The sequence below is a fragment of the Rhizobium sp. WYCCWR 11128 genome, from assembly GCF_013416305.1.
Classification (GTDB): domain Bacteria; phylum Pseudomonadota; class Alphaproteobacteria; order Rhizobiales; family Rhizobiaceae; genus Rhizobium; species Rhizobium indicum.
The window spans coordinates 903,318-959,577 of record NZ_JACCEZ010000002.1 but is presented as its reverse complement, the minus strand read 5'-3'; the positions used below and the strand labels follow the sequence as shown (position 1 = coordinate 959,577).

At 62.0% G+C, this 56,260-nt stretch carries 55 protein-coding genes (2 of these 55 only partly in view); 20 read left to right on the top strand and 35 right to left on the bottom strand.

Annotated elements, in window-relative coordinates; all coding sequences use genetic code 11:
- The 4 genes from HX898_RS12350 to HX898_RS12335 all read right to left on the bottom strand — a co-directional run.
- On the bottom strand, positions 1–1,564 hold the 5' portion of the coding sequence (locus tag HX898_RS12350; protein ID WP_180194777.1) for a DUF2207 domain-containing protein. 188 nt of this gene lie to the left of the window's left edge; the window shows 1,564 of its 1,752 coding nt (coding positions 1–1,564); the start codon lies at positions 1,562–1,564; its stop codon lies off the left edge, out of view.
- A 163-nt stretch (positions 1,565–1,727) separates the two neighbouring features.
- Positions 1,728–2,684 carry a glycine--tRNA ligase subunit alpha gene (locus tag HX898_RS12345; protein WP_011650682.1) on the bottom strand — a complete coding sequence of 319 codons (957 nt, stop codon included), beginning with the start codon at positions 2,682–2,684 and terminating at the stop codon, positions 1,728–1,730.
- A 394-nt stretch (positions 2,685–3,078) separates the two neighbouring features.
- Positions 3,079–3,270, bottom strand: coding sequence for a hypothetical protein (locus tag HX898_RS12340; protein ID WP_003545875.1), 192 nt, complete (start codon positions 3,268–3,270; stop codon positions 3,079–3,081).
- A gap of 18 nt (positions 3,271–3,288) precedes the next feature.
- Complete coding sequence (locus HX898_RS12335; RefSeq protein ID WP_180194760.1) at positions 3,289–4,149, bottom strand: S49 family peptidase; 861 nt, start codon at positions 4,147–4,149, stop codon at positions 3,289–3,291.
- Between the two features lie 170 nt (positions 4,150–4,319).
- Between HX898_RS12335 and HX898_RS12330 the strand changes: the two genes are divergently transcribed.
- Positions 4,320–5,660, top strand: coding sequence for an Nramp family divalent metal transporter (locus HX898_RS12330; RefSeq protein ID WP_138328873.1), 1,341 nt, complete (start codon positions 4,320–4,322; stop codon positions 5,658–5,660).
- Positions 5,661–5,689: 29 nt separating this feature from the next.
- Here the strand turns inward: HX898_RS12330 and HX898_RS12325 are convergent, their stop codons facing one another.
- Together HX898_RS12325 and HX898_RS12320 are read right to left on the bottom strand one after the other, a co-directional pair.
- A complete protein-coding gene (locus tag HX898_RS12325; RefSeq protein ID WP_138390660.1) occupies positions 5,690–6,460 on the bottom strand; it encodes a methyltransferase in 771 nt (256 codons plus the stop codon).
- Positions 6,461–6,466: 6 nt separating this feature from the next.
- Positions 6,467–6,694 carry a DUF2007 domain-containing protein gene (locus HX898_RS12320; protein WP_003545870.1) on the bottom strand — a complete coding sequence of 76 codons (228 nt, stop codon included), beginning with the start codon at positions 6,692–6,694 and terminating at the stop codon, positions 6,467–6,469.
- Between the two features lie 108 nt (positions 6,695–6,802).
- Here HX898_RS12320 and HX898_RS12315 point away from each other — a divergent pair, with 108 nt between their 5' ends.
- From HX898_RS12315 to moaB, 4 genes are all read left to right on the top strand, one after another.
- Positions 6,803–7,819, top strand: a complete 1,017-nt coding sequence (locus tag HX898_RS12315) for a polyprenyl synthetase family protein (RefSeq protein WP_180194759.1) — start codon at positions 6,803–6,805, stop codon at positions 7,817–7,819.
- Between the two features lie 134 nt (positions 7,820–7,953).
- Positions 7,954–9,786 carry a tetratricopeptide repeat protein gene (locus tag HX898_RS12310; protein ID WP_180194758.1) on the top strand — a complete coding sequence of 611 codons (1,833 nt, stop codon included), beginning with the start codon at positions 7,954–7,956 and terminating at the stop codon, positions 9,784–9,786.
- A 51-nt stretch (positions 9,787–9,837) separates the two neighbouring features.
- Positions 9,838–10,743, top strand: a complete 906-nt coding sequence (locus tag HX898_RS12305; RefSeq protein WP_180194757.1) for a 4-(cytidine 5'-diphospho)-2-C-methyl-D-erythritol kinase — start codon at positions 9,838–9,840, stop codon at positions 10,741–10,743.
- Positions 10,743–11,294: a molybdenum cofactor biosynthesis protein B gene (gene moaB / locus HX898_RS12300; RefSeq protein WP_171599100.1), complete on the top strand. Its 552-nt coding sequence runs from the start codon at positions 10,743–10,745 to the stop codon at positions 11,292–11,294. Before HX898_RS12305 ends, moaB begins: the two co-directional genes overlap by 1 nt.
- Positions 11,295–11,317: 23 nt before the next feature.
- Here moaB and HX898_RS12295 read toward each other — a convergent pair whose 3' ends face one another.
- Positions 11,318–11,632, bottom strand: coding sequence for a hypothetical protein (locus tag HX898_RS12295; protein ID WP_138328878.1), 315 nt, complete (start codon positions 11,630–11,632; stop codon positions 11,318–11,320).
- Positions 11,633–12,019: 387 nt separating this feature from the next.
- Positions 12,020–12,538 carry a glycosyltransferase family A protein gene (locus tag HX898_RS12290; protein ID WP_018245012.1) on the bottom strand — a complete coding sequence of 173 codons (519 nt, stop codon included), beginning with the start codon at positions 12,536–12,538 and terminating at the stop codon, positions 12,020–12,022.
- Positions 12,539–12,676: 138 nt separating this feature from the next.
- On the opposite strand from HX898_RS12290, the gene HX898_RS12285 reads away from it, so the two are divergent.
- The gene (locus tag HX898_RS12285; RefSeq protein WP_180194756.1) at positions 12,677–13,834 is read left to right on the top strand and encodes a PA0069 family radical SAM protein; all 1,158 of its coding nucleotides are present in this window, start codon (positions 12,677–12,679) and stop codon (positions 13,832–13,834) included.
- 277 nt (positions 13,835–14,111) lie between these two features.
- Positions 14,112–14,801: a ribonuclease HII gene (locus HX898_RS12280; protein ID WP_138328880.1), complete on the top strand. Its 690-nt coding sequence runs from the start codon at positions 14,112–14,114 to the stop codon at positions 14,799–14,801.
- A 508-nt stretch (positions 14,802–15,309) separates the two neighbouring features.
- Here the strand turns inward: HX898_RS12280 and HX898_RS12275 are convergent.
- The 11 genes from HX898_RS12275 to HX898_RS12225 form a co-directional block, all read right to left on the bottom strand.
- Positions 15,310–15,801: a F0F1 ATP synthase subunit B gene (locus tag HX898_RS12275; RefSeq protein WP_171599097.1), complete on the bottom strand. Its 492-nt coding sequence runs from the start codon at positions 15,799–15,801 to the stop codon at positions 15,310–15,312.
- A 3-nt stretch (positions 15,802–15,804) separates the two neighbouring features.
- Entirely contained in the window at positions 15,805–16,428 is a 624-nt protein-coding gene (locus tag HX898_RS12270; RefSeq protein WP_065282341.1) for a F0F1 ATP synthase subunit B, read from the bottom strand.
- A gap of 77 nt (positions 16,429–16,505) precedes the next feature.
- Positions 16,506–16,733 carry a F0F1 ATP synthase subunit C gene (locus tag HX898_RS12265; RefSeq protein ID WP_003545854.1) on the bottom strand — a complete coding sequence of 76 codons (228 nt, stop codon included), beginning with the start codon at positions 16,731–16,733 and terminating at the stop codon, positions 16,506–16,508.
- Between the two features lie 67 nt (positions 16,734–16,800).
- The gene (locus tag HX898_RS12260) at positions 16,801–17,553 is read right to left on the bottom strand and encodes a F0F1 ATP synthase subunit A (RefSeq protein ID WP_064651444.1); all 753 of its coding nucleotides are present in this window, start codon (positions 17,551–17,553) and stop codon (positions 16,801–16,803) included.
- Between the two features lie 62 nt (positions 17,554–17,615).
- Positions 17,616–17,954: a F0F1 ATP synthase assembly protein gene (locus HX898_RS12255; protein ID WP_012756239.1), complete on the bottom strand. Its 339-nt coding sequence runs from the start codon at positions 17,952–17,954 to the stop codon at positions 17,616–17,618.
- A gap of 271 nt (positions 17,955–18,225) precedes the next feature.
- Complete coding sequence (locus tag HX898_RS12250; protein ID WP_180194755.1) at positions 18,226–19,401, bottom strand: cell wall hydrolase; 1,176 nt, start codon at positions 19,399–19,401, stop codon at positions 18,226–18,228.
- 200 nt (positions 19,402–19,601) lie between these two features.
- Positions 19,602–21,500, bottom strand: coding sequence for a potassium transporter Kup (locus tag HX898_RS12245; RefSeq protein ID WP_138328883.1), 1,899 nt, complete (start codon positions 21,498–21,500; stop codon positions 19,602–19,604).
- An 18-nt stretch (positions 21,501–21,518) separates the two neighbouring features.
- Entirely contained in the window at positions 21,519–22,496 is a 978-nt protein-coding gene (locus tag HX898_RS12240; protein WP_138390668.1) for a magnesium transporter CorA family protein, read from the bottom strand.
- A gap of 448 nt (positions 22,497–22,944) precedes the next feature.
- Positions 22,945–24,114: an Mrp/NBP35 family ATP-binding protein gene (locus HX898_RS12235; RefSeq protein ID WP_138390669.1), complete on the bottom strand. Its 1,170-nt coding sequence runs from the start codon at positions 24,112–24,114 to the stop codon at positions 22,945–22,947.
- Positions 24,115–24,646: 532 nt separating this feature from the next.
- The gene (locus HX898_RS12230) at positions 24,647–25,381 is read right to left on the bottom strand and encodes a LuxR family transcriptional regulator (RefSeq protein ID WP_138390670.1); all 735 of its coding nucleotides are present in this window, start codon (positions 25,379–25,381) and stop codon (positions 24,647–24,649) included.
- A gap of 253 nt (positions 25,382–25,634) precedes the next feature.
- On the bottom strand, positions 25,635–26,432 hold the full coding sequence (locus HX898_RS12225; protein WP_138390671.1) for an IclR family transcriptional regulator: 798 nt from the start codon (positions 26,430–26,432) through the stop codon (positions 25,635–25,637).
- A gap of 108 nt (positions 26,433–26,540) precedes the next feature.
- Between HX898_RS12225 and HX898_RS12220 the strand changes: the two genes are divergently transcribed.
- From HX898_RS12220 to HX898_RS12200, 5 genes are all read left to right on the top strand, one after another.
- Positions 26,541–27,302, top strand: a complete 762-nt coding sequence (locus HX898_RS12220) for an SDR family oxidoreductase (protein ID WP_138390734.1) — start codon at positions 26,541–26,543, stop codon at positions 27,300–27,302.
- Positions 27,302–28,219, top strand: a complete 918-nt coding sequence (locus tag HX898_RS12215) for a 2-dehydro-3-deoxygalactonokinase (RefSeq protein WP_138390672.1) — start codon at positions 27,302–27,304, stop codon at positions 28,217–28,219. The genes HX898_RS12220 and HX898_RS12215 overlap by 1 nt, the downstream gene beginning before the upstream one ends.
- Before the next feature lie 13 nt (positions 28,220–28,232).
- Positions 28,233–28,874, top strand: coding sequence for a 2-dehydro-3-deoxy-6-phosphogalactonate aldolase (locus HX898_RS12210; RefSeq protein ID WP_138390673.1), 642 nt, complete (start codon positions 28,233–28,235; stop codon positions 28,872–28,874).
- On the top strand, positions 28,871–29,758 hold the full coding sequence (locus HX898_RS12205) for an SMP-30/gluconolactonase/LRE family protein (RefSeq protein WP_138328890.1): 888 nt from the start codon (positions 28,871–28,873) through the stop codon (positions 29,756–29,758). Before HX898_RS12210 ends, HX898_RS12205 begins: the two co-directional genes overlap by 4 nt.
- A gap of 228 nt (positions 29,759–29,986) precedes the next feature.
- The gene (locus HX898_RS12200; RefSeq protein ID WP_138328891.1) at positions 29,987–30,592 is read left to right on the top strand and encodes a PRC-barrel domain-containing protein; all 606 of its coding nucleotides are present in this window, start codon (positions 29,987–29,989) and stop codon (positions 30,590–30,592) included.
- A 71-nt stretch (positions 30,593–30,663) separates the two neighbouring features.
- Here HX898_RS12200 and HX898_RS12195 read toward each other — a convergent pair whose 3' ends face one another.
- Positions 30,664–32,028: an EAL domain-containing protein gene (locus tag HX898_RS12195; RefSeq protein ID WP_138328892.1), complete on the bottom strand. Its 1,365-nt coding sequence runs from the start codon at positions 32,026–32,028 to the stop codon at positions 30,664–30,666.
- 154 nt (positions 32,029–32,182) lie between these two features.
- Positions 32,183–33,904 (bottom strand): response regulator, encoded by a 1,722-nt coding sequence (locus HX898_RS12190; RefSeq protein ID WP_180194754.1) that lies wholly within the window; start codon positions 33,902–33,904, stop codon positions 32,183–32,185.
- A 183-nt stretch (positions 33,905–34,087) separates the two neighbouring features.
- Between HX898_RS12190 and mutL the strand changes: the two genes are divergently transcribed.
- Both mutL and HX898_RS12180 read left to right on the top strand, forming a co-directional pair.
- Positions 34,088–35,890, top strand: coding sequence for a DNA mismatch repair endonuclease MutL (gene mutL / locus HX898_RS12185; protein WP_138328894.1), 1,803 nt, complete (start codon positions 34,088–34,090; stop codon positions 35,888–35,890).
- Between the two features lie 67 nt (positions 35,891–35,957).
- Entirely contained in the window at positions 35,958–36,188 is a 231-nt protein-coding gene (locus tag HX898_RS12180) for a DUF2093 domain-containing protein (RefSeq protein WP_003588271.1), read from the top strand.
- A gap of 233 nt (positions 36,189–36,421) precedes the next feature.
- On the opposite strand, the gene HX898_RS12175 is transcribed toward HX898_RS12180, so the two are convergent.
- From HX898_RS12175 to HX898_RS12165, 3 genes are all read right to left on the bottom strand, one after another.
- Positions 36,422–37,339, bottom strand: a complete 918-nt coding sequence (locus HX898_RS12175; RefSeq protein ID WP_138328895.1) for a sugar ABC transporter substrate-binding protein — start codon at positions 37,337–37,339, stop codon at positions 36,422–36,424.
- Positions 37,340–37,416: 77 nt separating this feature from the next.
- Positions 37,417–38,181 carry an ATP-binding cassette domain-containing protein gene (locus tag HX898_RS12170; RefSeq protein ID WP_180194753.1) on the bottom strand — a complete coding sequence of 255 codons (765 nt, stop codon included), beginning with the start codon at positions 38,179–38,181 and terminating at the stop codon, positions 37,417–37,419.
- The gene (locus HX898_RS12165) at positions 38,178–39,236 is read right to left on the bottom strand and encodes an ABC transporter permease (RefSeq protein WP_171599084.1); all 1,059 of its coding nucleotides are present in this window, start codon (positions 39,234–39,236) and stop codon (positions 38,178–38,180) included. Before HX898_RS12165 ends, HX898_RS12170 begins: the two co-directional genes overlap by 4 nt.
- Positions 39,237–39,335: 99 nt before the next feature.
- Between HX898_RS12165 and HX898_RS12160 the strand changes: the two genes are divergently transcribed.
- Entirely contained in the window at positions 39,336–40,220 is an 885-nt protein-coding gene (locus HX898_RS12160; protein ID WP_138328898.1) for a GntR family transcriptional regulator, read from the top strand.
- 155 nt (positions 40,221–40,375) lie between these two features.
- Here the strand turns inward: HX898_RS12160 and lpxK are convergent, their stop codons facing one another.
- The 6 genes from lpxK to HX898_RS12130 all read right to left on the bottom strand — a co-directional run bounded on the left by lpxK (position 40,376) and on the right by HX898_RS12130 (position 46,505).
- On the bottom strand, positions 40,376–41,449 hold the full coding sequence (gene lpxK, locus HX898_RS12155) for a tetraacyldisaccharide 4'-kinase (RefSeq protein ID WP_180194752.1): 1,074 nt from the start codon (positions 41,447–41,449) through the stop codon (positions 40,376–40,378).
- Positions 41,450–41,633: 184 nt separating this feature from the next.
- On the bottom strand, positions 41,634–42,356 hold the full coding sequence (locus HX898_RS12150) for an HAD family hydrolase (protein WP_171599081.1): 723 nt from the start codon (positions 42,354–42,356) through the stop codon (positions 41,634–41,636).
- Positions 42,357–42,365: 9 nt separating this feature from the next.
- Complete coding sequence (gene waaA / locus HX898_RS12145; RefSeq protein WP_171599080.1) at positions 42,366–43,685, bottom strand: lipid IV(A) 3-deoxy-D-manno-octulosonic acid transferase; 1,320 nt, start codon at positions 43,683–43,685, stop codon at positions 42,366–42,368.
- Between the two features lie 176 nt (positions 43,686–43,861).
- Positions 43,862–44,107, bottom strand: a complete 246-nt coding sequence (locus HX898_RS12140) for a DUF4170 domain-containing protein (RefSeq protein WP_003545820.1) — start codon at positions 44,105–44,107, stop codon at positions 43,862–43,864.
- A 61-nt stretch (positions 44,108–44,168) separates the two neighbouring features.
- Positions 44,169–44,978 carry a 3'(2'),5'-bisphosphate nucleotidase CysQ gene (locus HX898_RS12135; RefSeq protein ID WP_171599079.1) on the bottom strand — a complete coding sequence of 270 codons (810 nt, stop codon included), beginning with the start codon at positions 44,976–44,978 and terminating at the stop codon, positions 44,169–44,171.
- A gap of 180 nt (positions 44,979–45,158) precedes the next feature.
- Positions 45,159–46,505 (bottom strand): TldD/PmbA family protein, encoded by a 1,347-nt coding sequence (locus HX898_RS12130; protein WP_171599078.1) that lies wholly within the window; start codon positions 46,503–46,505, stop codon positions 45,159–45,161.
- Positions 46,506–46,624: 119 nt separating this feature from the next.
- On the opposite strand from HX898_RS12130, the gene HX898_RS12125 reads away from it, so the two are divergent.
- The 4 genes from HX898_RS12125 (at position 46,625) to HX898_RS12110 (ending at position 50,866) form a co-directional block, all read left to right on the top strand.
- Positions 46,625–48,439 (top strand): monovalent cation:proton antiporter-2 (CPA2) family protein, encoded by a 1,815-nt coding sequence (locus HX898_RS12125; protein ID WP_029872602.1) that lies wholly within the window; start codon positions 46,625–46,627, stop codon positions 48,437–48,439.
- Positions 48,440–48,529: 90 nt separating this feature from the next.
- Complete coding sequence (locus HX898_RS12120) at positions 48,530–48,937, top strand: hypothetical protein (RefSeq protein ID WP_171599076.1); 408 nt, start codon at positions 48,530–48,532, stop codon at positions 48,935–48,937.
- Positions 48,938–49,026: 89 nt separating this feature from the next.
- Positions 49,027–50,400, top strand: a complete 1,374-nt coding sequence (locus HX898_RS12115; RefSeq protein ID WP_180194751.1) for a PepSY domain-containing protein — start codon at positions 49,027–49,029, stop codon at positions 50,398–50,400.
- A gap of 13 nt (positions 50,401–50,413) precedes the next feature.
- On the top strand, positions 50,414–50,866 hold the full coding sequence (locus HX898_RS12110; RefSeq protein ID WP_138390682.1) for a copper uptake system-associated protein: 453 nt from the start codon (positions 50,414–50,416) through the stop codon (positions 50,864–50,866).
- 123 nt (positions 50,867–50,989) lie between these two features.
- Here HX898_RS12110 and HX898_RS12105 read toward each other — a convergent pair whose 3' ends face one another.
- The 3 genes from HX898_RS12105 to HX898_RS12095 are packed head-to-tail and all read right to left on the bottom strand — an operon-like array spanning position 50,990 to position 54,536.
- On the bottom strand, positions 50,990–51,871 hold the full coding sequence (locus HX898_RS12105) for a patatin-like phospholipase family protein (RefSeq protein WP_138390683.1): 882 nt from the start codon (positions 51,869–51,871) through the stop codon (positions 50,990–50,992).
- 12 nt (positions 51,872–51,883) lie between these two features.
- Entirely contained in the window at positions 51,884–52,444 is a 561-nt protein-coding gene (gene rsmD, locus HX898_RS12100) for a 16S rRNA (guanine(966)-N(2))-methyltransferase RsmD (RefSeq protein ID WP_138390684.1), read from the bottom strand.
- On the bottom strand, positions 52,425–54,536 hold the full coding sequence (locus HX898_RS12095; protein WP_180194750.1) for a pseudouridine synthase: 2,112 nt from the start codon (positions 54,534–54,536) through the stop codon (positions 52,425–52,427). The genes rsmD and HX898_RS12095 overlap by 20 nt, the downstream gene beginning before the upstream one ends.
- A 90-nt stretch (positions 54,537–54,626) precedes the next feature.
- On the opposite strand from HX898_RS12095, the gene HX898_RS12090 reads away from it, so the two are divergent.
- A complete protein-coding gene (locus HX898_RS12090) occupies positions 54,627–55,064 on the top strand; it encodes a nucleoside deaminase (RefSeq protein WP_180194776.1) in 438 nt (145 codons plus the stop codon).
- A gap of 50 nt (positions 55,065–55,114) precedes the next feature.
- On the opposite strand, the gene HX898_RS12085 is transcribed toward HX898_RS12090, so the two are convergent.
- The gene (locus tag HX898_RS12085) at positions 55,115–55,744 is read right to left on the bottom strand and encodes a hypothetical protein (protein WP_180194749.1); all 630 of its coding nucleotides are present in this window, start codon (positions 55,742–55,744) and stop codon (positions 55,115–55,117) included.
- A 133-nt stretch (positions 55,745–55,877) separates the two neighbouring features.
- Positions 55,878–56,260, bottom strand: partial view of an isoleucine--tRNA ligase gene (gene ileS, locus HX898_RS12080; RefSeq protein WP_138329005.1) — the end only. Its footprint extends 2,509 nt past the window's final position; the window shows 383 of its 2,892 coding nt (coding positions 2,510–2,892); the start codon falls outside the window, past its right edge — the gene reads right to left on this strand; its stop codon occupies positions 55,878–55,880.

Sequence of the window (56,260 nt, the reverse complement as noted above, 5' to 3'; positions counted from 1 at the left end):
TGTTATTGCGCATCTGTCGCTGCTTCGACGTTGGCATGCGCAGCATCGCCAAAACGCCGATAATGCCGGCAATGTGCAGCAAGATCGCCACCAGATATGGCTGCTGTTCGCCGATCACCTCAGTCATGCCAATATAGCCAAGCGCAACAATCAGTATGGCCGGAAGACCCACAAACAAACTAATCGCCTGTTTGAACTGCTCGGAGGTGCCGGTGGCCACGGGAAACCGCTCTGGATGGCGGAACATTGTTACCACCAGAAAAACAATGAACAATATCCCGCAGATGGCCGCGGAAAAAATCAAGAGGCCCGACAAATAGGCAGTGGCAATGCCAAGAACTAGAATTGTCGCCGAAGTCGTCAACGCTGCTCGATCTGCGCCGCCTCTAACTTTCCAATATTCCTCGGCGACTACCTGGTGCAAGTCACGTTCGAAACCATACAGGGCATATACGACGGTGCGCCGATCATTGACAGGCCGCTCTCCTTCAATTCGACCAAATACCGAACGTGTCACAGCTGGAAGACCATACCATCTGGCGCGCGCCACCTTGCCCTTCTTGCGCACCTGCCTGGCAGACAAATCCGAAGCTTCGACATTCTCTCCAAGGCCAGAAATGCGAAGCAGTCTCTTCATTGCGAGATGGCAGACAGACGCCATGAAGGCCGCCTTTGCAGTATCCGGCTTCCAGTTCCAAAACACATAGGCCGCTAAAGCAGGCGACATGCTCTCCGTCTTCTTGCTATCGACAGCAACTGAAGGTGCAGGCAATCGCCAGCTCTGCCCCAATCTCATGAGGACAAACAGGCCGGCGAGGAGCGGCCCCAAAATGCTTATGAATGGGAGAAAGTGATCGGAGAGCCACCACTGCACCCGCTTGCCGCTCGTTACGGTCACAAAGGTCCCTGCGGGATATTCGATCTCGATGTCCGGTAGCTTTCGATCGGCTTTACCTACTGGAATAGATACCAAGATCTCATTCGGTGCGCTCCGCGTAATGGCATAGGCCGCCGCCCGATCCTGTCGCGAGGGGCGTACCGTTCCGCCCGGCGGCAGTTTTAGAGTAAGCGTTTTTTTCGCTCCCTGGCCGTGCACGCGGCCCATATAGGCCGGCAGGAAGAGAACCTCGCGATCGCCTTCCTGACGAACCAGGCGTCCGAGCCAGTAAACGATCTGGATCTTTGTAACACCGGTGAGCAGATCTGCAGAACAGCCTTTGCAGTGCTCCGTTCCGATGTAAACCGAATAGCCCGGCACATTGTTTTCTTTGAAATAATATTCGTCAATTCCGTCACGCCGGGCTGCGCCCAGTTCGAAATCTCGCCAGTGAACAGCACCTGACGCATCCGTGAAACGTTGAGGGATATCAACGTAGACGCCGCCGTAATTTTCCGCCCTTTTGACCAAAATATCGAAGTTTTCCGACACAAACGCACTGCCGTCGGTATAGACTTCGATCGTAGTGTTTGCCGAATAGACGGTGAATTCTTTGTCGAAATTGCTGCACGAAGTCAGGACGAACAGCATGGCGCATAAGATGGGCCATGCTAAAAGGCGCAACATCCTGGGGGCGGAATTTTCATACAAAAGTTTAAAGTAAAGAATACCGCTCTTCAAACGAGATACCGAAGCCATACGTGATCGCAACACCCACAAGACAATGTGGGGGCGGTTTGCGCAATACAAAAGAAGCGTAGCGCCGGAAGCGACGGAAATTAGACGGCTTTTACGCCGCCTCTTTCGACAGGTTGACGCCGCCGGCGTCGGTCAGCAGGAAGGCTTCGCCGCAAGCCTTGGCAAGCGTGCGAACGCGCAGGATGTAGCTCTGGCGCTCGGTGACCGAGATGACGCCGCGGGCGTCGAGCAGATTGAAAACATGGCTTGCCTTGATGCACTGGTCATAGGCCGGGAAGACGCATTTGTGCAGGCGCTGGTTGGCGTTGTCGCCGGGGGCGCCGGCATCGAGCAACGCCCGGCATTCCTTCTCGGCATCGACGAAATGGCGATGCAGCATCTCGGTGTTGGCGAATTCGAAATTGTGGCGCGAATATTCTTGCTCGGCCTGCAGGAAGACATCGCCATAGCTGATCTTCTCGTCGCCGTCGCGGCCGTTGAAGTTCAGGTCGTAGACATTGTCGACGCCCTGGACATACATGGCGAGGCGTTCGAGACCGTAGGTCAGTTCGCCAGCGACCGGTGAGCATTCGATGCCGCAGACCTGCTGAAAATAGGTGAACTGCGAGACTTCCATGCCGTCGCACCAGCATTCCCAGCCGAGACCCCAGGCGCCGAGCGTCGGGCTTTCCCAGTCGTCCTCGACGAAGCGGATGTCGTGCAGCAGCGGATCGAGACCGATCGCCGCGAGCGAGCCGAGATAAAGCTCCTGCAGGTTGGGCGGGTTCGGCTTCAGGATCACCTGGTACTGGTAGTAATGCTGCAGCCGGTTCGGGTTTTCGCCATAGCGGCCGTCGGACGGGCGCCGCGACGGCTGGACGTAGGCCGCCTTCCACGGTTTCGGGCCGAGGGCGCGCAGCGTGGTGGCCGGGTGGAAGGTGCCGGCGCCGACTTCCATGTCGTAGGGCTGAAGCACCGCGCAACCCTTGTCCGCCCAGTAGTTATGCAGGGTCAGGATCAGCGCCTGAAAGGAGCGCTTCGGGTTCATATGGTCTGGGATAGCTGACATCGAACGGCACCGATTGCGTGGGATTTATCGGCGCGACAGGTGCCATGGAGGGCGGCGGGGGTCAAGACTTTTGCGACGGACAGCCGGCGAAGGCCGATATGGAATAGGACTTTGCCGCCTCTCACCCTAACCTTTGTGGCAGCGGGCAACGGGGCAGCAGGGAATACCCCCTCTGTCCTGCCGGACATCTCCCCCACAAGGGGGAGATCGGCTGGGAGCAACGTCTCGGCCTTCATGACTGCTCCCGCGCAGGCGCTTCGTTGTTTGGGGAACCTTCGCCACTTGCCGAGCTCCCCACCTGTGGGGGAGATGCCCGGCAGGGCAGAGGGGGCTTCCCACCTGCAGAGCGCCCGGAGCGGCAGCCGGATGAGAGGCAGATGAGTGGCGACGCCCCTTATTCTCCCTCGCGCTTCAGCCGGTATTCTCCCGTCGCCGGGTCCTTGACCAGCGTGCCGATGGCGCCGGTCTGGCGCTCCTTTTCAGCGCGGCGCGACTTTTCGGCGAGCTTGCGGGCATCGGAGACGAAGCGGCGGTAGAGCCACCAGGCTGAGAAAACCAGGACCAGGATCGTAATAAGCTGTGCCATGCCCCTCTCTTGCTCCTCTCAAAGCCCGAAACGGCTCCACAATGCTCTCTCTTCTGCCGCTTCGACAAGTCCCGTCGCGAGACCGGATGCAGCACCTTCGAGCGAGACCGGCGATACACCGGGAATCCGGCGGCCGAACAGGCCGCGGCCGGCGGTGACGAGCTCCAGTTTGGTCTTCTGGCCGTAGCGCCGCTTCAGTTCCTGGCGCATATCGCCGAGGCCGTCGATCAGGCCGAGTTCGAGGCCGCGTGTGCCGCTCCAGAACAGGCCGGAAAAGACCGCCGCATCGTCCCTCAGCTTGCCGGCGCGGCGCTCGCGCACCATGGAGATGAAGATCTGGTGGATTTCGAGCTGCAGGCTCTTCAGATACTCGATGTCCTTTTCCTTTTCCGGCTGGAACGGATCGAGGATCACCTTGTTTTCGCCCGCCGTATAGACGCGGCGTTCGACGCCGATCTTCTTCAGCAGTTCGGGAAAGCCGAAACCGCCGGAGACGACGCCGATCGAGCCGACGATGGAGGTGGCGTCGGCGATGATCTCATCGCCGGCAAGCGCGATCATGTAACCGCCTGAGGCGGCGACATCCTCGACGAAGACCAGAACCTTCTTCTGCTTCTCGCGGGCGAGCTCGCGAATGCGGGTGAAGATCAGGCGCGACTGGACGGGCGAGCCGCCCGGCGAATTGATGGAGATGGCGACCGCCGGTGCGTCCTTCATGGCGAAGGCCTTTTCCAGAACCGGAGAGACATTGGCGAGGTTGAGGGTCGGCCGGAACTGGCCACCGCCACTGATGATCGCCCCCTGCAGGCGAACGACCGGAATGGTGATGCCGTCCTTGCGGAACCGTTTCGGCATCAGTTTTCTCAAGAATCCGGCCATTTCCCATCCTTCGCTTCGGGTCGCACGATCGTCACCCATGTATGCGCTGGAACGACAAACGCAATGGCTGCGTTCCTGAAAACATTGCGTTTGAATTTGTTGTTGCGAATGACTTGCATTATCATTCTAACTCGTCATAGTGCACGCACGATAAAACAGGTGGAAATCGCATGGACGTGCTCAATCCGAATACAAAGAGCGGCTGGCGGCACGAACGCGGAGAAGCGTCGCTGTCGGATGTCTACCGCACCGTCGGAACCGGGCGTCACAGCTCGATGTGGCGAAGGGCGGCAGCCTTCGCCGGGCCGGGCTACATGGTCGCCGTCGGGTACATGGACCCCGGCAACTGGGCGACCTCGCTCGCCGGCGGCTCGAAATTCGGCTATGCGCTGCTCACCGTCGCGCTGCTTTCCAACCTGATGGCGATCGTGCTGCAATCGCTCTGCGCGCGCCTGGCGATCGCCTCCGGCCGCGACCTCGCACAGGCCTGCCGCGACGCCTTTCCGAAATACGTCTCCTTGCCGCTCTGGGCCTTTGCAGAAATTGCCATCATCGCCACCGATATCGCCGAGGTGATTGGCACGGCGATCGGCCTCAACCTGCTGATGGGCATCCCGCTCGAACTCGGCGTGCTGATCACCGCGCTCGACGTCTTCGTGATCCTCTTCCTGCAGAAGCTCGGCTTCCGCTGGGTGGAGGCCTTCATCATCGCGCTGCTCGGCGTCATCGCGGTCTGCTTCGGCGTGCAGATCCTGCTGGCCGACCCGCAATGGGGCGCTGTTCTCACCGGCTTCTTCCCGACGACCGAGATCGTCACCAATCCCGAGATGCTCTACCTGGCGCTCGGCATTCTCGGCGCGACCGTCATGCCGCACAATCTCTACCTCCACTCCGGCATCGTGCAGACGCGGGCCTATGGCCATACCGTTCCCGAAAAGCGGGAGGCGCTGACCTTTGCGACGATCGACTCGACGGTTGCGCTCTGTTTCGCGCTGCTGATCAACGCCGCTATCCTGATCCTGGCAGCCGCCGCCTTCAATGCGCACGGCAAGACCGACGTCGTCGAACTCGGCGATGCCTATTCGCTGCTGTCGCCGCTGCTCGGCCTCGCCATCGCGCCGACGCTGTTCGGCATCGCGCTTCTCTGCTGCGGTCTCAACTCGACGGTGACGGCGACGCTTGCCGGCCAGATCGTCATGGAAGGCTTCCTGAAGATCCGGCTGAAGCCGTGGGTGCGCCGCCTGATTACCCGCGCCATCGCCATCGTGCCGGCGGCGATCGTCACCATCTGGTATGGCGACCAGGGCACGGCGGAGCTGTTGATCCTGACCCAGGTGGTGCTCAGCCTGCAGCTTTCCTTCGCCGTCTTCCCGCTTGTCATGTTTACCGCCAACAAGGCCAAGATGGGCGAACTCGTGGCACCGCGCTGGCTGAGCGGCCTCGCCTATCTGATCGCGATCGTCATCGCCGGACTGAACATCAAGCTGCTCCTCGACTTCGTCACCGGCTGAAGCATTTTCAGGAAAAGTGTGAAGCCAGCCTAAAGCCTGGCATAGGCCGCCCGGCCATTGTTGAAATCATCGACGAGAGGGGAGAACTTGTGGCTCCCCTCTTCGTGCATGATGAGCGCCGCACGCAGCGACAGCCGCGCCCGCGATCCCTTGATCGCTGTCACCAGGATCCGCACGGCGTTTTCACCCGGACGCGGATGGATGGCGGTGATCTCGATGCCGCCGAAGCGCCGGCCGCAGGCCGTGATGATCTCGGCGATCGATTGCGGCCTGGCGATCAGCGACAATTGCCCGCCTGGGATCATGATGGCGCCCGCCGTGCGGATCCAGCTTTCGAACAGGCCGTCGGTCATCGCATGGGCCTCGGCCTTCAGCGCATCCGGCGTGCGCCGGTCGCCGGCATCGTTGAAGGGCGGGTTCATGATGACGTGGTGGAAGCTCTCATCGGTGAGCCCCGCATCGTTGCGCGCCTTGGCGATCAGCGTCACATCGGCCTCGACGACGCTGACGCGGCCGGCGACATGGGCATTGTCGGGCAAAAGGATGCTGCGGCGGGCATAATCGGCCATCTCGGCCGAGCGTTCGAAAAGCACGACTTCTGCATCGGCAAGGCGCGAGGCGACGGCGAGGCCGGCAGCGCCGGCGCCGGCACCGAGATCGGCAACCCTGACCGGGCGATCGTCGGCGACCAGAGCCGCAAGCAGCATCGCATCCATGCCGGAGCGATGGCCCCTGCCCTTCGGCTGCACTACATGGAAGCCGCCGCGATGAAAGGCATCGACAGTATCAGTGGCGGTCATCGGAGCTCACTTCCGCTCGCGCAGCTCGCCGCCGAGACCGGCATCGGTGAGGATGCGGCGCGCCTGATCGGCCATTTCCTCATCCACCAGCAGGCGGCGCGACAGCATGCCGAGCGAGCCTTCCAGCACGCTCATGCCCTGATCGGCGATGAAGCAGTGAATTCCGGCATCCTTCATCAAACTCTCGGCATAAGAGAGAAGAACGGGGTCGTTGGCGCGGATAAGCTCATGCATTTGCCGTCGTTTTCCTTCCAATTTCGCCCAGCGCGACAATTCACCCCTTGCCGCGTCCATCGCCCCTTTCTATTGTCAGGTGCAATGAATGAATAGGAGTCCGGGTCGTTGGGCGTGGTCATACCGCTTGAAGAAAGCAAAAACAAACTGGCATCCATAAAGCCGCTGGTCGATCTCACCAGGGCGGACATGGAGCGAGTAAACCAGCTCATTCTGTCTAAGGCCGGCTCCGATGTGCAGATGATCCCGGAAGTGGCGAACCATCTGATCTCGTCCGGCGGCAAGCGGTTGCGGCCGATGCTGACGCTGGCTTCCGCGTCGCTGTTCGACTACAGGGGCGAAAACCACGTCAAGCTCGCCACATCGGTCGAGTTCATGCACACGGCAACGCTGCTGCATGACGACGTCGTCGACGAAAGCGATCTGCGCCGCGGCAAATCGACAGCGCGGATGATCTGGGGCAACCAGGCAAGCGTGCTGGTTGGCGACTTCCTGCTCGGCCAGGCCTTCCGCATGATGGTCGATGTCGGCTCGCTCGATGCGCTGGACGTCTTGTCTTCCGCCGCCTGCGTGATCGCCGAAGGCGAGGTGCTGCAGCTTTCCGTCGCCAAGAACATGGAGACGACGGAGGACGATTATCTCTCCGTCATCCGCGCCAAGACGGCGGCTCTCTTTGCTGCCGCCTCCGAAGTCGGGCCGATCGTCGCCGAGGCCGGCCGGTCCGGCCGCAATGCGCTGAAATCCTACGGCATGAATCTCGGGCTCGCCTTCCAGCTGGTCGACGATGCGCTCGACTATGGCGGCAAGGCCGCCGATCTCGGCAAGAATGTCGGCGACGATTTCCGCGAGGGCAAGATCACCCTGCCGGTCATTCTCGCCTATCGCCGCGGCACCGAGGATGAGCGCGCCTTCTGGCGTGATGCGATCGAGGTCGGCAACAGCACCGACGCCAACCTCGAAAAAGCGCTGGGACTGATCACCAAATATGGCACGCTGAGCGACACGATCGGCCGCGCGATCCACTACGGCACGATCGCGCGCGATGCGCTTGCGCCCCTTCCCGATACGGTCTGGAAATCCGCCCTGATGGAAGTGATCGACTTCTGCATCGAGCGCGTCAATTGATCAAACGTCCTTGATCGCAGGCTGATTTTCTTGCAGCGCCGCTTCAAAAAAGCCATCCTGTTATGAATCAGTGATCGCAACTGGTTTTGCGGCCGGCACCATTTGTCGGGACGCTGTCGAAGAAAGGTTTCCTAATGCGGCAGAGAATTGCCATCCGTCTTCTTACGAGCGCAGCGCTGGCCGCTGTCCTATCGCTCAGCGGTGTCGGCGGCGCGAACGCCGAGGATGCGGCCAAGACAGACGATGCCGGCACAGCCGTTCACTTCGATGCAGACAGCGTCACCACTTTCTCCGGCGCCTTTCTCGCTGCGCGCACCGCCGATGTCGATCATGACTACGAAACGGCGATCGAACTCTACAAGAAGGCGCTGCAGATCGAGCCCGGCAATCCCGAGATTCGCCAGCGGCTGATGATCTCGCTGCTGCTCAATGGCGATATCAAGGACGGCGTCAAATATGCCAATGACCTGAAGGGCGATCCTTCCGTCGAGCGCATCACCACGATCGTGCGCGGCATGGATGCCGTGCGCCGTGACGACTACAAGTCCGCCGAGGCCATCCTGAAATATAAGGGGCCAAACGATCTCGACCGGATGATGAACGACCTGCTGCTTGCCTGGGCCCGCGTCGGCGCCGGCCGCGGCAAGGAAGCACTGACGATGGTCGAGAAGATGAAGGGGCCGGACTGGTTCCGCATCTTCCAGAATTACAATGCCGGGGCGATCGCCATTGCCATCGGCGACGTGAAATCCGCCCGCAAGCATCTGAACGATGCCGTGCTCGACAAGGAAGGGGGTGCTACGGCGCCCGACACCTTCATGCGCGCCGTGATGGCGCTTGCCCGCCTCGAAGCAACACAAGGCAATAAGCAGAAGGCGCTCGACGCCGTTTCCGTCGGCGACAACCTGCTGCCGAACTATGCGCCGCTGAACGCGCTGCGCGACAGTATCGAAAAGAACGAGAAGCAGGAACAGCAGGTCAAGACGGCCGAAGAAGGCGCTGCCGGCGTGCTCTTCTCGGTCGGCGGCGCGCTGAACCGCGACGGCGCCGAGGACATCGTCTCGCTTTACCTGCAGACGGCCAATGCGCTCGATCCGAACAGCGCCGATACGCTGGTGCTGCTCGGCGGCATTGCCGAGAAGCAGAACCAGATGGACCGCGCCATCGCGCTCTACAAGAAGGTGCCGGAGAATTCGCCGATGCGGCGCATCTCCGAGCTGCAGCTCGGCCTTGCCCTTGCCCAGGGCGGCAAGGTGGACGAGGCGCGCAAGCATCTGCAGGCGCTGATCGCCTCCGACCCGAAAGACATCCGCAGTTACCTCGCCTATGGCAGCGTGCTCTCCGACGCCAAGGACTACCAGGCGATGGCCACGAATTACGACAAGGCCGTCGAAACGATCGGCCCCATTCCCGGCCGCGCCAACTGGAGCGTCTTCTTCCAGCGCGGCATTGCCTATGAGCGGCTGAAGAAGTGGGACCAGGCGGAACCGAACTTCCGCAAGGCGCTGGAGCTCAATCCCGACCAGCCGCAGGTGCTGAATTATCTCGGCTATTCCTGGATCGACATGAACCGGAACCTCGACGAAGGTCTCGGCATGATCAAGAAGGCCGTGGAGCTTCGCCCTGACGACGGCTACATCATCGATTCGCTCGGCTGGGCCTATTTCCGCCTCAACCGCTTCGACGATGCCGTCGACGAGCTGGAGCGGGCCGCACAGATCAAGGCCGGCGACGCGACGATCAACGACCATCTCGGCGATGCCTACTGGCGCGTCGGGCGCAAGCTCGAGGCCGTCTACCAGTGGAACCGGGCGCTCGCCTCCGAGCCCGAAGCTGCCGAGATCCCGAAGATCAAGGACAAGGTCGCCAACGGCCTGCCTCCCGTCAGTGACGATGCCAAGGCGGCCGACAAGAAGCAGCCGGATCCGGCGCCCGTCACCCCGCCGCCGGTCGACAAGAAATCCTGACGGACCATGCCTGACGAGGCCCCGGCCGGCGTGCGATCAAAGAAATAGAGCATGATGTCGTCCGAAAACCGCTCACACTTTTCGGCATCATGCTCCAGCGTTTCCGAGGAAGCTCGCGCGAAAATCAACCTGGCCCTGCATGTGACGGGCCAGCGGCCGGATGGCTATCATCTGCTCGATATGCTGGTGACCTTCGCAGATCACGGCGACCGGCTGGACTTCATGCGGTCGCCGGCCGACGCATTCACCCTGTCGGGCCGTTTCGGCGAGGTGCTTGCCGGCGACGGCGGCACCAACCTGGTGCTGAAGGCCCGCGACCTCCTGCGCGAGGCAATCGGTCCCCTCGCCTTTCCCGTCCGTATCCATCTCGAAAAGAACCTGCCGATCGCCTCCGGCATCGGCGGCGGCTCGGCCGATGCAGCCGCGACGCTGCGCGGGCTGATGCGGCTCTGGGGCACGACATTATCGGCGGAGACGCTTGCCACGCTGGCGCTGAAGCTCGGCGCCGACGTGCCGATGTGCCTTGAGAGCCGGCCGCTGATTGCCCGCGGCATCGGCGAAAAGATCGAACCCGTGCCGGAGCTGCCGGCCTTTGCCATGGTGCTTGCCAATCCGCTAAAGGGCGTCTCGACGCCAGAAGTTTTCCGCCGGCTGGCGACAAAGAACAATCCGGCCCTGAGCCTGGCACCGTCTCAGACTGCCGACTGGCTGGCCGCGATTGCTGCTGCCCGCAACGACCTGGAGCCGCCGGCGCGCGAACTCGTGCCCGAAATTTCGGAGATCTCGGCGATGCTGCAAGCTCACGGCGCCCTGTTGACCCGCATGTCCGGTTCCGGCGCCACCTGTTTCGGCATCTTTGAGAGCATGACTGCTGCCGAACATGCAGCGGCAGCTCTTCACGACGAGCGCCCTGGCTGGTATTTCCAGGCGGCGAAAACGGTTTCGGGAGGCGCATGATGGCAGGTCTGGACGAAAAGCGGCCCTTCATCGCGATCGGCATTGCGGTTCTGACGATCTCGGATACACGCACGCCGGAGACGGACAAGTCAGGCGACACGCTGGCGGCGCGGATTACGGAGGCGGGGCATAGGCTGGTCGACCGGGGGATCGTGCCCGATGATCGCGAAAAGATTGCCGCGCGGGTGAAGGCCTGGACTGAGAACCAAGACATAGACGTCGTCATCACCACCGGCGGCACCGGCTTTACCGGCCGCGATGTGACGCCAGAGGCGCTGGAACCTTTGTTCGAAAAGCGGATGGACGGTTTTTCCGCCATCTTCCACCGGATCTCCTACGAGAAGATCGGCACGGCGACGATCCAGTCGCGCGCCACGGCAGGCGTTGCCAACGCGACCTTCATCTTCGTGCTGCCGGGTTCGCCCGGCGCCTGCCGGGATGCCTGGGACGGCATTCTGAAAGGACAGCTCGACTACCGCAGCGCGCCGTGCAATTTCGTCGAGATCATGCCGCGTCTGGACGAACACCTGAAACGCGGCGCGACGAAGTAGACTGCCTGCAACAGCCGTATTCCCTATGTCGCAAGACCCGGCAGGACCGGCATCGTGTCCCAGCTGTCACCCGACAGCAGGACGCAGCTTATGCCGTGAACATCCGTGACGATGAGTGTCCAGGTGCCGCTTTCGGCGGCATAGACCTCGAGAATGGCGTTCTGGTTGATCAGTCCGACTGCCGTGAGCTTTTCGGCGAAGTTCTTGTCGAGGAAATTGACGATTTCGGGTCGGCCTGCGCAACTGCGCATCATCTGCGATGCTGCCGAATGCGGATGCGCGATCACCAATGTCGGCAATATGACGGCTATGAGGCCGTAGATCATACTGCGTACCATGACGCACCTCCTTTCGCCGGGAGCCCGGCAGAAGAGGAGATTTTCGCTGACCTGTTCTGCCGTTCACCGGCATTCCATGGCCATTCCGTTGCGAAGCGAGGCGCTTCGACGGCGCCATATTTGAATTATAGCGCGAAATCCTATTGGGCGCCATCTTTTGCGCGACGACGGGAGGAGCATGATACTCCTCCGAGGTTCGGCGACCCGCCCCTCATCCGGCTGCCGCCACCTTCTCCCCGTAAACGGGGCGAAGGGACATGCCGCACCGGCTTCCCTCAATCTCGACGCTGCGTTTGGCACGTCCCCTCTCCCCGTTTTTTACGGGGAGAGGGTTAGGGTGAGGGGCTGCCATTGGCGCGAAGGCAGGATGACGAAGAGCGGAATTGCTTAGCGTGCAGCGCGGGCAACCCATGACGGAATCAGTTCGCTCGCGAGCTTGCGCGGCTTCTGGCCCTTGACGAATTCGGTAAGTCGCATGCCGCTTTTGGCGATGGCGAGCGCCTGCTTCTTCGGCAGGAGAAAGCCGAGTTCCAGCGGCGGCACGGCTCGGCCGACACGCTGGAAGAACGGGCGCCTATAGCCGCGCGATGCGGTGAAGCGCGCCGGCAGTTTGTTCAGCGCGACATATTCGGCGATCTCATCGATCCAGCCGGCCTGCGGTCTGGCGCCCGGCTCGACGAAGAGCAGCCATTCGCCGCGCGCCGAACGGACGATGTCCTTGATATCCCATTGCGAATGGAAGCGGCAACCGGCGGCGTCGGCGACCCGCGAGGTGCCGTCGCGCGAGCCGTGATCGAGCACGACCACGTCGCTCACAAGCCCCTCCACCGCGCCTGCCACCAATACCGATAAAGTCTGTGCCAGCTCAGATTCCTGATCCTGACATTCGAGAACAACCGTCAACATTGACCATTTATAATGCGCCGCACAAATTTTTGCCAGCACCGTTTTCCTCATTTTGTTCTTGCATTGTTCTTATTTTGCAGATAGGAATTTAATCAGCAAAACGGGCGGAGGCGATGGCTTTCGCCGCGGGAGAATCCGATGAGAGAGCAGTCCCTGGCAGGGCAGGCCGCATTCGCGCCTGCCAATACGGCAGATATTGCCGATGCGATGATCGTTTCCTCCGGTCTGAGAGTCGAGGTCGATCGGCGGCGCGGACGTGGGGCGGGACTGAACCCGACAGGTCGGTTCGAAGCGCAGCAGCGCGAGACCATCGACGGTGGCTGGCAGACATGGGAAGAGCTGCCGCCCTTCAAGACGGAAGTGCAGGTCGAGAAGCCGCGCACGGCCATCACCCGTAACGAATCGCCGGACCTTTCCTTCGACCGCTCGATCAATCCCTATCGCGGCTGCGAGCATGGCTGCATCTATTGTTTCGCCCGACCGACACACGCCTATATGGGGCTTTCTGCGGGGCTCGATTTCGAGACCAAGCTCTTTGCCAAGCCCGATGCGGCAAAACTCCTGGAGCGGGAGCTCGCCAAGCCCGGCTACAAGGTGCGGGTGATCGCGATCGGCACCAATACCGATCCCTATCAGCCGATCGAGAAGGAATGGCGCATCATGCGCGGCATTCTCGAGGTGTTGAACAAGGCGAACCATCCGGTATCGATCGTCACCAAGTCGGCGATGATCCTGCGTGATCTCGACATCCTGCAGGAGATGGCAGGCAAGAACCTGGTGCGCGTCGGCGTCTCGGTGACCACGCTGGATCGCAAGCTTGCCCGGACGATGGAGCCGCGTGCCGCCACACCGCCGCGGCGGCTGGAGACGATCCACACCCTTGCCGAAGCAGGCATCCAGACGGCTGTCATGGCCGCCCCGCTCATCCCGGCGCTGAACGACCACGAGCTGGAGCGCATCCTCGAATCGGCCAAGGCTGCCGGCGCCGCGGAGGCGAGCTATGTCATCCTCAGGCTGCCGCTCGAGGTCAGCCCGCTGTTTCGCGACTGGCTGCTGCAGCATTACCCCGATCGTTACCGGCACGTGATGTCGCTGGTGCGCTCGATGCGCGGCGGCAAGGATTACGATGCCGAATTCGGCAAGCGCATGAAGGGCGCCGGCCCCTATGCCTGGCAGATCGCAAGGCGCTTTGAAATGGCCTCCAGACGTTTCGGCCTGACGCGCCGCAGCGTGCCGCTGCGCGACGATCTGTTCGTACCGCCGGATGGCAGCGGCGTGCAGCTGTCGCTGCTCTAACCTTTGTTTTTAGGACTCCGGATGGAAACTGCTTCGCACTTTCCCTGGAATTACCTCTAGCCTTTTACGCAATTCCGGACGGAAAACCGCTGCACACTTTTCCTGGAATTGCTTCAAGCTTGCGCATCGGCGTCTCGACAAAACCGCCCTGTTTTCGAGCCCCGAGCGCAATTCCCGCGGATGGCCTTGACCGCCACCATCCGTCGGGCCAGTCCCCGGCCGCCGCCCTGATCCGGGGACTTGCGGGAAATCGGGTTGGCGTGCGAGGTTCAGCCGCATGAAACCTCGCACGCCACCCGATTCTCCCCTGCTTTTCGACACGGCTCCGCTCGTGCCGGATTTCAAACTCGAGCTCAAAGCCCGCAAGGCCGGCCATTGGCCGGTCGCCGGCGCCGATGAGGCAGGCCGCGGGCCGCTGGCCGGGCCTGTCGTCGCTGCCGCCGTCATCCTCGATCCGAAGCGCATCCCTGAGGGTCTGAACGATTCCAAGCAGCTTTCGGCGCAACGGCGCGAGGAACTGTTCGTGCAGATTCTGGCGACTGCGACCGTCTCCATCGCCTCCTCCAGTTCGACGCGCATCGACGAGACGGATATCCGCAAGGCAAGCCTCGACGCCATGCGCCGGGCCATCTGCAGCCTCTCCGTTCCGGCCAGCTACGTGCTGACCGACGGGCTCGACGTGCCGCCCGGCCTCGACTGCCCCGGACAGGCCGTGGTCAAGGGCGATGCCCGCTCGGTCTCGATCGCCGCCGCCTCGATCGTCGCCAAGGTGACGCGTGACCGGATGATGGCGCGGGCCCATCATGTATTTCCGGATTACGGTTTTGCAGCGCATGTGGGTTACGGCACGGCGCAACACCGTGCCGGCATCGAGAGGCACGGCCCTTGTTCGCTCCACCGGATGAGCTTCAGGCCGTTGCGCAAGACCGAGGATGGTCCCGAGACGGACGAGCTGCTTTCCGAGTAGGGTCACCCAAGGAAAAGACGGGCAAACGAAAAGGCCCGGACATGCCCTGTGAAAGGGGCGCGCGAGGAACGGAGAGGTCGCGGCATGTCCTCTTCTCCCCTCGGGGAGAAGGTGCCGGCAGGCGGATGAGGGGGCCGCACGGCACATCCGCCCCATTATCCTATCCGCCGCGCCACAGCTACCTGAACCTAGTCGAGAGCGCGGTCGAAGCTCGTATGGGCGTTGCTGGGGAAAGACCGGCTTCGCCGGCCCCCTCATCCGCCCTACGGGCACCTTCTCCCCGCTGGGGAGAAGAGGGAATCGAGACGTCGCGGCATGTCCCTTCGCCCTGTTTACGACGGTTCGGAGGACGGCACGAGACACGTGGTTCGACCCAGGCGAAGGTGGCAATGCCGGATCAACGGCACCACATTGTCCTCGGCACGAGGCCGAGTAAAGACCAAGCCTTGCCAACAAAGAAAAGGCCGGGACATGCCCGGCCTTCCCTCTCAATCTTTTTCGAAGCTGCTCAGTTCAGCCGCGTCTTGACCTGGCCGACAGCATTGCCGAAGAGCTCAGACTGGATCTTGGCGTCGGCCCGCTTGGCAAGCACGGTTTCAGCGGCCGCGATCGCGAGATCGACAGCGGCGGAACGCACCGCCTTCATCGCCTCGACCTCGGCCTGCTTGATCTTCTGCTCGGACAGCGCCGTGCGGTTGGCGACGAATTCTTCCGTCTTCTTCTTAGCCTCAGTGGTCAGCATTTCGGCTTCGCGCTCAGCGGCGGCAACGATGTGGGCCGCTTCGGCTTCCGCTTCCTTGCGCTTGCGCTGGTATTCAGCGAGCAGGTGCTGAGCCTCCTCACGCAGGCGCTTGGCTTCGGCCAATTCGTTGCGGATCTGGTCGGCGCGGTCGTCGAGCGACCGTGCCAACATGCCCGGAACCTTCAGGTAAACGACCAGCGCCAGGAAGAGGACGAGGCCGACAAAGGCGAAGAAAGTCGCGTCAAAGGCAAATTCCATCGATCAAGCCTCCTTCTTGGCAGCCGCGACGGCGGCGGCGACATCGGCCTTGGCGACGGTGCCGCCGATCAGCTGATCGACCACGGCAGCCGCCGTTTCCTCGGCAATGGTGCCGACGTCGGCGAAGGCCTTGGCCTTGATCTCGCCGATACGCAGCTCGGCAGCCTTGATCTTTTCCGACAGGCTCGCCTCGACAGCGCGGCGTTCCTCTTCGGCCTTGGCCTTGGCGGCGTCGCGTGCGGCAGAGCCGATCGCGTTGGATTTGGCGCGGGCAGCGGCCAGTTCACCTTCATAGGTCTGGACGGCGGCGTCGGCTTCGCCCTTCAGGCGGCCTGCTTCTTCCAGATCCTGGGAAATGCGCGTGTGACGCTGATCGAGGATGGCCCCGATGCGCGGCGCGATGACCTTTTGCATGAGCAAATAGAAGACGCCGAACGTGATCACCAGCCAGAGCAGCTGGGACGCGAAGGTCGTCGAATCGAAAGGCGGGAAAGGGCCGCGGGCGTGTTCGCCTTCGGCAACACCAGTCTCGGTATGGACCTCGCCTGCGGCCGGAGCGGCGTGCGCATCCGTACCCGTCGCTGCCGCCGGTGCTTCCTCAGCGTAAGCCGGGGTCACAAAAAACATGCTCACCTCCAGGTGGACTGCAAATGCAAAGGATCACGGCTTGCGATCGCAGGCCGTGATCCATCTATTCGCCGATATCAGACGGCGAAGAGGAGGAGGAGAGCGACGAGCAGCGAGAAGATGCCCAGAGCTTCCGTAACGGCGAAGCCGAATACCAGACGGCCGAACTGGCTGTCAGCGGCAGACGGATTGCGCAGTGCGCCGGAGAGGTAGCTGCCGAAAATATTGCCGAGGCCGAGAGCCGTACCGGCCATACCAAAGCAAGCCAGGCCTGCACCGATGTACTTTGCTGCTTCCGCTTCCATGTTGAACTCCTTTGAAATGGTTGTTGCGGCGAATGACTGACGCCCTTTGACGTCGATGTCGTTATCCTTAGTGCCCGCCCGGATGGATTGCGTCGTTGAGGTACATGCAAGTCAGCACCGCAAAGACGTAAGCCTGAAGGAAGGCGACGAGGAACTCGAGACCGGTCAGGGCGACGGTCATGATGAGGGGAAGAACGGCGCCGCCGATACCGAGAGCACCCATGGTTCCAAGCGAGGCGACGAAGCCTGCGAACACTTTGAGCGTGATGTGGCCGGCGAGCATGTTGGCGAAGAGACGAACCGAGAGCGAAATCGGACGCGACAGGAAGGAGATGATTTCAATCGCAATGACCAGCGGCAGCAGAAGGCCGGGCACGCCCGAGGGCACGAAGACATTCAGGAAGTGGAAGCCGTGCTTATAGAAACCGTAGACGAGAACCGTGCCAATGACGAGCAGGGCAAGGGCGAAGGTGACGATGATCTGGCTCGTCACCGTGAAGAAATACGGGAACATGCCAAGCAGGTTCGCCGTCAAGACGAACATGAAGAGCGAAAAGACCAGCGGGAAGAACTTCATTCCCTGCTTGCCCGCGCCTTCCTTCAGCATGTTGGCGATGAATTCATAGGACATTTCCGCAACCGACTGCGAACGGCCCGGCACGATGGCGCGGTTCGAGGTCGCGAAATAGAGGAAGCCTGCGGCAGCGGCAGCCGAAACGGCCATGAAAAGCGATGCATTGGTGAACGAAAAATCAATTCCGCCGATTTCGATCGGGACAATCTTCTGGATCAGGAACTGATGAGTCGGATCGTTAGACACCGCTTGTTCTCTCTCTTTGGCCCGCAGGACGCGGGGTCATTGCACTGGACCGGAACCGGTCCTTATTTCTTGTCGTCCTTGTCGTCCAGGGGATGGGCCACCACCCCCGCAGAACGCAGCACGTTCAGAACGCCGGCACAAAATCCGAGAAGCAGAAGAACAATCAAACCCCAAGGCGCCGTGCCAACAAAACGGTCGAGGAGATAGCCAAGGAGAGCACCGACGACGATTGCGGAAATGAACTCGCTGGAAAGCTTCATCGCCTGGGCATAACCTTTGCGGCTTACCTCGGCGCGGGCTTCCCTAGCCTCGTCTTCTCCCGTCTCGACGCCCTTGGTCGCGAGTTTCGCTCCCAATTGCGCACGGCGCTTTTCTAGACTTTCCTCGCGGTCGTCCGCCATGGATCTCTCCTCGCCTGCCCGTCGCCCGCACTCCCGCTACCCCGGTCATTCGGACCCCGGACGCGAAGGTTGAGACCCTTCCGGCCCGTTCTGAAGTCGCGCGCAACATAGTTTTAGGGATTAGCATAGTCAAGGCGTAGACAGCTTCTGTCCAGCGAGAAAATAATTCCATCAAATCAAAGAGATAAATCGACTCCGGGTCGATCGCGGAAATTCGACGGAAAGAATCCGCTTTTCCGGGCCGGAAATCGGCTTGCCCCGGCGATTTATCTCAGCTCCAGCCGCCGCCATAGGTGCGATAGAACACATGAAGACCGATGCGGCCGACCTTTTCCATCGTCTTTGCCCATTTCGGTCTGACATAGACGGCATGGTAATGCGTCGCCGACCCCACCTGCGGCAGCCAGATCTTGCCTGATGTCACCGCCATCGCCACGTCGCGGGCGACTCGCCAGTGATATTCCGAGTTCACCCTGTCCTTGATGCTGTCGCAGGCGAAGGAAAACTGGCAGCGGTTGCGCCAATCCTCGTTCTGATAGACGACGCCGCAGATGGTCTTCGGATAGGAAGGGTTGCGGACGCGGTTGAGAATGACCTGGGCGACGGCCGCCTGACCCTTCACCGATTCTCCGCGCGCTTCGAAATAGATGCCGGAGGCAAGGCACTGCTGTTCCCGTGCGGAAAAGACGCTGGGTGCCAGCACGCTTGCGGCCCAGGCGTGATCGCGCGGGCCGATCTCCGGAACGAAGCGGCCGCTATCCTGTTCGGCCAGAATCGAATCGAATGGCGATTGGCGGGCATAGTCGGGTGCGGCCGGTGCGTAGGCGGTGGCCAGCACATCGGCCTTGTTGCTGGTGACGAGGCTTGCGAGCATCGCCGGCACGCCATTATCGGTCACAACAGGCTGCGTCTTATAGAAAGATGTGGCGATCTCGATTTCCTTGCCCTGGATCTTCGGCTTGACGAAGGCCGACCGATCCTTGAGATCGAAGCTCGGGGTGAAGAGCATCTTGGTGCGATCGAGGATCGAGCCGGCAGAAAAATCCTTCGGCGGCTGCATCTTCTCGACAGAGACGACGCGGCCCTTCTTGGTGCGGCGATTGACGCGATCCTCGTCCGGCGTGTCTTCGTGGCCTTTGTCTTTGGCGGTAAAGGCGACCTTGCGGCCGTCGGGCAGCACCATGCCGGCGCCGGCTGCGATCGAACCCGTCACCATCGGCTCGGCAAAGGCGAGTTCGGCCTGGTGGATGGAGCCGGCCGGAGAATTGGTCATCACCATACGCCAGTTCCCGCCCTCCTGATCGAGGCCGGCGAGCATCGCGGCGAGATCGGCATGAGATGCGACGCTCGGGAAAATCAGCCAGCCGGCGAGACCGAAGATTACGGGCGACACCCAATTCTCGGGAATGAGACGCAGCTTGCTACGGGAAGGGCTCTTTCGACGCAACACGGACTCCGGGCATGGAACGCGGGAACATTCCGATAAAAATCCCGCATTAACCTTGATGTCCGGTTAACAGGCTGTGCCGAAATGTGCCCATGAGAACTTTTGGATGTTCTAATGTGATGGATAATTTCGTACGTTCGTCCGAGCTTGCTCCCTCTTCTCCCCAGCGGGGAGAAGAGGAACAGAGGGGTCTCCGCCCATCAAATGATAACGTGCGAGCCCAGTTCGACCACGCGGTTTGCCGGCAGACGGAAGTAGTCCGAGGGGTTGGCGGCGGCGTTGGCGAGCGCGATGTAGAGCCGGTCCTGCCAATAGGGCATGCCAGACTTGGCGTCCGGCACCAGTTTGCGGCGGCCGAGATAGAAGGAGGTCGACATGATGTCGAACTTCAGTCCTGTCTTGCGCAGTGTCGCCAAGGCCTGCGAGACGTTCTGCGATTCCATGAAGCCGAAGAGCAGTTCGACGCGGGAGAAACGCTCGGAAATCTGCTCGATCCTGTAGCGGTCGTGGCTTGGCACGCGCGGTTTGTTGATCGTGCGGATGGTCAGGATGACGTTGCGGTCGTGAAGCACATGGTTGTGCTTGAGATTGTGCAGCAAGGCGGCGGGGGCGGATTCCGGATCGCTGGTCAGGAAGATCGCCGTGCCCGGAACCTGGGCCGGCGAATGTTCGCTCTTGCGCTCGATCGAGCTGACGAAGGAGGCGAGCGGAATATCGGTGTGGCGGGTCTTTTCCATCAGGATTGCCGAGCCGCGACGCCAGGTCCACATGACGACGGTAAAGGCCGTGGCGATCATGATCGGGATATAGCCGCCGTCGTGAATCTTCAAAAGGTTGGCGCCGAGGAAGATCAATTCGAGCACGACCAACGGCGCAAGCGCGATCACCGCAACCGGAAGCGACCAGTTCCAGCGGGCGCGGACGAATTCGAAGGCCATGATCGAGGTGACGACCATGGCGCCGGTGACGGAGATGCCATAGGCGGTCGCCAGCGCGTCCGACGTCTTGAAACTCAGGACCAGGAAGATAACGCCGATGAACAGCACGGCATTGACCGAAGGCACGAAGATCTGTCCGGTATTGGTTTCCGAGGTGAAGAGGATTTCCATGCGCGGCAGGAAGCCGAGGTTGATGCCCTGGCGCACCATCGAGAAGGCGCCTGTGATGACCGCCTGGCTGGCGATGATCGTCGCGGCGGTCGCCAGGATGACGACCGGCAGCAGCGCCCATTTCGGAAACATCAGATAGAAGGGATCGGACATCGTCATCGGATTGCCGAGAACCAGTGCCCCCTGCCCGAGATAGTTCAGCGTCAGCGCCGGGAAGACCAGCAGGAACCAGGCCCACTGGATCGGGCGGCGGCCGAAATGGCCGAGATCGGCATAGAGCGCCTCCGCACCCGTCACCGTCAGGAAGACGGCGCCAAGCACGACAATGCCGTAGAAGCCCTCATGCAGCAGGAAGGCGACGGCATAATAGGGATTGAAGGCGGCAAGGATGCCGTAATCGTCCGAAATATGGGAAATGCCGGCGGCGGCCATGACGAGGAACCAGACGGCGGTTATCGGGCCGAAGAACTTCGCGACGGCGCCGGTGCCGCGCGATTGCACGACGAAGAGCAGCGCCAGGATCACGACCGAGATCGGCACGATATATTCAGAGAGCCTGGGTGTGACGAGCTTCAGACCTTCGACGGCCGACAGCACGGACAGTGCCGGCGTGATCATCGCGTCGCCGAGGAAGAGAGCAGCGCCCATCAGGCCGAGCAGCATCAGGATGGCGGTGTGGCCGTTGGCGGTCTTCATCAGCAGGGCGAGCAGCGACAACGTACCGCCCTCGCCGTCGTTGTCGGCGCGCAGCAGGAAGAGCACATATTTGATGGTGACGATGATCGTCAGCGCCCAGATCATCAGCGAGATCAGGCTGATGACTTCAAAACGGGTGACGCCGTCATGGGCCACGGGCTTCAGCGCCTCGCGAAAGGCATAGAGCGGGCTGGTGCCGATATCGCCGTAGACGACGCCGACGGAACCCAGCCCGAGATAGAACAGCTTTTTCGGCGTCATATGGCGTTCGTTCGGATGGCTCTCTTCGGACATGAAGTTTCAACAGGCTCCTCAGAGCCAGCCTTTCCAGCGGAAAAAGAAAAAAGGGATGACGGCGGATAACGCCATCAGGGCCAGCGAATAGGGATAACCCGCGGCCCAGGTCAGCTCCGGCATGACCTGAAAGTTCATACCATAGATGGAGGCGACCAATGTCGGCGGCAAGAACACCACCGAGGCGATCGAGAAAATCTTGATGATCGAGTTCTGCTCGATGTTGATCAGCCCGAGCGAAGCGTCGAGCAGGAAGGTGATGTTGGCGGCGACGAAGGAAGCATGCTCCGATAGCGACTGGATATCGCGGGAAACGGTGCGGCAGAGCTCCTTCGCCTCGCGATCCTGCTGGATCGCCGGGATCGTGTGAAAGAATGTCAGCAGGCGGGCAAGCGAACCGAGACTGTCACGCACCTTGCTGATCATCCGGTGATGGCCGGCAATATCGCGCAACTTCTCCTCGAGGTAGTTCGAGGGCTTACGCACTTTCCTTGCCCGGTCGCCGAAGACATGCGTCGACAGGATGTCGATGCGCGAGACGGAGATTTCGAGAATCTCGGCGGTGCGGTCGACGATCGTCTCCAAGAGCTTGGCAAGAAGGGCAGCGCCGCTGCGCCAATTTTCCGGCAGCCGGTGGAGGGCGGCGATGAACAGCGCAAAGGATTTGGGATGGGCGTAGCGAATGGTGACCAGGCGATTTCCAGCCAGGATGAAAGCGACATCGGTCAGCGTCGGTACGTCGGTGTCAGCCTTCCAGAGCAGCGAGGCGGTCATGAAGACGGCGTCGTTTTCGACATAGAGACGGGCGGAAGGCTCGATATCCTTGAGGTCGTCGCGGGTCGGGACCTCGATGCCGAGAATCTTCTCGACATAGAGTTCCTCATCGCGGGTCGGCTCGATCATGTCGATCCAGACAACATCCTCGGGAAAGGACGCGGCATGCGACAGATCGCGGATCTCGACCGACCTGCAATTGGAACAGTAAGCGGTGATCACCGGTCGTCTCTCCGGCTGCATCCAACCTTAAAGGCCGGCATGCGCGTTGTGCTCAACCGCATCGCAGTTCCCAATCCTTCGATCGACAAGACAACTCCGAACTTGCAGGCGGGCCGGCCTCTTCGAAACGAAGACAACCGTCACTGAGCATCTGCAGCAAAACGCCATCATGGCGCCGCGGCATATGAAGCAAAGCCGTGAAATAATCAAGACATCTTCCGTGAAGCGCGGCTTTTCACCACGTTTCACCCACAATTTGGGGTATCCGCCGGGGTGATTCGGCGCCCTCTAAAATGCCGCGCATCGCAGGTGATCCATACGATGCGCTTCAGCTCTTTGTATCATGCATGCCGTTGTCCCGGAACCGCGGCACACTTCCGGGCGACATGTATTTTGTTTTATGCATGTCGTTATCCCGGAACCGCGGCACGCTTCCGGGCGACATGCATTATTCGAAGACGATTGTCGGTGCCGGACGCTGGGACTGACCGGCGATCTGTTCCCAGACCTTGGTGGCGATGCCGCGATAGATGCCTGCGACGACGCCGTTCGGCTCGGAGGCGACAAGCGGCGTGCCGGCGTCGGAGGTTTCGCGAATGTTCATCGTCAGCGGCACTTCGCCGAGGAAGGGCACGCCGATGCGCTCGGCCTCCTTGCGGGCGCCGCCATGGCCGAAGATGTCGTAGCGGGTGCCGGTATCCGGGGCGATGAAATAGCTCATATTCTCGACGATGCCGAGCACAGGCACCTCGACCTTGCGGAACATGTTAAGGCCCTTGCGGGCATCGATCAGAGCGAGATCCTGCGGTGTGGAGACGATGACGGCGCCGGCAAGCGGCACCTGCTGGGCCATGGTCAGCTGCGCGTCGCCGGTGCCGGGCGGCATGTCGACGACGAGGACGTCGAGCTCGCCCCAGGCGACTTCGCGCAACATCTGCAGCAGCGCCGACTGGACCATCGGCCCGCGCCAGATCATCGCCGTCTCCTCGTCGACAAGGAAGCCCATCGACATGACTTTGAGGCCATAATTCTCCATCGGATTGATGATGCGGCCGTCGATCTGCGTCGGGCGGCCGGATATCTTCAGCAGCCGCGGCATCGAGGGACCATAGATATCGGCATCGAGAATGCCGACACGAAGACCGTTGGCGAGCAGGCCGAGTGCGAGATTGACTGCGGTGGTCGACTTGCCGACCCCACCCTTGCCCGAGGCGACGGCAATGATGGCACCGATGCCGGGCACGCCGATCTTGCCGGCGCGCGGCGGTTGTTGAGGCGCGTGGGCATGGCCCGCATGATCATGTTGGTGATCGTGGCCGGCATGGCCGTGAGGCGGGTTCGGCCGGGCAGCCGGAGCGGCGGCGGCCTTCTTGTCGGCGGTCAGTGTGACGAGGGCACCCTTGACGCCCGGCATTTCCTTGATGACGCGCTCGGCGGCGAGCCGCATCGGCTCCAGCTCCTTGGCGCGATCGGCCGGGACGGTGATGGAGAAATAAACCTTGCCGTCGGAAATGAAGACGTCGGAGACCATGCCGAGCTCGACGATATCGTGCTCGAGATCGGGTCCACGCACGGTCTTCAGCGTTTCGAGAACCTGTTCCTTGGTAACGTCGGCCATTCCACCCTCACTGCTGCTTGCAGATCACAAATAGTGGAGACGGAAGCCTTCGCCAAACAAAATCAACGGGAGGAAAATCCGGCGCGCCAAAAGAGCGCCGGGGAGACTTGGCAATCCGTTGCGGCCATCAAGTCCGCCGGGCTTTCGCCCTGATGGCCGCAACGGTCTCCCCGAGAACCGGCGCAATCCGGGGCGAACTAGAGCAAGCCGAGCAAAAGGCCAGCGAAAAGTGAACTGGGAAGACTAAATCGCGAACAGCCGGGAAAGAAGCGGTGCCAAAACGCAACAACCGCCGCCGACACCGAAGAGCCGGGAGAAAGCGGCATCGGCGTCGGGCAGCGGTGTGTCGGCCGCGCCATTTCCTGGCGCTGGTCTCAAAGTCCCCTCTGGACCTCTCGCACAAGAGATGCAGAAAGCGTGCCAGATGGAAAATTAGGAAAAACAGCGCAAAAGCGCTCGGGACAGGCTTCCAACGGGAAGGACTTGCCTATGCGCTGGGCGGCTTCGAAAGCAGTCGGTTGTTTTTTGCAACTTATTTGATCAGGCCGATGCGCAACGCCTTGGCGACGGCCTGGGTGCGGTTGACCGTGTCGAGCTTCTTGGTGGCACGGTTGAGGTAGTGATTGACCGTATGCTCGGACAGGGTGAGGATTTCGGCGATTTCGGCACTGGTCTTGCCGGCCGCCGTCCAGTTGAGGCAATCGATCTCGCGGTCGGTCAGCGTGTCCGTCATGCGCGTATCGAGGTTGCGGATCTCGGCAAGCCTGTCGAAGACATGGATGGAGATGTAGCAGAGCTCGCGCATCTCAGCCGGGCTGAAGGGTTCGCGGTCGCCGGCGAAAGAGATGGCGCCGCGCAGGCCGGAGGGCTCATGCGTCGGGAAATAGGCGCAGCGCATCATCTTGAAACGTTCGAACAGGGAGGCGACGAGAATGGACTTGCCGTCGTCCCGCGACCAGTTCTGGCGGGACATGTCGTAGAAGAAGGGCCGCGCGGATGTTCTCAGCCGCCTGAGGACCGGGCTGTTCACCATCAGGCCTTCCTGGTCGTAGAGCGCCAGAAGCTCGGCCGGCCAGCTGGTGATGACGGTGCTGCCCTGAAGATCGAAGGAGGTGATCGGCGGCAGGTTGAGAACCATGAAGGCACGGCTGCGATAGGCTTCCGTCACCCGTTTCATGAAACGGAAAATATCGAACTGGGTCTTCAGGCCCGCTATTTCCTGAACATAATCGTCTTCTTCCGTGGATGTTTGCGACAAGGGTGCCATCACATTTCTTCATCTTCGGCACAGCGGCCGGCAAACCGTTTGCGAAACCTGCCCGCCATGGGGGTTTCGAATGCATCGGGGAACGACGATCGCTGGTTGGAAACGGCTTCAGCGTTGAGCGTTCGGCCGGTGACTTGTTGTAGATTTCGCGGACCGTTGTAGTTGTGGTGATTCGTCGGCAAATCTCAATATCGCGCTCATCATAAGCATGCTCTGCGATTGCGTCCAGCAGCGGGCCGATTGCAATTTTCCCTCAGCGGCGCGGACCGAGACGAACGCGCATACCTTCCATGATCCTCCCAGCCGCCAGCTGAACCGGAACGGACCATTGGTGCAGAAGTTCCATCGACAACCGATAGGCCGGACCGGTAATCGAAATGCCACCCATAAAGGTCCGATCCTCCGACCAGACGGGTGCGGCAACGCAGCGGATGCCGGCCTCATGCTCTTCGCGGTCGAAAGCATAGCCCTGATCGGCAATCTCGCGGATTTCGGCAAGCAGGGTTTCGGCAGAGACATGGGTCGAGGCGGTAAAGCTGGTGAAGATCAGGCCGGCAAGCAGTTCGACGAGGCTTTCGGCCGGCAGCAGCGAAAGGGCGGCCTTGCCGACGCCGGTGCAATAACAGGGCGAGGCATTGCCGATCTGCGAATACATGCGCACCGGTTGACGGCCTTCGACCTTGTCGAGATAGATGATCGACTGGCCTCTGAGAACGCCGAGATGCACCGTCTCACCCGTCGCCTGCTGCAGATCTCTGAGGTGCGGTTCGGCAATCAGGCGGAACTCGTTGCGCGCCCAGCTGCGCGCGGCGAAATCGAGCAGGCGCAGGCCGGGCGCATAACGGCCGTCGCCATCGAGCTCGAGCAGCCCCTCCTCCACCAGATGGGTGAGCTGGCGATGCAGCGTGCCGCGCGGCTGGCTGGCAAGGCCCAGGAGATCGGTGAAACGCAGCGGCGCATCCGCATGGGTGACGAGATCGAGCAGAACCATCAGTTTGCCGAGCGTGCCGGTCTCGCGCGCCTGTGCTGTGCTTTCGCCGTTTGAATTCATCGCCTCGTCCGCCCTTGACAGAAAGGGCAGTGTAATTGGATAATTCCATATAGTCAAATTCAGTTCCAAATAATGGAACATTTAAGTCGGGAGGCGACGGTGACCATGATGGCAGCACAATTTCCCGAATTCAAAGACCGAGCCGTGCTGGTGACCGGCGGCGGATCGGGCATCGGTGCTGCGATCGTCGAAGGTTTCGCGCGCCAGGGCGCCAAGGTCTCGTTCATCGATATCGCCGAGGCCGCCGGCCGCGAGCTCGCCGAAAGGCTGTCGCGGGAGACGGCCCATCCGGTCTCCTTTTACCATGCCGATCTGCGCGACATCGAGGCGATCCGGCGCACGGTCAATATTGTCATTGCCAACTCGGGGCCGATCCGCGTGCTGGTCAACAATGCCGCCTGGGACGACCGCCATGAATTCGACGATGTGACCGAGGCCTATTGGGACAACAACCAGGCGGTCAACCTGCGGCATGTATTCTTCACCTCGCAGGCAGTCGTGCCGTCGATGCGGACGGCCGGCGGCGGGGCGATCATCAATATGTCGTCAATCGCCTTCAAGCTGAACATGGGCGGCTTTCCCGCCTATGCGGCAGCCAAGGCTGCGGTCGTCGGGCTGACGAAGAGCTTGGCGGGCAGGCTCGGACCGGAGAACATCCGGGTCAACTGCATCCTGCCCGGCATGGTCGTCACCGAGCGGCAGATGCAGCACTGGCTCACCGAGGAGAGCATTGCGCGCTCGGTCGAGGACCAATGCCTGAAGGTCGCGCTCAAACCCGATGCGATCGTCGGTCCCTGCCTGTTTCTTGCATCCGACTGTGCGGCGGCGATGACGGCCCAGTCCCTGATTGTCGATGGAGGCGTTCTGTAATGGCTAATCCCGCTTATGTCGCGGTGGACTGGGGCACCAGCAGCTTCCGGCTCTGGCTGATCGGTCGGGACGGCACCGTCCTTGCCGAGCGCCGCAGCGGCGAAGGCATGACGAGCGCCGCAAAGACCGGCTTTTCCGCCGTGCTTGCCGGCCATCTCGCCGCCATCGAGGCGCCGGAAAACCTGCCGGTGATCGTCTGCGGCATGGCCGGCGCCAGGCAAGGCTGGGTCGAGGCCGGTTATATCGACGTGCCGGCGCCGCTCGCCTCGATCCTGACCGGGGCGGTCTCCGTGCCCGGGGAAAGCCGCGACATTCGCATTCTGCCGGGCCTTGCCCAGCGGGACATGGCGAGGCCCGACGTCATGCGCGGCGAGGAAACCCAGCTTCTCGGCGCGCTCGGCCGCGCGAGCTCGGGCGCGCAGGCTGTCTGCATGCCCGGCACCCATTCAAAATGGGTGCATGTGACGGACAGCAAGGTAACCGGCTTCTCGACCTTCATGACCGGCGAGCTTTTCGACGTCATCAGCAAGCACACGATCCTTTCGCATGCCGTGGCCGGCGCGGAAGAACAGCCGGTGGATGCGGTAGCCTTCGAGGCGGCGGTCTCGGCCGCTTTCGCACGCCCGGCCCATGCCTCCAACCTGCTCTTTGCCGCCCGTTCCGGCCAGCTCCTGCACGGGATTTCTGCCGCTGCCGCGCAAGCCCGGCTTTCCGGTACGCTGATCGGCCTCGAAATCGCCGGGGCGCTGCAGGATGCGGCAAACGGCACCACCATCACCCTCGTCGCCTCCGGGCGCCTGCAGGCGCTCTACGAACAGGCCTTCAGAACCCTCTCCCTTGCCTTCACCGCCATCGACGCCGACGCCGCCGTGCGGCGCGGGCTTTCGGCTGCCGCCGAAGCCATCTGGCCGAATTGAGAAAGCTGACACGATGAACCGTATCCCCTTCCCCGACATGAAGCGCCCGCTGATCGCCATCCTTCGCGGCATCCGGCCCGACGAGACCGAAAGCGTCGTCGGCGCTTTGATCGAAAATGGCCTGACGGCGATCGAGATCCCGCTCAACTCGCCGGAACCGTTCAAATCCATCGAGATCGCCGCGAAGATGGCGCCGGCCGAAGTGCTGATCGGCGCCGGCACAGTGCTGAGCGTCGAGGCGGTCGACAGTCTGCATGCGGCCGGCGGCAAGCTGCTCGTTACCCCGAATGTCGAGCCGGAGGTGATCATCCGGGCGCGCGAATACGGCATGGTGACGATGCCGGGCGTCTTTACGCCGACCGAGGCGCTGGCGGCGGCGCGGGCCGGGGCCACCGGTCTCAAATTCTTTCCGGCCAGCGTGCTCGGCCCTCCCGGCATCACGGCGATCCGGGCAATCCTGCCGCCTGAGCTCACGATTGCCGCCGTCGGCGGTGTCTCGGACAAGAACTTCGGCGATTACACCAAGGCCGGCATCTTCGCCTTCGGCCTCGGCACCAGCATCTACAAGCCAGGAATGACCGCGTCAGAGGTTGCCGAGCGCGCCAAGGCGACCATTTACGCCTATGATGCAGCCATTGGGAGCGTGAACGTATGACCGATATTTATGAGTTCGAGGGCAAAACACTTTGCAATACCAATTCCGTTCTCGGTGAAGGCCCGACCTATGATCCGGACAGCAATACCGTCTGGTGGTTCAACATCCTCGGCAAGGAATTGCACGAGCTCCATCTTTCGACGGGCGCGAAAAAGGTGCATCCGCTGCCTGTGATGGCGAGCGTGCTTGCCCGCATCGACGCCGGGCGGCAGCTGATCGCGACGGAAGAAGGGCTTTTCGTGCGCGATGTGGCGAGCGGCAACCTCACCTTCTACGCCGCGCTCGAAAACGACAGGCCCGAAAACCGTTCGAACGACGGCCGCACGCATCCTTCGGGTGCGCTCTGGATCGGCACGATGAGCAAGCGGGCGGAAAACCAGGCCGGCGCCATCTACCATGTCGCCAGCGGCAAGGTGACGAAGATCTTCAACGGCATCAGCATCCCGAATTCGATCTGCTTCTCGCCTGACGGCACGGTCGGCTATTATACGGATTCCCGCATCAACCGGCTGATGCGCGTCATGGTCGATCCGTTGACCGGCCTGCCCTCGGGCGAGCCGATCGTGCTCGTCGACAGCATGGACGACCCGGGCAGCATCGACGGCTCGGTGGTCGATGCCGACGGCTATCTGTGGAATGCGCGCTGGGGCGCCGGCGTCGTCGATCGCTACAGTCCGGACGGCCTGCGCATCTCGCGCTATATGGTTCCTGCCGTCCAGCCGTCCTGCCCTGCCTTCATCGGCGTCAATGCCGACCGGCTCGCAGTGACGACCGCCTGGGAAGGGCTCGACGAGGATGCGCGGTCGGCGCAGCCCAGTGCCGGCGCGCTTCTGGAACTCGGCATCGACGTCAAAGGCGTGTTCGATCCCGTCTATGTGATCTGATTTTTGCTGGCCATCGGTGATCAGAGCGCTCCCCACCGGGGCGCTTTTTCTTGTTTTGGTGGCCACTCATCGATAAATGTTCCGTGAAAATCGAGAAATTTTCCGTGTTTTCAACCGGAACCAATCACTCCACCAGTCATTTTCCCTTCGAACTGCCGCGGTAACGAGACCTGAGACTCAGGTGTTGCCGGGTCAGCGATCACTAGAAAAAACGAAGGTAGGTTCGAAATGACACGCAAACTCTTGACGACCGTTGCCGCTGGCGCCCTGTTTGCCACGGCTTTCGCACCGGCGGCATTCTCGCAGACGGCACCGCAGCCTGCGGACCCTGCCGCTCCGACCCAGGCGGCTCCCGCCGATCCGGCAGCACCGAAGCCGATGACGCCTGACGTCACCAAGCCCGCAGGCGATGCCGCACAGGCTCCGGCCGCAGCACCGACGGCAGATACGGCTCAGGCCGGCTATCTGACCGAGCAGTCTCCGGACCAGGTCAGCGCCAACACCTATATCGGCCAATCGGTCTATAACGGCAGCAATGAAAGCATCGGCAGCGTCAACGATCTGATCCTCAAGAAGGATGGCGGCATGGTTGCCGCAATCGTTGGCGTCGGCGGCTTCCTCGGCATCGGTGAAAAGAACGTCGCCGTGCCGATGGAAAAGATCACCGTCGCGCAGAACACCCAGGACGGCAGCGTCAAGCTGACGACCAGTGAAACGGCTGAATCGCTGAAGGCCGCACCTGAGTTCAAGACGCTGGCGATGCAGTCGGCCGAAAAGGCTCCGGCTGCGACCGGTACCGATACCACGGCGACCGGCTCGACCACGCCTAAGTAATCCGTGCGCGGTAGTATAGCGTAGGCGATGGCGCTCCCAGGGGCGCCATCGTTTTATGAGGCGCCATCGCTTTATGCGCTGGCCCGCTCCGCCATGGTCGGATCGTAATAGTTTTCGTGCAGGAAGCGCAGCGTGGCGATACCGTCGGCCGGACGGCCGAAGTGATAGCCCTGGCCCATGCCGCAGCCGAGCGTGCGCAACTTCACGGCCTCGGCATAATCCTCGATGCCTTCCGCCACGACTTCCAGCTCCAAGCCCTCGCACATGGTAAGGATCGCCTTGATGATGTGTTCGGAGGCGCGATCGGAATTGATGCGCGAGACGAAGGCGCGGTCGATCTTGATCTTGTCGAAGATGAAGTCGCGCAGGCGCCCGAGGCTCGACTGACCGGTGCCGAAATCGTCGAGCGAGATGCGCACACCGGCGGCGCGCAGATCGGCGATGATGCGGTGAGCGGTATCGGCTGAACTCATCACCGCCGTCTCGGTGATTTCCAGCTCCAGGCGATGCGGATCGAAGCCGACGCGGCCGAGGATCGACAGGACGCTGCTGCTCGTGCCCGGATCCATCAGTTGGGCCGAGGAGAGATTGAACGACAGGAAAAGTTCGCGCGGCCAGGAAAGTGCGGCTTCCGCGGCTTTGCGCAGCAGCGCCTCCGACAGCGCGTCGATGAAGCCGCGCTCTTCGGCGAGCGGCACGAAGACGCCGGGCGACACGAAGCCGAGATCGGGATCGTTCCACCGGGCGAGCGCCTCGAAGCCAACGACCTGATTGTTGGACAGCGAGACGATCGGTTGGAAATGCACATCGATCGCGTCGGAGATGATGGCATTTCTGAGCGCCTGCTCCAGCTGCGTCGCACGCTTCATTTCCTGGGCGATCTCGCGCGAATAGACGGTGATCTGGCCGCGGCCGCGGCGCTTGGAACGGTAGAGGGCGGTTTCGGCGCTCTTCAGCAGTTCCTCGCAATCCTCTCCGGCGAAGGGATAGATGGAAAAGCCGAGTGAGGCGGAGAGGCGGACGTTGCGGTCACCGAGGTCATAAGGCGCCGACAGCACCTCGCGGATCATCTGGCCGAATTTCTCGGCACTCGCCCGCTCGAAGATCAACGGCAGCACGAAGGCGAATTCGTCGCCATCGTGGCGGGTGACCAGCGCGCCATCAGGAATGCAGGCCCTGAGACGATGGGCGACCTGGCAGAGGATTTCATCCCCGGCTGTCGAGCCGAACAGATCGTTGATCGGCTTGAAACTGTCGAGGTTGACGATGCCGATGGTGAAGGGGGCCGGATCGTTGGCGCGCTCAGCGGAGATCTGCAAGACCTTGTCCCGCATGCGATTGCGGTTGCCCAATCCGGTCAGCGGATCGGTATAGGCCATCGCCTGAAGCTCATTCTGACCGACGGTCAAGAAAGCTATGTCCGCCGATTTCATCATCCAAAACCCGAGCTTTCCTCCGGAGCCATGCAGAAGAATGACCGGCAGGTCTTAACAATTCGATAGTAAATCAGCGGCATAGGCGCTTGAACCTCCCCAAAATCTAGGGAGTTGACGGGTATTTTGGCGTCCACACACTTTTGCGCGACATGCTTCAGCTTCGGGCCCGCATGGCCTCATTCATTAGATATTTCTGAAATATAGTCTCAAGCATATCAGGGCTGACGGGTTTCATGATGACGTCGTCCATGCCTGATTTGACGCATTCGGCGCGGTCACGCTCGAAGGCCTGGGTGAGCACGCCGATGATCGGGGTGCGGTTGCCACCGCCGGTTTCCTCCATCTGCCGGATGAGGCGCGCGGCCTCGAAGCCGTTGAAACCCGGCAGGGAAATATCCATCAGCACGATCTGCGGCCGGTGCTCGGCCCATAGGCGCACGGCCTCGTCGCCGGTCGCCGCAAGCATGTGGCGATAGCCGAGGCCTTCGAGGATCTGTGAAAAGACGATCTGGTTGATATCATTGTCTTCGGCGACGAGAACCTGCAGGCCGACCGGATCGTCGGAAATGCTGATTTCCCAATCCGCATCCGAACCGGCGGCGCTGCGGCTGTTGCGATTGAAATGGCGGGCGATCTGGAAGGTGAGCTCGTTGGCGATCTGGAAACCGTCCATGACGAGCGCCGGGATGCCGTATTGCTCGGCAAGCTCGAGGCAGCGCATGCCCATCTGGTTGTCGATGATCAGAAGATCAAGCGAGATGCCGGAGGAAGTGGCGATTTCGAGGAACCGCTCCTCTTCATCCTCGCCCCGGACCGAGCAGGATTCGAAGCCGTATTTCGTCAGCGTCCGCAGCGCGGCGGTCTCGGCGGTGAGGTCGGCAGTGACGACGAGGACCTTGCGACCGGAGAAATTCTCCGGAACGATCGCTTCCATCGCCGCCGGTTCGCGCCGTGCGATGCCGCTTGGTACCGGCACATAGGCGCGGCGATAGCTTTGATTGCTGGAGGCCGTGATCGCGGATGCTTGGCCGAACTCGTCGAGATCGGCGCCGTCGCGCGGCAGGTCCTGCATGGTCGACACCAGGAAATAGCGACCAGGCTTGCCGATGCGGTGCTTGCGGCTGACGATATCGCGCTCGATGCCGTCGCGGGAGATCTGCCGCTGGCGGGAGACGGACATCTCGCCGGTCTCCAGCACATGGCGGTCGCTTTCTTCGAAGCGCTTGGCGATCTCTTCTGAAAAAAGATCGCCGCTCTTGCGCCCGAGCACTTCGTCGGCGCTCGTCTGATATTTCTCGCAGAAGGCAAGGTTCACCGCGACATAGATGAGGTTGCGATCCTTGACGAACAGCGGGAACGGCAGATTGTCGAGAATGTCCTCGGTGAGCTGCACCCGCTCCAGATCGGAGCGCCATTGCTCTTCGCGCTTCTTGTTCTCGGAAATGTCGGAGATGATTGTGACGCCGTAACCGCCCGGCAGCCTACGCTTGACGAAGCGGACCCAGCTATCGGCACCGTGGCGCTCGACGGCGTCGAAACGCTCGCGCCAATGCGAGGCGATTTTCTGCGACAGCCAGTCTTCGCGGCTCAGCGAGCCACCCTGCCTGACATCATACTGCTGGCGAATGCCGGTGTCGTACATCGCGCCGAGGAAATCGCGAAGCCGCGTGCCCGGCTTCAGCATCTCGGCGGGCAGCGGAAAGAATTCGAGGGTCTGGCGGCTTGCGAAGATCAGATGATCGTTCTTGTCGTAGATGATGAAAGCTGCGGAAAGGCTGTCGCACACCACATCGAAAAGCGCCGTCTGCAGATCGGCCTCGGCGGGAGACCCATCCATTTCTGATGATGTGTCCGCCTTTTCGAAGCCGGCACTCATGCTATTGCGTCCCACATCTGTTCGATTTCGCAGCTTCCGGAGGTATGTGATTAGAAATGCCATTTTTATGTTAAAACCGGCTTAACATTACCTATTCCCAAATTTGGGGGAGCCCCGGATCACGTTTCCGGAAAGCCTGTCGAAACCCCTTCCCTCCGGCCCGCGAATCCCCGAAAATAGCCCATGGCCATCAGACAGCTTTCCGAAACGCTCATCAACCAGATCGCCGCCGGCGAAGTCATCGAACGGCCGGCGAGCGCTGCCAAGGAACTGATCGAAAACGCGCTCGACGCGGGCGCGACGCGCATCGAAATCGCCACGTCAGGCGGCGGCAAGGCGCTGCTGCGCGTCAGCGACAACGGCTCGGGCATGGATGCGGCCGATCTGGAACTGGCGGTCAGGCGCCACTGCACTTCGAAGATCTCGGAGACGCTCGAGGATATCCGCACGCTCGGCTTCCGCGGCGAGGCGCTGCCCTCGATCGGCTCGGTCGCAAGGCTCAGCATCGCAAGCCGCAGACGCGACAGCGCAGGCGGCCACGAGATTGCCGTTGCCGGCGGCAAGATCGCGCATCTGCGCCCGGCTGCCGCCAATCCCGGGACGATCGTCGAAGTGCGCGACCTGTTCTTCGCCACACCCGCCCGGCTCAAATTCCTGAAGACGGAAAAAGCCGAGGCCGGCGCCATCACCGAAATCGTCAAGCGCATGGCGATCGCCTTTCCCGCCGTGCGCTTCGTGCTGTCGGGCTCGGACCGCACGACGCTGGAATTTCCGGCGACCGGCGACGATCATCTGGGGCGCATGGCGCAGGTGCTCGGCAAGGAGTTCCGCGACAACGCCATTGCGCTCGACGCCGTGCGCGAAGAGATCTCGCTGACCGGCTTTGCCGGCGTGCCGACCTTCAATCGCGGCAACTCCGCCCATCAATATGCCTTCGTCAACGGTCGGCCGGTGCAGGACAAGCTGATCCTCTCGGCGATCCGCGGCGCCTATGCCGAGACGATCCCATCCGGACGCCATCCGGTGGCGGTGCTGTCAATCACGCTCGATCCCGCTCTCGTCGACGTCAACGTGCATCCGGCAAAATCCGACGTGCGGTTCCGCGACCCTGGCCTGGTGCGCGGCCTGATCGTCGGCGCCATCCGCGAGGCCTTGGCGCGCGACGGCAGCCGCGCGGCAACGACCGGCGCGGGCGACATGCTGCGCTCCTTCCGCCCCGGCTTCCAGCCGAATAGCCAGCGGCCGCAAACGGCATGGTCGGCCGAGACGTCGCCCTCCCGGCCCTATCAGCCGGCAGCGAGTTTCGGCGAACGGCCACAGGCCTCCTTCGATGGGCTTTCGATGCCGACGGCGCGGGCCGAGCCGCAGTTTTCACCGCAGCCGGCCGCCCCCGAACCAACCGCGAGGTATCCGCTCGGCGCGGCGCGGGCGCAGATCCACGCAAACTACATCGTCGCCCAGACCGAGGATGGGCTTGTCATCGTCGACCAGCATGCCGCGCATGAGCGGCTGGTCTTCGAGGCGATGCGCAAGGCGCTGCATTCGAAGCGGCTGGCCTCGCAGGTGCTGCTCATCCCCGAGATCATCGATATTCCGGAAGAGGATTGCGACCGGCTGATGCAGCATGCGGCCGAGCTTTCCGAGCTTGGCCTGGCGATCGAGCGTTTCGGCCCCGGGGCGATCGCCGTGCGTGAGACGCCGGCGATGCTCGGCGAGGTCGATGCGCATGGGCTGATCCGCCAGCTTGCCGACGAGATCGCCGAATGGGACACGGCGTCCGGCCTGTCGGCCAAGCTCGAATATGTGGCGGCGACCATGGCCTGCCACGGATCGGTGCGCTCCGGACGGCGGCTGCGGCCGGAGGAAATGAACGCGCTGCTCCGGGAAATGGAAGTGACGCCCGGCTCCGGCCAGTGCAATCACGGTCGGCCGACCTATATCGAATTGAAGCTCAGCGATATCGAGCGGCTTTTCGGCAGAAGCTAAAAAAGCTGGAAAAGCAGCCCTTTCGAGAGTATGGCAAAGGGATGACAGACTGCAGGGATCGGAGCGCATGAATTTGTTCGAAGGCCATGGAAACCGCGAAGCGAAGATCCGGTATCTCGATGGCGATTTCCAGATTCTCTCGCCCGGTTCCTATGTCGTCTGCGCGATGACGGGAAAACAGATCCCGCTCGACGAGTTGCGCTATTGGAGCGTCGCCCGGCAGGAACCCTATGCCGACGTGATCTCGGCGATCGAAGCCGACAAACGCGCCGGCGTGCTGCCGAACCAACGGCGTTAGATATTGCGATCGCGCCGGAGGTTCTGGCTGAGATGGTTCTCCGGGTCTGCAGCCCGGAGCTGCTGCACGGAAAATATCCATTCGGTCACCCGACGACTTGAAATACCATAGGCTCGTCCAGGACAACCTCGCATCGACTGGCCGGCGTGGCTCCGGGCCACAGGGCTCGACGATACCCAACAGCCGGGTGAGGTTTGCCTCCGCCGCCTATGCGGTCGGCGGAGGGCAACCGTTCACTTGAATTTCGCCATATTCTCAGGCGTCACGAGCGCAGCGCCTGAGTCAATCAAAGACTCAACCTTCTCTCCGCGAATCGATTTTACCAACGCATCCACACCGAGTTCAGCCATCTTGGTGGGGAACTGTGCCACCGACGCATCCTCGACCCCACTCTTCAGCGCTTCCTCTTCGCCGCAGCAGAAGTCGAAACCGACCAGCACAATCTTGTCATTGGCAGTGCCGGCATTCTTGATGGCGCGCGCTGCGCCAGCAGCGGGCGGGCCGCAAGCGGCATAAATGGCCTTGAGGTCCGGGTTCTTCGTCAGTAGATCCTCGGCGACACTGATCCCGAGTTCCTCGGTGCAGTTTGTTGCGCCTTTCCCGACGATCTCGACATCAAGTCCCTTCAGCCCTTCAAGCATGCCCGTCACACGGTCATCAAGCGCCGGCACACCGGGCACACCCTCAAGAATTCCGAGCGTGTCGCCGGCTTTAAGAACAGTTTTGAGATATTCGCCGGCGATTTTGCCGGCGGCGAAGTTGTTGGTCGTGGCAAGCGCCGTCCTGCCGTTCCAATCCGGAATATTGTTATCCATCAGCACGACCTTGATGCCGGCCGCCACCGCCTTGTCCAGGGCAGTGGACACGGTGGGATCGACGGGCGTCAGGGCAATGCCCTGCACGCCTCGTGTCACCATCGACTCGATCTGTGCAATCTGGCCCTCGATGTCGGTTGCCGACGTACCCTGCCCGTAGATGATCTCGACGCCGGGATTTCTCTTTGCATAGTCTTTGGCGGCGTTCTCCATTGTAGCGAAGAACGGCACCGGGAATTTGGTTATAAAGCCGAGCTTCACCGGCTCCTGCGCCAAGGACGGGACTACAGCGACGGCCAGGAGCGCAAGAGCTCCCAGCAGGGATTGCGGTTTCATGTTTACCTCCCATGTTTCGACCGCCCTCCTCTAGAGCGATCTCGTTGTCCGCTGCCCCAACGAAGCAGCGATCTCCCTTAAGCCTCGGCGCCGACAATCATCGCGACAAGGTCCTGCTTGTTGGCTTGCGTCGGCTTCAGTTCACCCACCTTGCGACCCTGCCGCAGCACAACCGCCCGATCGGCGATTTCGACGACATGTTCCATATTGTGCGTGATGATGATCACGGCATTGCCGTCGGCTTTGAGCTGATTGATAAGGTCAAGAACCTGGCGAGACTCGCGAAGGCCGAGGGCGGCCGTTGGTTCGTCAAGGATCACCAGCTTGCGCGCAAAAACAATGGCGCGCGCGACCGCGATCGCCTGTCGCTGTCCCCCAGACATCAGCGCGACCGGCGCGTCGAATCTCGGCAGCTTAACCTTCAGGCGATCGATGACACTCGCCGCCTCACGTTTCATCACGCCCGTGTTGAGGAAGCGGAGCGGAAGCGGAAGCCAGGAGGGGAAAGAGATTTCTCGTCCGCAATAGAAATTCTGGACGGGGGTCAGGTTGTCGAAAAGCGCCAGATCCTGATAGACGGTTTCAATACCGGCGCGGCGGGCGGCGGCCGTTGAATGGAGCGATACGGGCGCACCATCCACGAGGATCTCTCCTTCGTCGAGACGATGAAGCCCGCTGAGGCATTTGACGAGCGTCGACTTGCCGGCGCCGTTGTCACCCAAGAGAGCGGTTACCTCACCGGAGTAGGCATCGAAGCTTACATTTTTCAGGGCATGGATGGCGCCAAAGCGCTTCTGCGCGTTTCGAACCGAAAGTGCCGGTGTGGTGGATGCCTGGTTCATTGTACTCTCGCCGATTGAAGCACGCGTGCGCGCGCCTCGAGATGATTGCGAAGCACATCAGCCTCTACGGCGATGACGATGACGAGCCCAATCGCGATCATTTGAAAGAACACGTCGACGCCGAGAAGGTTAAGGGCGTTGCGGATGACGCCGATCAGCACGGCGCCGATCAGGGCGTGGCCGAGGTGGCCTCGTCCGCCAAGGAAGCTGGCGCCACCGATAATCACCGCAGCAATCGTGTCGAGTTCCAAAAGATTGCCGTAGATTGGCGAGGCGGCGGCGGTCCGTCCCGCGAGCAGCACCGCGCCGACACCTGCACAAAAGCCGCAAATAATGTAGGTTGCGAGCAGAACACCCTTTACCGGTATACCCATGCTTCTGGCGGCATTCGGCGCGCCGCCGACCGCATAGATCCATCGGCCACAGACCATCGACTTCGTCAGGATCAGAAAAAGAAACCCGAACATCGCAACGACAAAGAAGGAATTGGGCACACCAAGCGTCGTACCGCCACCGATCGCAGTCACTGCATCGGGCATCCCGCGCATGGTTGTGTGGCCGGGCGCCAATGCAAGTGCCAGGCCGCGGCAGATACTCAAGCTCGCGAGTGTAATAATGAAAGGGTGCGGCAGCCGACCATAGACAAAGACCACACCGTTGACCGCACCGACAGCCGCACCTGCAAGCAGCATGGCCACAATGACGACGATCGAGGAATCAACCTGCTGGTAGACGAGCCCGCCAATGACTGTCGCGAGCGCAAGATTCGAGCCGACAGACAAATCAATCCCGCGCGTCAGGATAACGAGCTGCTGCCCCATTGCGACAACGGCAATCACTGCCGTCTGCGCAAGGATGTTCCCGAGGTTCATGGGCTTTAGGAAAGCCGGCGTGATCAAACTGACGACGGCGATGAGCATAATGAGGATCAATAGTGGGCCCAGGCTCAATAGCCTCAGCCCCAATGTGATGCCAGATTGTCTCGGATGGAAGGTTGCATCCTGCGAACCGCCAGGCCGCGACGAATTCTGAGGCAGAATCCCGGAGTCTTCCAAATTCCCCTAGCCTCCCCCGTTTTTTATACATAAGAAACATATGATACACGTACGTCAACTTGTTTTTTATGGATAGTTAATCATACCGGGAGTTGAATCATGAGAACTGATACGACCTTCAAACGGGCATTCAACGATATGATCGATATCATTCGGACGCTCGATCTCGGGGAGGAATTGCCGTCCGAAAACGTCCTGCGCGCCCAGCTCGGCGTGAGCAGAACGACGGTGCGGAAGGTGCTGGCGGGGATGTCCGCCCGTGGGATCATCATATCTGAAGCGCACAGGCGGATCATAGGTGAGCAGCCGCGGCAGATAGAGCGCTATCCGAAGGAAGAGACCTTGGCAATTTCGGAACAGGTCGAGACGAGCTTCATGGAATGGATGCTGCGCGGCGATGCCTGTCCGGGCACAGAAATCAATGAGGCGGAATTAGCCCGGAAATTCGGCGTCGCGACAACGATCGTCCGGGAGTTTCTCAATCGATTTCAGAAATATGGGCTGATCGAGAAGCGTCAGAATGCCGGCTGGGTTTTTAAGGGGTTCACAGCCAGTTTCGCGCTCGAACTGTTCGAGATCAGAGAGATGTTCGAAATGCGCTCCGCACGGCTGTTCGCTGCCCTGCCCGACGGCTCGCCCGTCTGGAAGCAGATCCAAGCTATGCGGGCGGCACATTTGGAACTGCTCGCGGATATCGACGCCCGGTTTCAGGATTTCTCGGAGCTGGACAGCCGGTTCCACCGGCTGATTACGGCAGTCGCGCCAAACCGCTTTATCGAAAGCTTCCAAGACGTGATAACCATGGTCTTCCACTATCACTATCAATGGAACAAGCGTGATGAACGCGCGCGGAACGAGGTCGCCATCAGAGAACATCTCGCGCTGATCGAAGCCCTGGAAAGCCGTAATATCGCTTCGATCGATCGCGCATGTCGGTTGCATCTGACTTCCGCCCGCGAGACTTTGCTTCGCTCGATCGCGTGATCGCGTTGCCTGTACAGATGTGCGCAGGACGAGACGTTTTGCAGCAGCCCGCTAAAGCGCGTCGCGATCTTTCAGATTCGCTTGTCGCGCTTTAGGTCTTTGTTTTTACGCATGTCGTTGTCGCAAAACCGCTGCACACTTTTGCGCGACATGCTTTAGAGCGGTTCAGCCTTTCCCGGAATTGCTTTAACCCCGGCCTTCATTTCCCGCAGGCGCCGCTCGCGGCAGGCGGCGATCGCCCGGTCGATGATGAGGCTGGGGGCGAGGTGATCCTCAAAGACCATGTCGACCTCGATCACCCGGCTCTTTTCGACGAGCCGCGCCGCCTTGCCGTGATGGCCGGAAAGGCGGACGAAATCCTTGGAGGTGGTGACGATCAGGAGACCTTGACGTTCAGCGGTCGTCAGGATGTCGTCGATCTCCTCCTCGGTCAGGTGCTCGTGATCACCGAAGCTCTTGGCGACCACGATCTCGGCGCCGCGCGATTCAACCGTGCGGAAGAATTTGGCGGGATCGGCAATGCCTGCAAAGGCGAGCACCTTAGTGCCGGTAAGCGTATTGTCGCCGCGAACTTTCAGCGATGCGGTGAAATAGGGCTTTGCCGCGCGTGCCGCCATGCGGACGATCCTGTCGGCGGCGTTGCCGCCACCGACCTTCAGCAAAGCGGTCGCAGAACGCAGCTGCTGGCGGATCGGCGCGCGGACCGGGCCACCCGGAACGATATGGCCGTTGCCGAGGCCGCGCGTCGCGTCGATGACGAGCAGGGCATAGTCGATCGCCAGCCGGGCACTCTGGAAACCGTCATCCATGATGATGAGATCGGCGCCCTCTGCCACCAGGCGCTGAGCCCCTTCGACGCGCCGGCGGGAAATCACCGTCAGCGCTTCCCGGGCAAGCAGCAAGGGCTCGTCGCCGACGGCAATCGCGCGGTGATGATCGGGTTCGACGACGGTGGTCACATCGAGCGAGCCGCCGTAACCCCTGCTGAGAAAGCCGGGCTTCAGCCCTTTCGCCTTGGCGGCGCGGGCAATCGTCAGCGCCGTCGGCGTCTTGCCGGCGCCGCCGACGGTGAAATTGCCGACGCAGATAACCGGGATGGGAACGGAAGCGCGGCGTGCATGGGCCATGCGGTGGCCGGCGATACGGCCATAGAGAAAAGAAAGCGGCAGCAGCAGCCAGGCCCGCCAATCGGCTTTCCTCCACCAGAACGGTGGCGCTTCAGATATCATCTTGCCGTCCCGCTCCCCTGTCCGGCTTGTTCTCACGCAATCCCTTGGGAAAGTCGCTGCGCGCTTTTCCCGGCAAAACCGCCGTGCACTTTTGCTGGAATTGCTTTAGCCACAGCCAGTCCCCTGCTTTTCGACCGGCCCGGATTGAGAAGCCAAAACCTGAAAAAATGCAAGCCCTTACCCGTCAGGCCGGCTGCAGGTCCGGCAGCAGGGTCTCGATGGCGGTGATATCGTCGAGCACGTGATCGGCCGCGGCGGCAAGCGTCTCCCGCGAACCGGTGCCGGTCAGCACCGCGATCCTCAGGCCGGTGCCGGCATTCAGACCCATGTGCAGATCGTGATTGTTGTCGCCGACCATGGCGACCTCTTCAGGCGAAAGACCGGTCGCGGCGCAGAAGCCGAGCACCATGCCCGGCTCCGGCTTGACGCCGAAACCGCTGTCGTAGCCAGCGATGTAATCGATATAGCCGGCGAAACCGAAACGTTCCGCCGTCTGGCGGATCGACCGTTCATTGTCGCTGGAGGCAACGCCGAGCTTGAAGCCGCGCCGATGCAGCCGGGCGAAGAAGCCGGCAAGGTCGGTCACTGGCACAGAAAATTCGGCAGCGCTGGAAAAGAGTTCGTCGAGGCGGACCGTCAACTCGCCGACATCGACCATCGAACCCGCGGCAACCAGACCCTCGGCGATCTGGCGGGTATTGCCGGCGGCAAGCAGGCTGTCGGGAACGATATGGCCGGTCACCGGATCCATGCCGCAGGCCGAAAGCAGCCGGTCGGCGAGAAGCTGATCCCCTTGGGCTGCGATGCGGGCAAGCTCGCGATTGACCGGCAGCCAGCTCTCGTCATAGTCGAGCAGCGTGCCGTCCTTGTCGAAGAGGATGCCTTTGATAGGGGACGCTGCCGACATCTCAGCTCCTTAGACCTGGGCCACGGCCTTGGGCAGCAGCCGCGCCTTCACCGTCAGCGGATTGATATAGGGTTCCAGGCCCTTCACCGTCGCTGTCAGCGCGCCGCGCATTTCGTGCACGGCGGTGATGCCGGCCTCGATCATATTGCGGCGGGCGTCGTCGTTGATCAGCAGATAATGCACGCCCTTGGCCAGCATTTCGGTATCGCGCACCATGCGGGCGCTGCCGCTGCGAGCAAGCTTCTGATAGGCATCGCGGAAATTCTGCACATGGCCGCCGGAGAGAATGGCGCAGCCGAGCATGGCAGGCTCCAGCGGGTTCTGGCCGCCTTCGGCAAAGAGCGAGCGGCCGACGAAGGCGATTTCCGTCAGGCGCAGATAGAGGCCCATTTCGCCGATCGTATCGCCGAGGAAGATATCGACATCGGCGGACAAGACATCGTCGCGGGTGCGGCGGGCGACCTTCAGCCCCTGCTTGACGAGCGCCGCCTCGATCTCATCGCTGCGCTCGGGATGGCGCGGCACGATGATGGTCAATTGATGGTCGCGCTCCCTGAGCGCCCGATGAACGATGGCGGCGGCATTCTCCTCGCCGTCGAAGGTCGAGATCGCCGCCCAGGTCTTGCGATCGCCGATCTGCTTCTTATAGCGGGCGAAGACAGCGCTGTCATAAGGCGGCGCGTCGGTATCGACCTTCAGATTGCCCGAGGTGATGACGGGCACAGCGCCGAGATCGCGGAAACGTTCGGCATCGACATCCGACTGGGCGATGACGAGGGCAAGATTCTCGAACAAGGCTTCGGCGATCGCCGGGCGGCGGCGCCAGCGGGCAAAGGAGCGGTCCGACATGCGGGCGTTGATCAGGATCTGCGGAATGCGGCGGCGGCCGAGCTCCAGCACCGTTGCCGGCCAGATCTCGGATTCGGCGATGATGGCGCAATCGGGCTGCCAGTAATCGAGGAAGCGGCTGACGGAAGGCTTCAGGTCGAGTGGCACATATTGATGAATTGCTTCCTGGCCGAGACGCTCGGCGGCGAGCTTGGCCGACGTGATGGTGCCGGTCGTCAGGATGACATGGATGTCGCGGCGGCGGATTTCGCGGATCAGCGGGATGACGGCGTTGGTTTCACCGACGCTTGCGGCATGGAACCAGATGAGCGGGCCCTGCGGCCGGTTGGCGCTCGGATAGCCGAAACGCTCCAGGCGGCGGGCCCGGTCTTCCTTGCCCTTGGCCGTGCGGTAGGTGATATAGAGGCCGACGACTGGAGAGGCCACGGTTCCCGCCAGACGGTATGCGCTCAGACCGAACCGCGCCATCCGGGAACTCATCGCGCCAGCCTCCGATCAAAACCGATCGACATCAAACCCATTCCCTAATTATCGTTGCGGCCGCAATGGCCGATTAATTTGTTCAGAATGCGTCAAACAATCCGGATCGACGGGCGCGCCCGATGCAGCAAAGCCCGCTCGACGAGCGGCCGGCCGGCCGGCAGCACTTGCTAAGCTCAGCCCTTGGGCTTTTCCTGCGGATCGAGCAAACGATGCATGTGGACGATGAAGTAGCGCATATGCGCATTGTCGACCGTCTGCTGCGCCTTCGACTTCCAGGCCGTCAGCGCCGTGGCGTAATCCGGGAAAATACCGACGATATCGAGACCCTGCAGATCACGGAACTGAACGTCATCGAGGCTTTCCAGTTCGCCGCCAAAAACGAGATGCAGAAGCTGCTTCTTGTCACCGGAGTCAGTCATTTTTTGTTCTCTTTCTGCCTATTCTCCTCCGCCACCCATCTGCGGGATTTTGACGGAAACGTCAACTGTCTCGTCGTCCCGCAAAGGCCGTGAGGAATTCCTCAAGGCGAGGCGTTGGCGCCGCACAGAGGACCTTGTGGGTGACTTCGGCGCGATTGTAGACGATCGGTTGGCCTTCGATGTCGACGAGGCCGCCGCCGGCGCAGACAAGGATCAGATCGGCAGCGGCAAGGTCCCAATCATGTGAATTGCCCTTGACGAAGGTGCCTTCGAGACGGCCGTCCGCTACCATGGCGATGCGATAGGCGAGCGAGGGAATGTATTTCTCGCGCGTCACCCGGTCGCGGAACTCCGGTGGAAAGGTCTTCAGCAGGTCGTCGCCGATCGCAAGGCGGCTCATCTCTTCCGGTCCGGCCGCCGAAACGGTGAAGGGGACGCCGTTCTTCAGCGCCACGCCGCCCTCGACCGCCTCATAGAGCTCCTCGAGCGCCGGGGCATAGAGCACGCCGGCGACCGGCCGGCCGCGATGAACCACCGCGACGCTGACACACCAGACCTTCTGCCCGCCGAGGAAGGCGCGCGTGCCGTCGATCGGATCGATGATGAACAGCGTCTCGCATGAGAGACGGTCGGCATCGTCGTCGGTTTCTTCCGACAGCCAGCCATAATCCGGCCGGGCCTTGCGCAGGATGGTCTCGAGCGTCTTGTTGGCGGCGAAATCGGCGGCGCTGACGGGCGAACGGTCCTCGTTCTTCCACCAGACCTCAGGCGACTGGTTGAAGAAGCCGAAAGCGACGGCACCCGCCTCTTTCGCGGCATCGACGATCAGCGTGAGATCGCTCTGCCACCGGGCTTTCTCCATGTCGCTCATCAGATCAATCCATTTCTCAAGGACAGTTGGAGCATGATGTCGTCCGCAAACCGCTCACACTTTTCGGCATCATGCTCTAAAGCGTGTCGCGATCTTTCAGATTCGCTTGCCACGCTTTAGGTCTTTGTTTTTCCGCATGTCTTTATCGCAAAACCGCTGCACACTTTTGCGAGACCTGCTCTAGCGCCCTGCAAGCGTCATGCCTTCGATGGCGAAGGTGGGGGCCGCGACGCCGAACTTCCGGTCGATGTCGTTTGCCAGCGTCAGGCGCATGAACATCTCCTTGAGGTTCGAGGCGATCGTCACCTCGGAGACCGGGAAAGTGAGTTCGCCGTTCTCGATCCAGAAGCCGGTGGCGCCGCGGCTGTATTCGCCGGTGATCATGTTGACGCCGTGGCCGATCAATTCGGTGACATAAAAACCGTTGCCGACGCTGCGGATCAAATCCTCCGGCGAGATCTCGCCGGGTTCCAGCGCGAGGTTGGTGGAGGAAGGCGAGACGGCGGTGCCGCCGCGCACGCCGCGGCCGTTGGTTTCGAGGCCGAGCTCGCGCGCGGTCGAGGTCGAGAGGAACCAGTGCTTCAAAACACCATCCTCGATCATCACCAGCCGCTCGCCGGACACGCCCTCGCCGTCGAAGGGCCGCGAGGAAGGGCCGCGCACGATCAGCGGATCGTCGGTGATCGACAGGCCTGACTTCAGGATCTGCTGACCCATCTTGTCGCGCAGGAAGCTGGACTTGCGGGCGACGGCAGCACCATTGATCGCACCGGCGATATGGCCGACGAAGCCGCGGGCGACACGCGGATCGAAGATGACGGTGATGTCCTTGCCGGTCGGCACCTGGCGCGGATTGACGCGCTTGATCACCCGTTCGCCGGCGCGACGGCCGATTTCAGCGGGATCGTCGAGCTCGGCATAATAGAGACGGCTGTCATAATCATAGTCGCGCTCCATGCCGGTGCCTTCGCCGGCAATCACGCTGACGGAATGGCCGAAACGGGAGGCCATGTAACTGCCTTCGAAACCGTGCGAGGTGGCAAGAACGAGGCCGCCCATGCCGGCCGACGCGCCGGCGCCGGAAGAATTGGTGACACCCTTGACCGCAAGTGCTGCTGCTTCAGCGGCAAGACCCGCCTCGCGCAGCATCTCGGAGGATACCTCGGTGGTATCGAGCAATTGCAGGTCGGGATAGGATCTCGAAAGGCTCGCCTCATCCGCCAGGCAGGCGAAGGGGTCTTCCGGAGAAACCTTGGCCATGGCGACGGCGCGTTCGGCCAGCGCCTGAAGATCGAAGCCCGGATTGGCCGAAACGCTGGCGACACGCTTGCCGATGAAGACACGCAGCGAGAAATCGTCGCTTTCGGAGGATTCCGTGCCCTCGACCTTGCCGAGGCGGACGCTGACCGATTGCGAGCGCGACCGGACGACGACGGCGTCGGCGGCATCGGCCCCTGCCTTCCTTGCCAGATCGATCAATTGACTTGCGCGGGAAAGAAGTGTCGAGGAATCAATTTCAGAGGACATGATTTGGCCTTTCCTTCGGCTTCCATTTATTGTGCACTCTCCCAAGCATCAAGGCCGCCGTCACCGATTCTTTATCCGGGCTGCCTGCTTGCTCCCCGCCGTCGAAAGAAATTGTCAGCATGTCAGCGCCCAATGCCTTTTTTTCCGAAACGATCCTGCTGCTTGGCGGGGCGGTGGTCGCCGCGCCGATCTTCAAGAAACTCGGGCTCGGCACGGTGCTCGGCTATCTCGCCGCCGGCATCGTCATCGGCCCGGTCTTCCACGGCATCACCGATGGCGAACAGATCCTCGCCGTCGCCGAACTCGGCGTCGTCTTCCTGCTGTTTATCATCGGACTGGAGTTGAAACCCACCCGCCTCTGGCAGATGCGGCGCGACATCTTCGGCCTCGGCGCGGCGCAGGTGGTGCTGACGGGGCTAGCGCTGACCGCGCTTGCCTGGTTTTCCCAGGTTCTCGACTGGCGCGGCAGCATCGTCGCCGGATTTGGCCTGGCGCTGTCTTCGACCGCCTTCGCCATGCAGATCCTCGAGGGCGACGGCGACGTCAATACGCGATACGGGCAACGCTCCTTTTCGATGCTGCTGTTCCAGGACCTGGCGATCGTGCCGCTGCTGGCGCTGATCACCATCCTCGACGGCGGCGATAAGGGCAGCAACGCGCCACTGTTCGATTTCGCTATCGCCGTCGGCGCGGTTGCGGCGATGATCGTCATGGGACGTTACCTGCTGACGCCGCTTTTCCAGATCATCGCCCGGACCGGCGCGCGCGAAGCAATGATCGCGGCTGCCCTCTTCGTCGTCATGGGATCGGCGAGCTTGATGCAGCTAGCTGGGCTTTCGATGGCGATGGGCGCCTTCCTATCCGGCGTGATGCTTGCTGAATCCTCCTACCGGCACGAGCTGGAGGCGGATATCGAGCCGTTCCGCGGCGTGCTGCTCGCCATCTTCTTCATCGCCGTCGGCCTGTCGCTGGAGCTCGACGTTCTCGCCGACAACGCGCTCTTCGTCATCGTCGCCGTGCCGATCGTCATGGCCGTCAAGGCGATCGTCATCTACGGCATCTGCCGGATCTCCGGCTCTTCGCATGACGATGCGATCCGCATCGCCTTCCTGCTGCCGCAGGGCGGTGAATTCGGCTTCGTGCTGTTCACCACGGCGGGGGCGGCCGGGCTGATGTCGACGAGCACGGCCTCGCTGCTGGTCGCGATCGTCACGCTGTCCATGGCGCTGACGCCGATCGGGTCGGCCCTTTCGAAGCGGCTGCTCAACGGCGACGAACAGGAGGAGCTGGACGAGGATTTCGAGGGAGCCGGCGCCGACGTGCTGATGGTCGGCTTCTCGCGTTTCGGCCAGATCGCCGCCCAGATCCTGCTTGCCGGCGGGCGCAGCGTCACCGTCATCGATTTTTCCGCCGACCGCATCCGTCAGGCCTCCTCCTTCGGCTTCCGCATCTATTTCGGCGACGGCGCCCGCAAGGACGTGTTGCGCTCGGCCGGCATCGACCGGGCAAAGATCGTGCTCGTCTGCACGCAGAAGAAGGAAATCACCGACAAGGTGGTGGAGCTGGTGCAGGCCGACTATCCCCACACCCGGCTCTATGTGCGCTCCTACGACCGCATCCATTCGATCGAACTGCGCAACAAGGGCGTCGACTACGAGCTGCGCGAAACGCTGGAATCCGGCCTTCTCTTCGGACGGCGAACGCTGGAGGCGCTCGGCGTTTCCGAGGTCGACGCCTACGAAATCGGCGAGGATATCCGCAAGCGCGACGAGGCGCGCCTGGTGCTGCAGGTGTCGGAAGGGCTGCAGGCCGGGCGCGACATGCTGTTTTCCCACCCTGTTCGCCCCGAACCGCTGGTCAAGCCGAAGCGTGCTGCCGATCCTTTCGAGGACGATCCGCTGGCCGGGACCGCGGATGCGACGGCGGATGCCTGATCGCCCCGACTTGCTTGCAAAATTGACGCATTGAATATCAGGGAGGCGGCGTTTATCAAACGTCCGATCGGAGCGATCCAAGAGGGAAACTTGATCAGACGGGCGGCACAGATCGAACAATGGGCGCTGCGCATCCTGTGCGCGGTCGCACTGGTGTTCGTCGGCTTCGCCCATCAGCTTCCCGCCGCAGCGGCTGGCGAATTCGATCCGGCTGAACTCGCCCAATATGTGCTTCCGGACGGGACGCTGCCGACACTTTGCGTTACCACGACGGACAAATCCGGTCAGAGCCAGCACGACAAGTCGCATTCGCACGGTTGCGAAGCCTGCCGGATCAGCACCGCCATTCTCCTGCCGGCGCCGGCGGACATCTCCGGTGCTGCCATACCCTTTGCGGCTGCGGTTGAACTGCCGATCCGGACCGAGGCCTTCCATCGCCAGCTTTTCCCGCCCAATACCGGTCCTCGGGCTCCTCCTTCCGATCCGATCCTTACCTGAACTTCGCGTTGCGGCAGGCGCCGTGACGCGCCTTTCAACGCCGGCCGACCTGCATGCGTGCCGTCGGTTGTGGATACGGATCCATTCTCATGTCGACTATTACTGCTGCCGAACCGGCAGAGGACGCCGCAAACGGCGTTTCGCTCTACCGTGCCATCTGGCGTTGGCATTTCTTTGCCGGGCTTCTCGTCATACCCTTCCTGCTCAATCTGGCCGTCACCGGATCGCTCTATCTCTTCAAGGACGAGATCAACAGCACCTTCTTCGGCTACCGCTACAGTGTCCAGCCGGCTGGCGAAACGCTGTCGCCGGAGCGGATCGCAGAGATCGCCGCCTCCTCCGTGCCGGGCTCAACCGTCACATCCTACAAAGACCCGGTCCTGCCCGAGCGATCGGCCATCGTCACCCTCGCCAGCGATGCCGGCTCGATGCTGGTCTTCGTCAACCCCTATGACGGCAAGGTGCTCGATGTGGTCGGATCGACCGACGAGTTCAATTATGTCGTCAAGCGCATCCATAGCCTCGCCTATTTCGGCACCCTGACGAACCGGCTGATCGAAATTGCCGGCGGCTTTGCCATGGTGCTCGTCGTCACCGGCATCTATCTCTGGTGGCCGCGACGCCAGACGGGCGGCGTCGTCAGCGTGCGGGGAACGCCCGGCCGCCGCGTTTTCTGGCGCGACCTGCATGCGGTGACCGGAGCCTTCGCCGGTGTCCTGATCTTCTTCCTTGCGATGTCAGGCATGCCATGGTCGGGCTATTGGGGGGCGAACGCCAATGCCTGGCTGACCGAACATGGCCTTGGCTATCCGGTCCAGCTCTGGGACGACGTGCCGAAGTCGCAAAAAGTCACCGAGGATATCCTTCCGAACAGCGGCTGGATCGTCGAGAAGGCGCCCGTTCCGCTTTCCGATATCGCCGCAGCGCAATCAGCCAGGCCAATCGGCCTCGATAAAGCCGTGGAGATCGCCAAACGGCTGGGCATGGCGCCGGGCTTCGACGTGGCGATCCCCTCCGACGAGACGGGTGTCTATACCGCCTCGCTCTTTCCCGACGATCTTGCCGACGAACGCACGCTCCATATCGACCAGTATTCCGGCAAACCGCTGATCGATATCGGCTTCGATCAATATCCGTTCCTCGGCAAAGCGATCGAATGGGGCATCAATGTCCACCAGGGACAGGAATGGGGGCGTTTCAACCAGTTGCTGATGCTCGCAACATGCCTTGCAATTGTGCTCAGCTGCGTGACCGCTATCGTCATGTGGTGGAAACGGCGCCCGATCGGCCGCCTCGGTGTGCCACCCATGCCGCCGAAGCCTTCGATCTATTACGGCCTGTGGGTGATTGTCGGGATCTTCGCGGTCACCTTCCCGATGAGCGGGCTCGCGATTGTCGCCATGATCGCCTTCGACCAGATCGTCGTGCGGTTCGTACCGTTGCTGAAACGTGTTCTCGCTTGAGGAAGGCCATCAGATGAAGAAGATCATCGCTATTGTTGGCGGCGTGCTGCTTGCATCCATGGCATCTGCGGACGACGATCCGCAACAGGCGATCCCGGCAAGGCTGAAGGTGATGTTCGAAAGGCCAGACAAGCCGCTCGATATCGCCCCGGTCGTCGTTCAGGCCGATTGGGCGATCGTCGGCTGGCGGCAGGATGGACGCGGCGGACGAGCCCTGATGAAGAAGTCGCATCACGGCTGGAGCATCTATCTCTGCAGCGGCGACAGCCTCAAGGATACCGCAATGCTGGAGACGATCGGGCTTTCCGCACATGAGGCCGCCGGGCTGGCTGCGAAACTGGAAGATGCCGAGGCCGGCCTCGATTCTTCGGCGCTTGCGCTGTTCTCAAGCTTCGAGGGCACGGTGATGATGAACGAGGCTGCAAACGGTGCGGGTCACGCCGGCCATGAGGGCCATGCCCAATGAAGCAAAGAAACAGCTAGAGCATGTCGCGCAAAAGTGTGCGGCGGTTTTGCGATAACGACATGCGCAAAAACAAAGCCTAAAGCGCGAAGAGCGAAGAGCGAATCTGAAAGATCGCGACGCGATTTAGCGCTTCAGCCGAGCCTCGATTTCCCGGTCAAGGGCGAATTTCAGGTCGTCCTTGACGCCGACGGACATGGCGAGGACTTCGCGAGCCTTGAGGAAATCCATGACGCCGGTGCGCCCGACCGTCGGGCGCAGGAAGATGTGCGGCGGGCGAAGCCTCAGCTTCAGCGAGATCGCCGTCTGCATCATCAGCTGGCCGGAACCGAAGATGCTCTCCATACGGTTCGGAATATGGGTGCCGTCGCCTTCCGGCGCGCCGACGACATCGATGCCGACGACGATGTCGGCAAGATCCATCAGGCATTCATAGGGCACGGGATTGCTGATGCCGCCGTCGATCATCACGCGGTCGCGCAGGCGCACCGGCATGAAGACGGCGGGGATGGCGGAAGAAGCCGCGAGTGCGGGAAACAGCTCGCCCTGCTCGATGATGACTTCGCACTGCCCGTAATAATCGGTGGTGATCACCTTCATCGGGACCAGCAGATCTTCGAAGCGGGCCGGCAGCTCGGACGGCAGGAAGGCCTTGAGGATCCGCTCCAGATTGAACTGGCCGATGCGGATACCCTTGGCCACCGCATCGCGCACCGTCGCCGGCCTCAGGCCCCAGATGCGGGCGACGACGGCCGTCTTGTTGCCGACGGTCGTCAGCGCATGTTCGCGGATTTCGGCGCCTGACATGCCGGCCGCCATGCCGGCCGCCATGATCGCGCCGATCGACGAGCCTGATACCGCCACCGGGCGGATGCCGAGTTCATCGAGCGTCTCGATGACATGGATATGGGCAAGTCCGCGCGCACCGCCGCCGCCAAAAGCGACGGCGACCGTCGGCACATCGCTGATCGCAGGCAATTTCGGGCTGATGATCTCTGCCTGCTGCACGCCCGCCCCCGCTTATTGCGGCTGATATCGGAAGAAATGCACCCTCGTATCGCCAAAGATGCGGCTTTCGAGGAAGACATAGGAAGGATGGACGGAAACGACAATATCGGCGCGTTCTTCGAGCACCGCGATTGCGCCTGGCCGCAGCCAGCCGCCCTCGGCCGCCGCCGCCATCGCCTTCTCACCGAGACCCTTGCCATAGGGTGGGTCGGCAAAGATCACGTCGAAGGGGTCGAGATTGCCGACGCTGCCGAGATCGGTCGCATCCCGGCGCAGGATCCGCGTGCGGCCATGCAGGCCGAGCGCATCGATGTTCTCCCAGAGCAGCGCCCTGCCCTCAACGCTGTTTTCGACGAAGAGCGCATGGCGACAGCCGCGTGAAACCGCTTCGAGGCCGACGGCGCCGGTTCCGGCAAAGAGGTCGAGAATCCGGGTGCCGTCGACGCATTCCGGATAGGCATGGCTCAATATATTGAACAGGCTCTCGCGCGTCCGGTCGGCAGTCGGCCGGATCTCGTTGGATTTTGGCACGGCGAGAGGCCGTCCGCGAAACTCACCGCCGACGATCCGCACCGCGCGTCATTCCTTTTCCTTTAGCACCACCTCTGGACGGCCCGCCCGCAGGCCTGTCGCCGCCCGGCCTGTCCCCGCCCGGCTTGGCGCCTTTCGGCTTGCCGGAAAAACTCTTGACCCCGCCAGGCTTGGCCCCACCCGGCTTGGCCGCAAAGCCCTTGCCGCGCGGCCTGTCATCGGAAGGCCTGTCACCCGAGGGCTTGTCGCCGAACGATCTTTCGCCGCGCGGACGCTCGGAGCGGCCCTCGCCGGCAAAGCTTCTGGCTGCCCGCGGACGCTCATCACCGTCCTCGCGCGGCCTGCGATCCCCACGCGGCTTATCGCCGAAGGGCCGGTCTCCACGCGAAGGACGATCACCGGAGGGGCGGTCGCCGCGCGGACGCTCCGAGCGGCCCTCACCGGCGGAGGTTCTGGCGGCACGAGGACGCTCGTCGCCATCCGCACGCGGCTTGCGATCACCGCGCGGCTTGTCGCCGAAGGGCCGATCCCCGCGCGAGGGACGATCACCGAACGGCCGGTCGCCGCGCGGACGCTCAGAACGGGCATCACCTGCGGAGCTTCTCGCGGCACGAGGACGCTCGTCGCCATCCGCACGCGGCTTGCGATCACCGCGCGGCTTGTCGCCGAAGGGCCGATCCCCACGCGAGGGACGATCACCGAACGGCCGGTCGCCGCGCGCCGGGCGGTCGCCAGAACCGCGGTCTTCGCGGGCGGGTCGATCCCCGAAGGAACGCTTACGACCGAAGCCTTCGCCCTCATCCTTGCCGCGGGGCTGCTCGCTCGAGCGGATCCATTCGCCATCCTCTTCGCGCACACGGTTCACCTGCGTGCGCGGGCGATCCTCGATGCGATCATTCTTTGCCGGCGCCTGCTCGCCGCGCCGGCGCGCAGTCTGCGCATTCTTGGCGGCTTTCGCCGCTGCCTTTTCGCCGAGCGGCCGGGCGCCCGGCGCCATCCAGACATTGGCGCTGCGGCGCTGGCCGAGCGGCTGGGGGCGCTTTGGCCTTTCATCGTCCCGGCGCCCGCCATCGCGGCGGTCGTCCTCTTTGCGCGCGCCACCGTGGCGGTCATCGCGCTTGGTGTCGAGACGGCTCAGCGCGCGTTCGCGCTTGTCCTCGTCACGGCGCGGACGCTCGCGCTTTTCCGGTGCTGCGGGCTCTGCCTCTTCCTCGGCAGCGACCGCCGCCGCATTGTAGATCGGCGCGTCGAAATTCGCCTTGGCTTCTTCGATGAGGCGCGGGCCGAGCTGGTCGCGCAGTGTGCGGCCGCGCACTTCGACGACATGGCCTTCCGGCAGGTCGCCAAGCTGGAACGGGCCATAGGAAATGCGGATCAGGCGATTGACGTCGAGGCCGAGCGCGCCGAGCACGTTCTTGATTTCGCGGTTCTTGCCTTCGCGAAGACCCATGGTGATCCAGACGTTCGAGCCTTGGGTGCGGTCGAGCGTCGCCTCGATCGAGCCGTAGAGCACGCCGTCGACGGCAATGCCGTCCTTCAGCTTGTCGAGCGCGTCCTGATCGATCTCGCCATGGGCGCGGACGCGGTAGCGCCGCAGCCAGCCGGTGGCCGGCAGCTCGAGCGCGCGGGCGAGACCGCCGTCATTGGTCAAGAGCAGCAGGCCTTCGGTGTTGATATCGAGGCGGCCGATCGACATGACGCGCGGCAATTCTTCCGGCAGGTTGTCGAAGACGGTCGAGCGGCCTTCCGGATCGGCATTGGTGGTCACCAGGCCGGTGGGCTTATGATAGAGCCACAGCCTGGTGCGCTCGATGCCGCGGATCGGCACGCCGTCGACTTCGATGCGATCGGCGAGCGTGACGTTGACGACGGGGGTTTCGAGAACCCTGCCGTTCAGCGTCACACGGCCTTCCATGATCATGCGTTCGATGTCACGGCGGGAGGCGACGCCGGCGCGCGCCATCACCTTGGAAATGCGTTCGGCCTTGGCGTCACCATCGGTTTCAGCGGCGATTGCGCGTGCGACCGCAGGCTTTGCCGGCTTGTCGCCGTCCGCCTTCGGGCCGGCTTTCGACCTGATATCCCGTGAAAGGGGCTTTGCGCCCGGGCGTTTTGGCTTGTCTTTGGGTGTCATTTGTTGTTTGCCTGCCTTTTGGGCCTGTCTATCAGGTCACGCATCTGCGGTTAAGTGGAAATTCTTGCGATCGTGAAGACAAATCGTTTCATGGAGATGGCGCTCGAAGAAGCGCGTGCCGCCGGAGAACGCGGCGAGGTGCCGATCGGCGCCGTCGTCGTTGTCGACGATATTGCCGTTTCACGCTCGGGAAACCGCACGCGCGAGCTCAAAGACGTGACCGCGCATGCCGAAATCGCCGCGATCCGGCTCGCCGGCGAAGCGCTCGGACAGGAACGTCTTACCGGCGCCGATCTCTACGTGACGCTGGAGCCTTGCACCATGTGCGCAGCAGCCATCTCGTTTGCGCGTATCCGCAGGCTCTACTACGGCGCCGAGGACCCGAAGGGCGGCGCCGTCGACAATGGCGTGCGATTTTATGGGCAGCCGACCTGTCACCACGCCCCGGAGGTCTATTCCGGCTTCAACGAGGTCCAATCGGCCGATCTGCTGCGAAAGTTCTTTTCACAAAGGAGAGAGGCGCCGTAATCCCAGCGCCGGTGCGCGGCGCCGTCATCCTTGGCGGCGCGCCGATAAAGCTATTGCAGGAGGTTCCACCACTGCTTGCCGGTGTTGGCGACAGCTGCATCCTTCTTACGCTTCTTCTGCTTCTTGAGCTCGGGCTCGCCGACATCATCGAGCTTTGCCGGATCGTCGACAGTGCGGTAGCCGGGCGGCGGATCGGATATATAGCGGCGCTGATCGACATAGGAGCCCTTCTGCAGGGCACGGGCTTCACGATAGGCCTTGGTCTGGGCTTCCGTCGTGCGCCGGCCGCCTTCGATCGCAGAGCTGGCGAGCGGCGAGCGGTAATTCGGATTGTCCGAATTCTCGTCGGCTTCCGAAACGAGACGGGCGCGGGTCTCCTCCGGCGATTCTAGCCATTGCGGATTGTCCTTGTTGGCGACCGTCTGCTGCGGCGCAACGAGGGTCTCCTTCTGCGCCTGTGCCGGCAGAACCAGCGTCGGCCGCGGCGTGTACTTGACGCCCTTGTTCTTCGGGTCCGGGCCGGTCAAAGACACGGACTGGCCGAGATCGTCGGTCAACTGTTCCACGGCGGTCTTGTCGGTGCCGTAGGTCGGGCTGCTGGCACAACCGGACACCAGGGAGCATCCCGCCACTACAACAGACAGGCAGGCGCCCATACGGAACCAATGCGTTGCTAACATGAAAACCCTTCCAGCCCTGCCGGTGCAATCATCGCCCAACCGGACAACCGTCCCCCTGACGCAAAAATCCGGCCATTTTCAGGCAGCTTTTACCGGATGAACCGCGAAAACGCAATTCATCCGGCAATATTCTTCACTTGAGCGTGGCAAGCTCGCGAAGGGCAGCAGCGTCGCGGGCCGAAACATCAGGATATTCGGGATCGGAACCGACATCCCTGGTGATACGCCAGGAGCGAGCGCATTTCTCACCCTCTGCAAGCTTCGGCACGACGCTGACCTGAGGCACGTCGGCAAGGCGGAAGGCATCCACTGGTCCTTCGCCGGCCTTGATCTCGATTGCCGAGGTGATGCAGACCTCGGTGAAGTCCTGGCCTTCGATCGCCTGCAGCAATTCAGGATCGGCGATGTGGACGACAGGAGCCGCCTCCAGCGAGGAGCCGATGCGCTTGTCCTTGCGCTCGATTTCCAGAGCGCCGGTCACAACCGAACGCACGGCGCGGATCTTCTTCCACTTCT

What these genes read in the sequence shown, in the direction of transcription:
- HX898_RS12345 (WP_011650682.1), bottom strand. Translation starts at nt 2,684, where the DNA reads ATGTCAGCTATCCCAGACCATATGAACCCGAAGCGCTCCTTTCAGGCG.
- HX898_RS12340 (WP_003545875.1), bottom strand. Translation starts at nt 3,270, where the DNA reads ATGGCACAGCTTATTACGATCCTGGTCCTGGTTTTCTCAGCCTGGTGG.
- HX898_RS12335 (WP_180194760.1), bottom strand. Translation starts at nt 4,149, where the DNA reads ATGGCCGGATTCTTGAGAAAACTGATGCCGAAACGGTTCCGCAAGGAC.
- HX898_RS12330 (WP_138328873.1), top strand. Translation starts at nt 4,320, where the DNA reads ATGGACGTGCTCAATCCGAATACAAAGAGCGGCTGGCGGCACGAACGC.
- HX898_RS12325 (WP_138390660.1), bottom strand. Translation starts at nt 6,460, where the DNA reads ATGACCGCCACTGATACTGTCGATGCCTTTCATCGCGGCGGCTTCCAT.
- HX898_RS12320 (WP_003545870.1), bottom strand. Translation starts at nt 6,694, where the DNA reads ATGCATGAGCTTATCCGCGCCAACGACCCCGTTCTTCTCTCTTATGCC.
- HX898_RS12310 (WP_180194758.1), top strand. Translation starts at nt 7,954, where the DNA reads ATGCGGCAGAGAATTGCCATCCGTCTTCTTACGAGCGCAGCGCTGGCC.
- HX898_RS12305 (WP_180194757.1), top strand. Translation starts at nt 9,838, where the DNA reads ATGATGTCGTCCGAAAACCGCTCACACTTTTCGGCATCATGCTCCAGC.
- moaB (WP_171599100.1), top strand. Translation starts at nt 10,743, where the DNA reads ATGGCAGGTCTGGACGAAAAGCGGCCCTTCATCGCGATCGGCATTGCG.
- HX898_RS12295 (WP_138328878.1), bottom strand. Translation starts at nt 11,632, where the DNA reads ATGGTACGCAGTATGATCTACGGCCTCATAGCCGTCATATTGCCGACA.
- HX898_RS12290 (WP_018245012.1), bottom strand. Translation starts at nt 12,538, where the DNA reads ATGTTGACGGTTGTTCTCGAATGTCAGGATCAGGAATCTGAGCTGGCA.
- HX898_RS12285 (WP_180194756.1), top strand. Translation starts at nt 12,677, where the DNA reads ATGAGAGAGCAGTCCCTGGCAGGGCAGGCCGCATTCGCGCCTGCCAAT.
- HX898_RS12280 (WP_138328880.1), top strand. Translation starts at nt 14,112, where the DNA reads ATGAAACCTCGCACGCCACCCGATTCTCCCCTGCTTTTCGACACGGCT.
- HX898_RS12275 (WP_171599097.1), bottom strand. Translation starts at nt 15,801, where the DNA reads ATGGAATTTGCCTTTGACGCGACTTTCTTCGCCTTTGTCGGCCTCGTC.
- HX898_RS12270 (WP_065282341.1), bottom strand. Translation starts at nt 16,428, where the DNA reads ATGTTTTTTGTGACCCCGGCTTACGCTGAGGAAGCACCGGCGGCAGCG.
- HX898_RS12265 (WP_003545854.1), bottom strand. Translation starts at nt 16,733, where the DNA reads ATGGAAGCGGAAGCAGCAAAGTACATCGGTGCAGGCCTGGCTTGCTTT.
- HX898_RS12255 (WP_012756239.1), bottom strand. Translation starts at nt 17,954, where the DNA reads ATGGCGGACGACCGCGAGGAAAGTCTAGAAAAGCGCCGTGCGCAATTG.
- HX898_RS12245 (WP_138328883.1), bottom strand. Translation starts at nt 21,500, where the DNA reads ATGTCCGAAGAGAGCCATCCGAACGAACGCCATATGACGCCGAAAAAG.
- HX898_RS12235 (WP_138390669.1), bottom strand. Translation starts at nt 24,114, where the DNA reads ATGGCCGACGTTACCAAGGAACAGGTTCTCGAAACGCTGAAGACCGTG.
- HX898_RS12230 (WP_138390670.1), bottom strand. Translation starts at nt 25,381, where the DNA reads ATGGCACCCTTGTCGCAAACATCCACGGAAGAAGACGATTATGTTCAG.
- HX898_RS12225 (WP_138390671.1), bottom strand. Translation starts at nt 26,432, where the DNA reads ATGAATTCAAACGGCGAAAGCACAGCACAGGCGCGCGAGACCGGCACG.
- HX898_RS12220 (WP_138390734.1), top strand. Translation starts at nt 26,541, where the DNA reads ATGGCAGCACAATTTCCCGAATTCAAAGACCGAGCCGTGCTGGTGACC.
- HX898_RS12215 (WP_138390672.1), top strand. Translation starts at nt 27,302, where the DNA reads ATGGCTAATCCCGCTTATGTCGCGGTGGACTGGGGCACCAGCAGCTTC.
- HX898_RS12210 (WP_138390673.1), top strand. Translation starts at nt 28,233, where the DNA reads ATGAACCGTATCCCCTTCCCCGACATGAAGCGCCCGCTGATCGCCATC.
- HX898_RS12205 (WP_138328890.1), top strand. Translation starts at nt 28,871, where the DNA reads ATGACCGATATTTATGAGTTCGAGGGCAAAACACTTTGCAATACCAAT.
- HX898_RS12200 (WP_138328891.1), top strand. Translation starts at nt 29,987, where the DNA reads ATGACACGCAAACTCTTGACGACCGTTGCCGCTGGCGCCCTGTTTGCC.
- HX898_RS12195 (WP_138328892.1), bottom strand. Translation starts at nt 32,028, where the DNA reads ATGATGAAATCGGCGGACATAGCTTTCTTGACCGTCGGTCAGAATGAG.
- HX898_RS12190 (WP_180194754.1), bottom strand. Translation starts at nt 33,904, where the DNA reads ATGAGTGCCGGCTTCGAAAAGGCGGACACATCATCAGAAATGGATGGG.
- mutL (WP_138328894.1), top strand. Translation starts at nt 34,088, where the DNA reads ATGGCCATCAGACAGCTTTCCGAAACGCTCATCAACCAGATCGCCGCC.
- HX898_RS12180 (WP_003588271.1), top strand. Translation starts at nt 35,958, where the DNA reads ATGAATTTGTTCGAAGGCCATGGAAACCGCGAAGCGAAGATCCGGTAT.
- HX898_RS12175 (WP_138328895.1), bottom strand. Translation starts at nt 37,339, where the DNA reads ATGAAACCGCAATCCCTGCTGGGAGCTCTTGCGCTCCTGGCCGTCGCT.
- HX898_RS12170 (WP_180194753.1), bottom strand. Translation starts at nt 38,181, where the DNA reads ATGAACCAGGCATCCACCACACCGGCACTTTCGGTTCGAAACGCGCAG.
- HX898_RS12160 (WP_138328898.1), top strand. Translation starts at nt 39,336, where the DNA reads ATGAGAACTGATACGACCTTCAAACGGGCATTCAACGATATGATCGAT.
- lpxK (WP_180194752.1), bottom strand. Translation starts at nt 41,449, where the DNA reads ATGATATCTGAAGCGCCACCGTTCTGGTGGAGGAAAGCCGATTGGCGG.
- HX898_RS12150 (WP_171599081.1), bottom strand. Translation starts at nt 42,356, where the DNA reads ATGTCGGCAGCGTCCCCTATCAAAGGCATCCTCTTCGACAAGGACGGC.
- waaA (WP_171599080.1), bottom strand. Translation starts at nt 43,685, where the DNA reads ATGAGTTCCCGGATGGCGCGGTTCGGTCTGAGCGCATACCGTCTGGCG.
- HX898_RS12140 (WP_003545820.1), bottom strand. Translation starts at nt 44,107, where the DNA reads ATGACTGACTCCGGTGACAAGAAGCAGCTTCTGCATCTCGTTTTTGGC.
- HX898_RS12135 (WP_171599079.1), bottom strand. Translation starts at nt 44,978, where the DNA reads ATGAGCGACATGGAGAAAGCCCGGTGGCAGAGCGATCTCACGCTGATC.
- HX898_RS12130 (WP_171599078.1), bottom strand. Translation starts at nt 46,505, where the DNA reads ATGTCCTCTGAAATTGATTCCTCGACACTTCTTTCCCGCGCAAGTCAA.
- HX898_RS12125 (WP_029872602.1), top strand. Translation starts at nt 46,625, where the DNA reads ATGTCAGCGCCCAATGCCTTTTTTTCCGAAACGATCCTGCTGCTTGGC.
- HX898_RS12115 (WP_180194751.1), top strand. Translation starts at nt 49,027, where the DNA reads ATGTCGACTATTACTGCTGCCGAACCGGCAGAGGACGCCGCAAACGGC.
- HX898_RS12110 (WP_138390682.1), top strand. Translation starts at nt 50,414, where the DNA reads ATGAAGAAGATCATCGCTATTGTTGGCGGCGTGCTGCTTGCATCCATG.
- HX898_RS12095 (WP_180194750.1), bottom strand. Translation starts at nt 54,536, where the DNA reads ATGACACCCAAAGACAAGCCAAAACGCCCGGGCGCAAAGCCCCTTTCA.
- HX898_RS12090 (WP_180194776.1), top strand. Translation starts at nt 54,627, where the DNA reads ATGGAGATGGCGCTCGAAGAAGCGCGTGCCGCCGGAGAACGCGGCGAG.
- HX898_RS12085 (WP_180194749.1), bottom strand. Translation starts at nt 55,744, where the DNA reads ATGTTAGCAACGCATTGGTTCCGTATGGGCGCCTGCCTGTCTGTTGTA.